A 57671-nucleotide genomic window follows, 5' to 3' on the forward strand; every position below is an offset into this window, starting at 1 on the left:
CAAATGCGTTGAGGACTCCGCCCTGGTTGAAATCGAGCGAAAAGCCCCCGAGGCCGGTATCGTCGATGACCCCGCGTACGGTCAATCGCAGCGATGCAGCCGCCTCATCCGGCCGACCCAGCACGCTTTCCGTCGGCACGGTCGAAGCCCGCGTGAGCCGAAGCAGCACATCGTCACCAACAGTCGCGCTTATTTTGGTCGCGAGTGATTGATTCAAAACGACCGACCGATCATCCGACGTCAGCATGTCGATCAATTGTGCGCCGTCGTTGGGCCGCAGATCGCTGCCTGCCTGTCCCCAGAGCGCACCAAAACCTGCGTCGGCGCCGATGATCTGCACGCGGTTCGCGCGAAGCCGCCGCTGGGCGTGTTCTACCGAGCCCTGGAGCATGACAACACCGGCGCCGCCAACCGCGTGAGCAACCTCAGCCCGGAGAAATCGCGCCCCGCGCAGAGCCGTCTGCACCGGTCCCAAACGTCGCAAGGCGTGTTCGCGAAGGCTGCCTCGCATCGAGTCACCGACCAGAAGCGCGCCCGTCAGCGCCGCAGTGCCCACCGCCGAGCAGATTGCCAGGGTCAGGTGCATCCGCCAGTGATGCCGCAGCCCCCTGAGTTGTAGCAAGCCGAACGTCATGATTGCGTCATCGGTGAAAGGACTCCGTCCCGGATGATCATCGTCCGGTCGAATCGGCCGGCGATCTCCTCGCTGTGAGTGACGACGACCAGGATCGTTTTTTCTTCGCGGTGAATTTCCGTCAGCAGATCGGCCACTCGTTCCGCATTCGCGCGGTCGAGATTTCCCGTCGGCTCATCGGCAAGCAGGACGGCCGGTCGGTTTATCAGCGCCCGTGCGATCGCCGCGCGTTGGCGTTCGCCGCCCGAGAGCTGCGCGGGGCGATGATCCATTCGCTCTGAGAGACCGACTCGTCCGAGCAGTTGCCGCGCCCGTTCCAATTCATCCGCTCCGGCGACGACAAGCGTGGGAATCAGCACATTCTCCAGAACCGTGCACTGCGGAAGCAGGTGATGATCCTGAAACACAAACCCCACCGATCGATTTCGAAATGCAGCCTGATCCGCCTCGGGGAGATCGAACGGCGCGCGGCCGTCGACCCGAAGCGTCCCACCCGTCGGTGTATCAAGCACGCCGAGAATATTCAGGAACGTGCTTTTCCCGCAGCCGGACGGTCCCATGACAGCCGCCGAATCACCGGCCTGAAGTGTCAAGGTCGCGTCACGTAGAACTTGCAGCCCGCCGTCCGCCGTGGGATATGTCTTTGATAGTCTTATTGCTTCCAGCATGCCCGCTCCATCCGTCCGGCCACTCAAATAACGGTTGCCGCGGTCTCAAATACGCGCCAAGCGGCCTCGGCCATCACGTCGTCCGTGTGTCGCGTCCTCACGGCCTGAAAGCCGGCCTGTCCCAGTGCGGCTCGCATCGACGGATCGTCCATCAGGCGAGCCAGCGCATCAGCCAACGCGGTCACATCGTTCGGTTCGAAGAGAATGCCGCCACCTGTCGACTCGATCAACTCCGGAAATGCCCCATGCGCAGGCAACACGACCGGAACGCCCTGCGACTTTGCCTCGATCGCATAGATGCCCTTGGCCTCGCGATAGGTCGTCGGCACTGAAAATACATCGAGCGAGCGCAGCATCCTGAATTTCGCCGCCCGGTCCACCTCGCCGAGATACTCCACATGCGACCGCACCGCCGCCAACTCGTCCATGACCCGGTTGAAGTAAGGTCGATCCGAATCGCCCAGATAGCCGGCGATGACCAATCGACACCGCCGATTGCGTGCAACGAGCATTCGAAAGGCGTCGCACAGCAGGTGAAGACCCTTTTCAGGGCAGATGCGCGCCAGATAGCCGATCGTGAACGGTCGGTCAGTCGTCGAATCCGACATACTGCTCCGATCTTCCGCCACCGGCGCGGCATCAACCGTTATGCTGATTCCCAGCGGAACATGGTGAATTCGATCCGCCGGAATGCCAAAACGCTCGACCGAGTATTGCGCGTAGTATCGGCTCACACTCATGAAGGCATCGATATCATGCGATTTCTCGCGTATGATCGCGAACGCCGCATCGCGCGCGCCGGCCGGTAATTTCTCCAGCAGGATGTCCTCGCCGGTCAGCGTACATACAATCGGCACATTCAGTGCCCGGCGAAGCGGACCGGCCAGGCCGACAAAAAACGCATCGGGCAGATGAACGACGGTCGGTTTCAGATTGCGCAAATGCCCGATCAGATTCTCAATCTCACGCCGCTGCAGCCCGTGCTCACCGCGCAGAATAGAAAGCGTATAGGGAGCGGCCGTCACGGCGGACGTAGACCCGGCCCGTTTCATGGCAATTTTGAGCAGGCGTGGATGATCCAGCAATCGATGAACGAAACCCGGCAGGTATCCGAACAGACTCGATTTCTGCTGCAGGAAGACGTTGATGCCGCCGAACACCACTCTCGAATCGCTGACATCCGCTTCATCCGTTCGAATCGGAGAATACACCGGGATGAGCATCACGTCGCGACGCTGACGAATTAGTGCAGCCGCGAGCGTATTGTCGCGCATGCAGCTTCCACAATACATGCCGCCCGCGCCGGCCGTCAGGTACGCAACTCTCATTTTTTCAACCGTGTCCGGCATCTCGCGCCGTGTTTGCGGAACGTGTGAGCCGCATCCAGAGTCAAGCTATTCCGATCGACGGCGTCGCGCTTCAAGATACAGCGCCAGCACCGCGATGTCCGCGGGATTGATTCCGCTGATGCGCTGGGCCTGACCGATGCTCCGGGGCGCGACGCGCGTCAGTTTCTCGCGAGCCTCGAATCGTAGTTGGGTGATCGCATCGAAATCAAAATCCGCCGGAATCGACCGAGACTCCATCCGTCGAAATCGCTCAATCTCCCGTTCCTGACGGCGTATGTAGCCGCCGTATCGCGCCTCGATCCGCACCGCCTGACATGCCTCGTCCAGCAGGGCATCGCTCGCCTCCCTCAAGGAAGCCGGCCGCTCCGCACAAAATGCGGACCAGTTCAAATCCGCGGCCGCATCGCAGTCCGTTCGCGACAGCCATTCCCAGAATGAAAGTCCGTTATGCCGTGTCTGCCGCGCCCAGGCCTCGATCGCTGCGCACGAAGCACGCTTCAAGTTATAGCGATGCCACCGCGCGTCATCGACCAATCCCAGTTCGCGGCCAATTGGAGTAAGGCGCACATCCGCGTTATCGCTGCGCAGGAGAAGGCGATATTCCGCCCGCGATGTGAACATCCGGTAAGGTTCGATCGTGCCTTTTGTGACCAGATCGTCGATCATCACGGCGATGTAACTCTGATCGCGACCCATGACGAACGGCTCCTGGCCCAGCACGCGGCGTGCGGCATTGATCCCGGCAACGATGCCCTGTCCCGCAGCCTCTTCGTAGCCACTGGTGCCGTTTATCTGGCCCGCGAGATACAGGCCGCGGACCCGTTTTGTCTCGAGCGTCGCGCACGTCTGATGCGGCGGAACATAGTCATACTCGACCGCATAGCCGTATTGCACGATACGAGCCTGCTCCAGGCCTTCGATCGACCGTACAAAAGGCTCCTGCACATCGATCGGCAACGACGTGCTGATGCCGTTGCAGTAAATTCGGTCGCAGTCGTAGCCTTCCGGCTCCAGGAAGATCTGATGCCGGTCCTTTTCGGCGAAGCGAACCACCTTGTCTTCAATGCTGGGGCAATAGCGCGGCCCCGTCGATTCGATCTGTCCGGAGTACATTGGAGCGCGATCCAGATTTGCACGGATCATTTCGTGCGTCCGCTCGTTCGTGTAGGTGATCCAGCAGTCGATCTGCGGCTGCGTCACCGCATCGTGCATGAAAGAGAACGGCGCGGGTCGATCATCGCCGGGTTGGACCTCAAGCCCGTCATAGGCAATCGAATCCCGCGCCAGTCGCGGCGGCGTGCCGGTCTTCAATCGGCCCAGTTCGAATCCCAGCCCGCGCAACTGTCCGCTCAGATTGTTCGCGCTGCCTTCGCCGATTCGTCCGCCCTCCGTCTTTCGTTCGCCCATGTGCATCAGGCCGCGAAGAAAAGTGCCGGTGGTCACGACAATGCAGCGGCAGTGGAAGGACCGGCCGTCGGACAAGCGGACACCGGTCACCCGGAAATCAGCGCTCTGATCGCCGGCGGAATCGGTCAGTAGCTCATCGACAGTGCCTTCCGTGATGGTGAGATTGGGCGTCGAATTCAGCAACCGCTGAACCGCCCCGGCATAAAGCCGCCGATCGCACTGCGCCCGCGGCGACCAGACCGACGGTCCCTTCCGCAAGTTCAACATGCGAAACTGGATTCCGCCCGCGTCCGTTGCCAGACCCATGAGCCCGCCGAGCGCATCAATCTCGCGAACCATCTGCCCCTTGCCGATGCCGCCGATCGCGGGATTGCAGCTCATGCGACCGATCGCCTGTGCATCCATCGTCACAAGCAGGGTGGGCACGCCCAGATGCGCTGCAGCCCAGGCGGCCTCGGTGCCGGCATGGCCTCCTCCGATGACTACGATCTCAAACTCACGATTCATCGTGCGTATGATAGCGCAAGGCGCGCCGTGAAAAAAGGAACAGGGCGTCCGACTCCCATGGAAGTCGAACGCCCCGCTTGATTTTCATGACAAATTGTCAGCCGAACGCCGATCAGGGCGTCGTCGGCAGGTTCAGTCCGAAGTTGTTGCCGTAGATCAAGTAGGCCTCGCCCGACGCCTGCCGTCGCTCGTTCGGAGCGATGATGTTGATGAAGTCGGCTTCCGGCGCCCCGAGGATGATGTCGATAAATCCATCACCATCGATGTCACCCAGACCGGCGACCGTCGTCACCGGCGCCTCATCGGGCGTCGGATCGTTCGCGCCGGTGTCCTTCTCGTATCCCGAGACGAACACGATTCCCTTGAGGACGCGAAGACCCTGGTTGTTGCGCCGGTTCAAGTCGTCCGGCAGAACAAAGGTCTTGTTGTTGAGCAAACTCCGATCGCCGAAGACGAGATAGGTCACACCCTGCCGGATGCTCTCGGTCGTCTTGATGCTGGTCGAGCCGCCGGACGGCCCGCTCGATGTCACCCACCCCGAGAACGGTGTGTAAGTCCGCCGGACGAAATTAATCGTCGGTGTATCCGGCAACGGAGCCGGGAACTGATTCTGAGATTGGAGTGAACTGACACCCAGCGTTTCCGCCGACAGAATGTTCATGGCGTTCAGCAGCGCTCGCTGCGCAGCCAGCGCATCCGTCGAAGCGATCTTCACCGCGATTCGGCCGGTGTTGACGCTGCCGTTCAGGTCGAACTCAAACTGGAGCCCGTTGATTGACACGAATTCGCCATCAGTCACTGGTCCTTCGAATTCAATCTTGGCGGCGGGCCAAGGCTGACCGGGGGCCGCGATCAGCAGGTCTTCGAGGCCGTCGCCGTTGTAATCGCCGGCGGAAGACACTCCATACTGGCCACGCTGGCCAGGGCTGAAGACCGATGCATTGGCATCAGCCGACTTGTTGCCACCGCCGAGTCGTGCGCCTTGCACGCCACCGATGAATTTCACGCCGGGGAAGTTTGCCGTGCCAATCTGTTCGGCTCGAATCGACCGCGTTGCATTGCCGTAGGTTCGGCCGAACAAAACGCCGACAAAACCCACGTCGGTGCCGAAGTTCCCAAGGCTGCCGACATCGGACGCGAATGCGTCGTACCCCTCGGCCCCGATGAAGACATCCGGGAAGCCATCGCCGTTCATGTCGCCCGCATTTCCTTGACTTCGACCGAACTGGTCATCGTTGTGGGTGCCGCGCACCTCGAAGCGTTCCGGTATGTCGCAAGGCCGGCCGCTGCCGAGCGTCGGCGTTCCGTAAATAATGTATGCCTTTCCGTTTCTTGTCAGCGGATTCGGCTCGGCCCCGCAGAACAAATCAGGTGAGAACGGATCGTTGCTGCTGCCCGGGGCGCCACAGGCGATGTCCGCGACGCCATCGAGATTCAGATCTCCCGCGTATCGAGCAAAGCCGAATGCGTCCTCGCTTGCTTCGCCGAGCAGCCGAGCTACATCGCCGTGGAAGCAAGATACGCGAGACTGACTCGGTTCGTCGCAACCATAAGACGGCCACGACATCGGCCGATTTTCGCCGCCTTCCGGATCGGCATCGGGATCAGGATTGGTGCATCGGCCGCCTTCCAGCCCGGTGCACTGCGAACAGGTGTAGTCATCGCCATTCAGAATCGTTACATAGCCGGTCTTCACGAGGCCGGTGAGCAGGAGCGAAGCGTTATCGATCCGAACGCTGGTCGGGACAACCGCGCAATCCGTAGCCGACACAAGTTCGATCGCGATCGAACCGGCGCCGTTCAGCAATTGCGGCAGGACCGACCGGGGGAGTTCGGCGCGAACCGTGAAATTCACATTGTCGCCGTAAGTTTCACCGTATTCGACGGTGGGAAGCGAGTCCTCGTCCGGCGGAAACCCGGCGCCGCTCCACAACAGAACATCGCGGCTGCGGTTATTTGCGCCAACGTTTGACAGAGGACGACCGGTTCCGTCATTCAGACCGACACGCAACGTCGGGATGTTCGTCGCTTCGCCGGTGAGCACGACTGCCGCCGAGATCACGTTCGTCAATTCAACGCCGAGATCGAAATCCGCTGATGCGAACAACCGCGTATTCGGATTGCCGACGTTGCGATCGTAGGTGCCGCCCAGGTTGGCCGTCAGGTTGATGGGGCCGAAGTTCTCCAGGGTGCCGCCGTCCGGAGCCGAGATGAGAATCTCGGTGGTCGCGACGCCGATTGTAAAGGTGTCGATATCAGGCATCACGTCAATGGTATGCCCGAATCGTGACAGCGGATCATAAATCTCGTTGGGCTGATACCATGCCCCGCGGAAACGCGCGCCGCGCATTCCAAGGCCGCCCTGCCGGATGTACGGCGGCTGACCGAAGAACCGTTGAAGTGCCACGCGGTAGCCATCCCGCAGATGGAAGCCGTACGGATTCTGAGCAAGCCGCATCACGAGATCGTCGCTCGCGTTGACGAATACGAGTCCCGTCTCGTAGTCCAGCGAGCTTAAATCATCATTGACAAGGCCGTTGCCGCCACCACCGCCACCGATCGCGGCCGTCACCTGGGCCTCATTGCACTGGTGTCCGTCCAGATTTCCGAAACCGGGAACGCCGAGCGGTCCGGCCTGGGTCAGCGGATTGGTGGTGCGGTTTCGCGGCGGACAAACGGGCGTGAAATCCGCCATGGCGATCGGATCGATCGGCGGAATCTGCAGGTTGCCGCAACTCGGATTGCCCGACGCAGATCCGGGGAAACCGTCGAAATAGGTCAACCGAATTGGATGCGAGCGAACTTGCGTAAGCACCGTCGCGCCAATGCGAACTTCGACGGTATCGAAGTCCACACCGACCGCCGGCCGCACGAAGACGAGGAATTCGCCGTCATAGACTGAAGGCGGCACGCCCGCGCCCTCTGCCAGCGGCAGTGCGACGTTGGCGACATCGAAGAACTGCACCACATTCGCGAATGTGCCTTCGGCATCCGGCGTGACAGTCAGGGTCTTGCGCGGTCCATTTTCATTCTCAAGGAGAATCTCGATCGTGAACTGGCCCGGCTGTCCGTCCGTTCGCTCGCCGGATACGACGACGGAGAACGAGTTCAGCGTGAGAATCCGGGTGTCCGAGAGGTCGTCGATGACGACATTGGGACCGAAGAGCGGATTCAGACCCACCGGGTCCACCGGCGCCCACTGGAGACCTTGAACGACGTCCACGCCTTCAACATCGCCTGTGATGGCCGTCGCCCCGGATCGAAGTTGCGGCGCAAAGAGACAATCAAACGGCGCGAATCGATCTTCTTCGAATGTGCACGTATCGCACGGATCCGTGTCTTCCTGGTCGAAGACGCGATTGGTTCGCGGAACGCCGATCAGGATTTCCGGCAGACCGTCGCCGGTCACGTCAGGCAATGCGGCGATCGACTGGAGGCCGGAGGTCGGACCGTTATTGGCTTCCTGCGGAATGATGGTGCCGCGGATATTGAAGAACCGTTCGAAACGGGGATCGTTTGCGGGGAAGGGAATGTAGGAGCCGACCGTGTTGAGTGACAAGACGCCGGCATAACGACCTGAACCATAGCCGAGAATCTCAGCGAAGTCTGATGGAATGCGCCGCTCACGACCGTAGATCAAATAGGCCTCTCCGACGCCCGGCCGATTGAAAGGCGAAGCGGTTTCAGCGCCGATCACGAAGTCCGCGAGTCCGTCGCCGTCGATATCGCCGATCGAAGCAAATGAGCTTCCGGCCCGGCTGCCGCCGGCGGGATTGACGGGATTGCCGTCGAAGCCCTGCCAGGTCGCGCCCGCGATCGTGCTGCCAACGTTGATGAGGTCGATCACGTCCGACGCGGCACGCAGCAGACGAACGGCGCCGCCGGCGTACCGGTCGACAATGTGACCCTGACCGTCATTGATCTGGACACGAACGAAATAAGGCAGCGGCCGCCGACCTTCGTCTGTCTCCAGACGAATCGGAAGCACGTTCAGGTCGATCAGAATGTCCTGCTGCTGGACCGCAATGACACCCGGCGGCACGGTGCCGGCCGCGATGTTCGCCGTCGCGACTTCCAGCGGCGGATCGGTGTCGTCATTCGACGTGCTGCGATCTCGATCGAACAGAATGCGGATGCTGATCGTGTCGGTATCGGAGTTTGCGTCGCTCACGTTGTAGCGAACGCTCAGTGTGTCCCCGTTGCTCAGACCCGCGTCGGTCGAGGGAAGGTCGATCGTCAGAATCGGCGCGGCATTCTCAATGCCGATGCCTTCGGGCACAATCAGAACCGGTGACGTGAAGGAGACTCGCACCGGCGCGTTGCCGGTGTTGTCGTTCGCGTTCAGCGTGCGGTCGTCCACTTCGGCGAAGATGAAGTAGGAACTGGGGACAACCGTGTTGGTCCTCCAGAAAGCGCGTCCCTTGCCCTCGCCCGGGCCGACCGGGAAGCTGCTCAGAATCGAAATTTCTTCCGCGGGCGTCGGATTGCCGGACTCCGAAGCGAAAACGCGGCATATCGCGCGATCCTCGCTGTCGGATGCGGTGAAGTCGATCGTGATGAGCTGGCCTTGCTCGGCAGTCAGGTCGCCGCCGGGTGTGGTGACCGCTGTAATCTGGATACGTGGCGCCTTGTTGCCCTGTAATACCGGCGGATTGAGTGGTGCGCTCTCATCGGGCGGACATTGCATGCCCAATGTGACGGTCATGGCCATCAACGCAACACATACAATGGCCGAAGATCGGCGAACGATTAGCGAACGAATCATCGGTATCTTTCCTCCGACGCAAGGTCAGTCTGGTGGGACGGCTACTGCGGGCGTCTCGTGGGCGTGCTGGTACAGATTCCCCCTTAACCTCATCCTATCCAACCGATGGGGCAAGGGTCAAGGCCGGCTTGCCCGCAACTCCGGCCATTACAGCAATTTGGATTTGAACCCGGACGCGTGCGAACGACCGGAAACCCGAATCGCTGCCTTTCCGGAGCTGCGAACGCTGGTGTCCGTACCCCTGAGCCGGCCTCGCACGAGTCCGGCTGGCTCGTTTATTGTATGAGTCCGCTATGTGTCTCACCTTCAGACCCGTCGGCGGCCCAAATTCCTCGCGGCCATCGGAGGTTACCGGCACCTGCGGGCTGCAGCACCTGATCGACTGAAGAACGCTGCACATACGCATTCATGAGACCCTCCTTGCTTACGTCCGCACATCAGGGACCGAATATGTCAGGCTGCTCGCCACTTCCACCGTTTCAGGGTATCCTGAGGCCGACCGATCCCTGCAATCGAATCGTCCGCGCGTCCTCAACGCCAACAAGGCTGGCCCACCCATGAGCGATTCATCACTCAAAGCACGAATCAGCGAGGAACTGCTGCCGTACGTCAGGGAGCCGGCTCAGTACATCGGCGGCGAGTGGAACCAGCTACCGCGGTCCGGCGACTGGCAAGCCGCGTCGGTCCGTGTCGCCGTCGGATTTCCCGATGCCTACACAATCGGCATGTCACACCTCGGTTGCCAGATCATCTACTGGCTTTGTAACCACACCCCCGGTGTCTGCGCCGAGCGGGTTTATGCGCCCTGGATCGACGCCGAAGCCGTGATGCGCCGCCGAAAAATCCCGCTTTTCACATGGGACACCCGGCAACCTGTCTCTACTGCAGACTTGCTCGCTGTATCGCTCCAGTACGAGATGGGATTCACCAACCTGCTGAATTTGCTCGATCTTGCGGGAATTCCGATCCGCTCGGCTGATCGCGATGATCGACACCCGCTCGTCATCGTCGGCGGACCCCAGGCGGACAATCCTGAGCCGGTCGCGGACTTTGTAGACCTCGTGGTCATCGGTGACGGCGAGGCATCGATGGCCGCCATCATTGACCTGTACAAACGGCTCAAATCCGAAGGGGTGCGACGCCGCGACATGATCGAGCACTTCGCGCGCACCCTTCCGTATGTCTATGCTCCGTCACTCTACGAATTCAGTTATCACGACGATGGAACCATCGCCGGGGTCTTTCCCCGCATTTCGGGACTGCCGGAACAAATCGAGCGGTGCCAGACGCCGGATTTCGAGAACGCGCCGTTTCCCACCCGACCGATCGTCCCGTATGTCGTGGCCGTACATGACCGGATGGCTGTCGAAGTGATGCGAGGCTGTCCGCAGCGCTGCCGATTCTGTCATGCGGGTTACACCAAGCGCCCTGTCGGCGTCCGCTCGGTGGACAAGATTCTTGAAATCGCCGAACAGCAATTCCGGGCCACCGGTCACACCGAACTGGGCCTGCTCAGTCTTTCCACGGCGGACTACCCGAATTTGAAGGAACTGGCATCGCGGGTCAATGAACGGTTCGAGTCACGACATGTAAATATCTCCATGCCCTCGCTGCGTGTCGACAAAATGCTCCAGAATATCCCGTGGATGGCGAACAGCGTTCGAAAGAGCGGTTTGACCATCGCGGTCGAAGCCGCGCGCGACGGCCTTCGCGCCGCCATTCGCAAGAAAGTCACCGACGGCAATTTGATCGACGGCATCACCGAGGCGTACAAAGCGGGCTGGAGCCGCATCAAATGCTACTTTATGGCAGGTTTTCCGGGCGAGACCGAGGAGGACATTCGCGGAATTTATGATATCTCCGTTGACATGTCGAAGGCCCGGCAGCGGCTCAAAAAATCGCCCGCATGGATCAATGCCAGCGTCAGTTGGCTGGTTCCCAAGCCCTACACGCCGTTTCAATGGGCCGCCCAGCCGCGTCTGGACTACTTCAACGAGGCCCGGCGAACCTTGGCCGATGCGTCACGTCAGGGACGTTTCAAGTTCGTCACGATCAAATCACACGACGCGGAGCGGTCTGTTCTGGAGGCCGTTCTCGCTCGCGGCGACCGACGGCTTTGCGCCGCGATCACTCGAGCGTGGGAATTGGGTGCGCGGTTCGACGGCTGGGATGAGTGCTACGACCAGCGAATCTGGGATCGGGCCTTCGACGAAACCGGTCTGGACCCCGATTGGTATGCCCACCGCGAACGATCATTCGACGAGGTTCTACCATGGGACCACATTCGAAGCGGACCCAAGCGTGAATACCTGGAGGACCAATACTCGGACGTCTTCCAGAAAGTACGGCAGCCGCCGCCGCGGGCCGGCGTGCTACCCCTACCTGTCGTGTCGTGAACGGGGGTGCCCCGACGTGCGCGCGTCCCGATAATCGCACTTAAGGTTTTGCCGGGTCTGACGTTGAGGCGCTAGGAAACATGAAAATGACCGGATATACTGTGTTGTCTGCACGCCGTCTCGCGTTGTGGCCGGACAGGTAGTTACGTCCTACCATGAGCGCAGCAGTGGCTGTCTGCGAGCGCGAAACGGTGCGGTCGGATGAACGGCGAATTGCCGTAATGGAAACGAGAAGTGCGACTTGCGGGGTATCTCCCGCTGATCGCCGACTGGCTGCGCTGGATCAAATGGGGAGGTGGTCTCGTCAGCTCGAATCAATCCGGCAGCGTTGCTCGCCTTTTTTATGTAATACCCGAACAGTGGACACCCAACTTCCTTAGCAATGCGCAAACGTGAGTCGGCGAATCGCTTGCGTGTCGAAGTTTAACGGCTCGAAACTTCGCCACCGAACAGGAATCGGCCCCCGCGACGCAACGGGGACCGCAAAATTAAGAACCTGCAACAACCGGCGAGCTTCGGCACGCCGACCGCATACCGTTACGAATGCCGCCTGAATGACGCGGCCAATCCTCCGGAGGAATGAACATGATGTTCTCGGCAAAGCTCAGTCACGCAAACCGAACCAAGTGGTTTGCCGCGATGGCGGTTTGCACCGTCTTCGCGAGTCTTGTCACTGAGACCGTGGCGCAGGAGCGAAAGTTCGTGGTCATGCTGGCCGCTCCGATCAAGTCGATGCGCGCGGCCAACGTTCAGGTCGGGGACCTGCCGAATACGACCGCCATCTTTCGCCAATATTTCGACCGCGTCGATCCGACAATTAACTCGTTTGCCGAATACTGGAACGAGATTTCGTACGGCAACGTGAACGTGAGCGGAGATGTGTTCGGCTGGGTCGAGGTTCCATGGCCGATTCTGCCGCTCGGTGACTTCACCGTTCCTGATAGCGCGACCACGATCAGCAATCTCAATCTTCCTTTCTGGGACCTTAATGGTCAGAACGCGGACGGCTTCGACGGTGGCGATGGCGACACGTACGATGAATTCGAAGGCGAAGCTGTTCCGGACGCGCAGGATCAGATGATCCTGATCGACTACAACGGCAATCTACCCGGCACCGCGACGCCGGGATTTCCCCCGGGGCAGACGCGCCGGACTCCCGGCTTCGTCGATTTCTGGCCCGATGGCCAGACCCCCTGCTGGACTCCCGGCGAACGCTTCGCGGATGTCAATGACAACGGGCGATACGACGCCCTCCTCGAATCGACGATGGACGGCTGGGCCACCGGCAATCCGAATCCCGTATGCAATCGGGATGGCATCATCCAGGCCGACGAAGTCTGCGAAGTGCAAAATCCCGCGAACGCGCCATTGAACGGATCACTGGGTGACGGGGACGGCGAATGGGACTATCCGGAGCCATTCGAAGATTTCCTGCGCATTTACATTCCCGACGCGACAACGCCTGAAGGCCGGTGGGTCAAGCTGGATCCAAGCTTCAAGAATACCAACGAAGGCGATCCGACCACGGTCGGTTCGCGCCAGTGGGCGGTCGCCTATATCACCCGAAATTATCCCGGAGACGTGGGTACACCGAACTTCCCGGAAGGAACAACCGGCACCGGCTTCATGGCTCGCTTCGGCAATAACAAGTATGACGGCCCCGATCAATGGACCGAAGTCGGCAACAACAAGCTCCAGATGCAAGGCGGGAATCAGATGTTCCGCGGCCTGGGCAGCGTGCGATCGCCGGAGCCGAGCACAGGCCCGGGCGCGCTGTACCCCCCGGCATACCCGCGGTGGAATTACAATCTCTGGTGGGAGAACTACTGGGCTGACAAGCACATCAACGCCATGGTCAACCCGCCGGCCGCGCCGGCCGCTCCCGCCTGGCCGCCGACTCAACCGACAGCTGGTGGCGGTGGTACGCCGAACATTCCGAACATGCGGCCGTTTAATCCCGCGTCCCCCTCGATCGGTCTTCTGCCCAACCCGTTCGATCTTCGGCTTTTTGAGCCGAATTGCGGCGGGACCAACGCCCGCTCCGGCATTCGGTGTGTAGACGGCGCGCCCAACGAACCGACGATGCGTCCGGATCCGCCGGAGGCAGGCGATCCACCGGTTATCCAGTGCATGGATGCCGCGGCGCAGCCGCCTGGTGCCGAATTCTGCCCGGACGGCGATCCAACCACGCCGGATGCCGAGGAGTGGAATCCGACATACACCGGCAATGAATGCCGAGAGTGCTACAACAACCTGACGCTGTGCGTTGACCGATTCAGTTTCGGCAACGGTGAAGTGGACCCGCGTGCCTCGGGCGGCGTGGACCTCTTCAACGGCCAAGTACCCGTCTTCCCGGATCGGCTCGATTCGAACAACGACGGCATCTTCGATTACTATGACGGTCCCGCCGAATTCGACGATTTGCCTTCGTCGATCTATCACGCTCGAAGCATCTCCGGTGTGGGATACGGTGGCGATCTCGCCTTTGGTGAAGTCACCTCCACCCGCAACAATTCGATCTACGGAGAGGACATCGGCACCGGGAACCCCAGCGGCGCGTCGACCGGCGGCGACCAGGTCGTTCCGGCATCTGGTCCGCTCGCGTTCGGCATCCACGGCGCCAACGGCTACGACGCAGGCAATCAGGTCACGATCGAGTGGCTGACGTGGTGCAAGGACGGTCAGGATACGACACCGGTCGACATCCTGAAGCGCGACTTCAATCTTGACGGTCTGCTTGACCAAGGTGAAGTGCGCAAGGCAGGCACGGAAAACTACGCGATCGATCTGAACCCCGGCTCGCCGAACGACGGCGGTGACGGCAGCGACTATCCGTTCAACCGGACCCGTCTGGTGGAAGATACGGTCGAGGCACTGGATCGCAGCGTGGACTGGGACGAAGTAATCATGCAGACTCGCCCCATCTGTGCGGCCCATGAAGGCCTTGCCATTTCCTTCATTCCGGACCTTCTCACCGCATCGGAGCCTCGGCCGAATGGAAGCCGAATCAACCTCCTGCCAGGCTTCCGAACCGGCACGGCGGCTGTGAGCCTCGGTCTGGGCAACGTCGGAAACGGTTTCCCGTCGGTCAACGGCCTGGCATTCAACGCCAATCTCCTGGTCTGGTACGCGACGGATACCGCGACTGACAAACTGCTCGAGTTGTCGCTTGACGCCGATTTCAACCTGGTTGTCACGGAGATCGGGCCGCTTGGCTTCGACAACGTGGACGGACTCGATTTCGATCCGAACACCAACACGCTCTACGGTTCGGACACCACCACCGATCAGCTTCTGAGAATCGACATCGACACGGGCGTTGCGACCGTCATCGGGCCAATCGGATTCACGGATGTACAGGGCCTGGGGTATGACTCCAATGCGAACATCCTCTACGGTATCGACAACAACGCACGCAAGTTGATCCGAATCAACACGACGACCGGCGCCGGAACGGCCGTCGGCACGCAGACGACAGGCACGCCGGAAATCAAGGGTCTGGCATTTGATCCGACATCAAACACCTTGTACGGTGTCTCGACGATCGGTAGCGGCGTCCTGGTTCGCATCAACACGACGACCGGTCGCGCGTCGCTGCTGAACAATACGGTTAATTACCTCCACGGGACCGTCTTCGTTCCGGGCGGCCTCTATCAGGACGGACTCGCACCGGGTGGTCGCGGCCTGTTCCAGTTGGCCGCTCCGGGTATGGATGTGCCGATTCAGATCGTCGAGGATGACGATCCGAACACGGCTCCCATTTCTCCAATCTTCTTCTCCGATTTTGCCACGGCGCTCGATGCGCGCGGCGAGAACGGCGAATTCGCCGCCACCGAGGATTTCGCGATTGGATTGATGGCACACGAGTGGCTGCACGTCTGGGAAGGATATCCCGACTTGTATGACTATGACGTGTACATCAACGGTATCGAGAACCGCCCCGTTGGTTTCTGGGATATCATGGCGGGCGGCCTAGTGCACCCGTCGCCGTTCCTCAAGGAATTCGGCGAGGGCATCTGCTCTCTCGGAACGGAACACAAGCCATGGATCAGGGCGACTGACGTCACCGAGATTATTGAGCCCTTCCGCGTCAACAACGTGACACTGACGGATTTCGCATTCAATCCTGACGACTCGGTGTTCTACTTCTCAAATCGCAACAACCTGGGTGAACGCTTCTATTTCTGGCGGCTGACTCGCTTCCAGTACACCCAACCGCGAATCAACTTCTCTCGATCATTGCCGAGCGACGGTATCATGATCATGCACACCGACTTCGGTCAGAATTTTGGCGGATTCGGCGGCAACCTCGAAGCGTTCCCGCTCCAGCAGCGAATCGGCACGCACTTTGCGTATCAGATCGTGCAGGCCGACGGACTTTCACAGCTTGAAAACGGCGTCAATTCCGGCGACGGCGGCGATCCGTTCCCAGGCACCACTGGAAACAGGCGGTGGACCGAGGACACGACGCCCAATTCTCGCTGGTATGGCCAGATTCGCAGTGGTATCGAGATTCGTGATATCGTCACGAATCCGACCTTCTCAGTTGTTTCGTTCTACTGGAGTCCGCGCGTCGTTCCCGAGCTTGAATTCCTCCGGCCACCGGGAGGCAACGTCGTGTCCGGCAACTATCTCATCGGCTACAAGGCGTGGGATAAGGACGGCGGCACGCGCATCGAGTTCTACTGGGACAACAACGACGAAGGCTACGAAACCGTGAGCCCCGACGGCACCTCGCGCCTGATCGGCAATCCCGCAATCAAGGCGCCGGGCTACGTTGAACAGCAGCACCCCGTTCCGCTGAACCAACTGGCTGACGGTCAGTACTTCTTCTTCGCTCGACTTGTTCCCGGCGAAGGGCTTGATGGTCGCATCGATCCCGATGTCTCCGCGGTCCGCGCTGATCTTGACAATCGCGGCCGAGGTCATTTCAAGCTCGACCCGACGAACTCGGGCCTCGCGCAGAATCTGAATCGCGAAGTGCTCGTCAATCTCGAAACGTCGAAGCTCGAAATCTGGACCACGACGTGTCTTGATGACACTGTCGCAGGCGCCGAGGCATGGGAAGTCCGAGGCTCGCTGTCCGGCGTCCAGCAGAACATCGCGGTTACCGGCCAGGTCTATACCTCCGATGACGGCGAGGTGACATTCCGAATCCTTCCGGATGTGCTCACCGGCGTGGCGACCATCAGCGTCAATCCCGCCGGCAAGGTCGAACTGGTCGATCTGAATGCGAACTTCGATGCGACCACGTTCAAGGCCACGGACCGCGTTCGAGTCACCGTCAACGGCAACACCTCGTTCCCGGTGATTCAATCCGTGCCGGATAATCACACTCTGATTCTCGTATCGAATCCCGGCATCGGAACCAATATCCCATACCGGATTCACAGCTTCTTCGACGACAACGGCAACAATCCCGATCGCTTCTCATTCATCACGACCGGCAAGACCGCTTACAGCAAGCCGATCCAGGTGATCAATGGAACAATCGTGCCGCAGTTGTCGCCCACGATCACGGTCATCTATCCGGATGATGATCCGAACAGCCCGACGTTTAATCCGAAACGGCGTGTTCCGCTTCGGGTGACGTTCGATGCGTCCCAGACCCGCGATGAAAACGGCAATCTGAACAACCCGAACATCACCTACCAGTGGGAATTCGGCGACGGCGACATTGCGGCAGGCACGCAGGTGCAACACACCTATCTGCTCCAGCAGCCTTGCCCGCAAACCGCAGGCTTCACCGTCAGACTCTCGGCGGTGAATCCGGGCGCCAGTCCGACCGGAGGCGATATCTCAGGCTCGGCCACGGTACAAGTCTGTGTCGATCCGCCCGATTCTGACGGCGACGACGTAGACGACGAGTTGGACAACTGCCCCGCCATTGCCAATCCATCGCAATTGGACAGCGATTCGGACGGGCTTGGCGACGCCTGTGATAATTGTCCGTTCAACGCCAATCCCAACCAGGAGGACTTCGACGGCGACGGCATCGGCGACATTTGCGATCCAGACTACGATGGCGACGGCCATCCGAACGTGGTCGACAATTGTCCGCTGATCCCGAATGCAAACCAGCTGGATACCGACGGAGATGGCGTTGGCGACGTCTGCGACAACTGTCCGACCACCTTCAACCCGGATCAGGGCGGAGATTCGGACGGCGATGGCGTTCCCGATGTGTGCGACAACTGTCCGAGCATTCCTAATCCCAACCAAAGTGATCGAGACGGCGACGGCATCGGTGATGTCTGCGACGTCTGCCCGGATCATGTGAGCATACTGAATGAGCCGGATTCCGATGGCGACGGCATCGGCGATGCATGCGACAACTGTCCGAACACGCCGAATTCAAATCAGGCCAACGCCGACAGTGATCCCTTTGGCGATGCGTGCGACAATTGCCCGAATGATCCGGGCAAGAAGGAGCCAGGAGTCTGCGGTTGCGGCATTGCGGATCAGGATCGGGACGGCGACGGAGAGCCGGACTGCGTGATCTTCGGGCCTCGCCCGCCGGATACGGATGGCGACGGAGTCGACGACACACTGGACGGATGTCCGTTCGACGCGACCAAGATTGCCCCCGGCATTTGCGGATGCAACATCCCCGACGACGACCGCGACAATGACGGCGTCATCGATTGCATCGACAACTGTCCGGATAAGGCGAATCCGGGGCAGGAAGACTCCAACGGAAACGGAATCGGCGATGTATGCGATCCGTCATCCGGCGGTGTCAGCCCCGGCCCCGGACCATTCCCCGGTTGTGGTGATCAGGCCATGTGCCCCGCCGCTCCGGCCGCCGCGATGATGCCTTTCGCGATGATCGGAATCGCAATGATCCGAACGCGCTACCGACGGAAGCGGTCATAAGACCTGCCGCACCGGTTGTTCGTGGCAGCAGATCAAATCAAAACGCCCTGGTTCGCTCAACGCGTGCCGGGGCGTTTGTTTGGGAATCGGGATCGTTCGGTCAGCATGTTTCGAGGGCGGATGCGATTACGCCGCCGGCGATTCGACAGACGGCCCAAATATTCATCTGCTTGACTTGCCTTGGCGCCGGCGGGGCTTCGAGACCGGTCCGCGACTCTTCACCGGCCTTCGAGAGGCGGGAACCGCGATTGATTCCTCGCCGGAAAGGAATTTGCCTGTGAGTGATCGCGGGTTGCCAACGATCGCTTCATACACACCGGATGCGACGACCTCCCCGCCGCGTACGCCGGGGCCCGGTCCGAAATCCACGATGTGATCAGCCGCTCGCATTGTTTCCTCATCATGCTCAACAACGATCACGGTATTGCCCATGTCGCGAAGCCGGATGAGACTTTCGAGCAGTTTCCGATTGTCTCGCGGATGCAGCCCGATCGACGGTTCATCGAGGACATAGAGCACGCCGGTCAAGCCGGATCCGATCTGACCAGCCAGGCGGATGCGCTGCAACTCGCCTCCGCTCAGCGACGGCGCAGTTCGATCGAGAGCGAGATAATGCAACCCCACGTTGAGCAGGAACTCCAATCGGGTGCGCACCTCCTTGAGCACGTCCTCCGCGATGAGAGCTTGAACCGGCGTCAGTGAAAGCCGGTTCAATGCCCCGTATGCTTCCGCCACCGACATGGCACACAATTCGACCATGTTCGGCCCCGCGGCGGGTTTCGCCGCTTTCTCGCTTGCCGCCGACGAAACCGCCAGACGCACACCGACCGCCTGCGGATTGAGCCGGCTACCGTTACAGGCGGTGCATGGGCCGCGGCGCATGAATTTCTCATAATAATCGCGAATGAAGGTTGCCTTCGCCTTGCGGTGCTTCTCCCGCAGCTCCGCGATGACGCCGCCGAAGGTGTCGCCGTGCTTCCACGATCCGCCCGACCAACGCCATTCGAAGGTGATATGCCGATCACCCGTGCCGTAAAGCAGCGCGTCGCGCGCCTTCCTGGGCAGATCCTTCCACGGCGTCTTCAGATCGAACCCGATCGCTCGAGCGACTCCCTCGTAAATATGTCGACGCCATTTCCCCGGAGGCGATTTCATGGGGGCGATGCACGGCGTCAAAAAGTTCAGCGACGGATCCGGAACGAGCAACTCCGGATCGAAATCAAACATCTCACCCAATCCGTCGCAGGTCATGCACATTCCGGCCGGCGAATTAAAGGAGAAAAGCTGCGGGGTCGGCGGCTCAAACGAAATGCCACAATGGATGCACGCATACTTCGACGAATAGACTCGCTCGTCGCCACGACCGGCCGCTTCCGGCCCACGGTCAGCGTCGAGCGGCGCACGGCGGCTTGATCCGGCACCCCGTGAATCCGGCGGAGGCGCATCCATGGCTGCCACGATCAGCGTACCCTTCCCAACGCGGATTGCGGTTGCAATGGCCTCGCTCAGGCGCGATCGCGACTCGGCCCTCAGTGCCAATCGATCGATGACAACCTCGATGTCGTGGCGCTGGTTCTTCTCGAGCGAGAGCTGATCGGTCAATGAGACGACTTCCCCGTCCACTCGCGCCCGTATAAATCCGGCTCGGACCAGGTCGTCGAATAAGTCGCGAAACTCACCCTTCTGCCCGCGCGCCACTGGAGCCAGCAGCATGATTCGACGGCCGGCCTCCGAATCGGCCCCGCCGAAATAGGCATAGATGCTGCCGATGATCTGCTCCACTGTCTGCGCGCTAATCGGTCGCCCGCAATCGGTGCAGTGCTGAACACCGATACGCGCATAGAGCACGCGGAGAAAATCGTGGATTGCCGTCACGGTTCCGACGGTTGATCGCGGATTCCAACCGGTGGTTTTCTGCTGAATGGCAATCGATGGCGACAGCCCGGTGATCAGATCGCAATCCGGTTTCTGCAACTGCCCCATGAACTGGCGGGCATAGCTCGATAGCGATTCAATGTATCGGCGCTGGCCTTCGGCATAGAGTGTGTCAAACGCCAGCGAGCTTTTGCCGCTGCCCGAGACGCCGGTAAAGCAGATGAGCGCGTTGCGCGGAAGCGAGAGCGACACGCTCTTCAGATTGTGCTCGCGCGCCCCCTTGATCTCGATCGTTTCGGGTTCCATCGTGCGGACACATCCCCTCGCGCCGCGAGAGCGTGCATACGCAAAGCGGCCGATGCCGATGGAAGTGTACCCGGGGATCGAAACTCGCAAAAGTCAGGAACGCGGTATGGCCGGCGTGCGACGAGTCATTGAAACCGACACCGCGGTTACTCTTCGCCTTGAAGGGAGAATTCGTCGCCGCCAGTGGACGATGAATCGCCCGGCTCCATCACGGCGACGAACTTCTCCGCCAGCCGCTGATAGGCCGTCACGATATCGTTGCAGATCAGATCGACGCGCTTTCGCATTTCGCGACGATCCTTGACAAGCCGCGACGACAGCCGCCGCAGACGTTTTGTCCGGATGAGTTCCTGCCGCCCCATGTGACGCTGCCGCACGATTCGGCGCACCGAATCCACCAGGTAGCCGTAATCAATCGGCGTCGCGAGTACGTCGGCGGCGCCGCTTCGCAGGGCCTGAACCAACCGATCGGCCGCGAGTTCATCGTCGATCAGTACGACAGGCGCGTCGATCCGGCCCGCTTCCGGGTCAAGCAGTTCGACCCCGTTGCCGTCCGGAAGTTCTGACATCGCAATCACGACGTCATAATCGCCGGAGTCAGCCGCTTCGCGGGCTTCCTCAATTGAACCGACGTGTGCGAAGTCGGCATCGATGTTCATGATCAGATTGGAGATGAGTTCGGCGGTGTCCGGTCCATCCTCCGCCAATACCAGAATACGCGTGTCCTTGCGTGTCATAGCTTGAGCTTCCTTCTCAAACGCTCCGTTGTGACATCCTGTCAAATCGACTGTTCGCGTCGAGACAAACCCCGTACATTGCGCGGTCACCCGGCGATTGCTCGCCGGTTCGTCTGCCGCAGCCGCAACCCTCACTATTGACTTTCTTGAAACCCCCGCGGCATCCTGCTGCCGAGCAATGCCACATATGTGACATTACTGATCGACGCAGGCCCGGAATCGCAACTCCACGATCGTCCCTTTGCCTGGCTCGCTATCGAGACGGATGCGGCCTCCGCCCTGCTGCAACCAGCGTCGCACCCGGGCCAACCCCAATCCGCGCCCGCGGCCGGCCGGGCGGACGGAGAAGAACGGTTCCATCGCTCGATCAAGCACGTCCGTCGTCATGCCCCGACCGTTATCGATCAGGTGCATCACGACTTCATCTTCGGACGAATCCGTCGCGTCCTTGATGGACAAACGACGGCTCGTGGGATCAGTGGCCTCGATGGCGTTCTTCAGAAGCTCGCGAAAAATCCCCCTGAGGTGATCCGCGTCGAAGTGAATGAACCGTGTATCGGACGAGATGTCCACCCGAATCTGGCCTTCTTCCAATAATCCGGCACTCGCCAATTCTGCGACAACCTGATCGACGCACGAGCGCATATCGATTCGGTCCGGCTTTGGTGTCGCCGACCGCGCGAATTCCATCAGCTCGGTCACGATCCCGCTGCAGGCATGCGACTGACGAGCGATAATCTCCAACGATTCTCGGACATCCGGCCGATCTTCGCGGCGCAGGAGCCCCTGGGCACGACCCGAAATGACCGCAAGCGGATTGTTCAATTCGTGCGCTGCCCCCGCGGCAAAGCTCACGATCGCTTCCAGATTCCTCGCCGCGACCAGTTCGCTTTCGACCGTGCCGAGCCTGCGGTTCACCTCGGCCAGTTCATCGCTGAGCCGGACCGCGGCGGCTCGCGACTGGGCCTGCTCGACGGCCAATCCAATTGCGCCGCTCAGAGACTCCAACTCGTTGACTTCAACCCGAAGCGCGCCGATTTCCGCGGAAGACGCTGTGAAAAGCGCGCCGGCCACCCACCGGCGCTCCCGGACTATCGGAAAAAGCCAGACTGGACCGGTTCCGATCATCGAACGGGAGCGCTCCGCCAGACGAAGAACCGTCCCCACCGGCGGCGCCAGCCAGACGCCGGCCGAGCTTAATTCGACCGCCGCCGCCAGATCGGCATGGGCGACCCGAAGCACCTCGGTGCATTCTTCCAATCCCGACTGGATTCGAGCGCCTGCCGACGCCCATTCAATCCAGCGGCCGTCCTCGCTCAGTGCAAAAACATACGCGGATTGTCGATCCAGCACATCGCGCAGCGCGGCAGCACCGACGCCGCAGACATCCGATACGCGGGATTTCGGCGTCACATTGCGGCTGAGCCGGCCCACTGCCGAGAAATAGACGCGCTCTCGCTCCAGCCGACGGCGCTGTTCGCCGAGTTCGGCGTTTGCCGCGGCAAGCTCTTCGTTCGTCTGCATCAGGGCGTGCAAATAGACGGCGCGTGTGTTAAGCGATTCCTCGCCGATCCATGCCGCACGCTCCGCGATTTCGTCCACAAGAGACTCCGCGATTTCCGCGAGAGCCGACTCGGAAAGGCCCAGTCGCGACCCCAGTGTCCGCGAACTGATGGCAACCTGATAATTGCCTGAATAGCCGATTCGCTGTTCTCTTGCGATGGTATCCGCCAGCTGAACGATCTGGACGTGCCCCTTCGCGGCAATCGAGGCCGGCAAGCCTTCCGGGTGTTGATGATGGAGCCAGATGCACTCGGCCAACGGCGCCGGCAGATTCCACTTGTCCGCCAGGCGATGTCCGACCACTGCATGATCCACCCCGAGCAAGGCCCGCTCCACGTCCGCAATATCAGCCCGCTCGCGATCCGCCTGTCGCACGATGCGCTCAAACGCCTTTGGCATCGCGGTCTCAATGGCGATCTTGCCGATATCGTGCAATAGACCGCCGACAAACGCCTCTTCCGAATGCCAGAGGTTTGGCAGTTTCATCGCGATCCGTCGCGCCGCGCAGGCCGCGGCCAGGCAGTGCTTCCAGAATTCGGATCGGTCGAATGCCGGCGCTTCCTCGGGCTGCGTCCCGGCACGATCCGGGCCGGAGCCGAACGCATCCATTACCTTGAGCGTCAGCGTTATCTGACGGATCGCCTTGAAACCCAGCATCTTGACGGCCGTGTCGATCGTCACGGACTTCGCGCGGAACCCGTGTTCGGCTTTGCCGACGATGGACAGCACGCGAGCCGTCAATGCCGGATCGGCGCTGACAAGCTCGATAATCTGCCGTGCATGGGTGTTGGAATCGTCCGCCAACGCGAGAATGCGCGCAGCGATCGGAGCCAGCGGCGGCAGGGCGTCGAGCTGCGCCAGCACCAACTCAGCTTTGCGAGCATCCGAGCTGTCGACGGCCATCGACGTCATGGCGAACCAGGATCCCCCTCATCGTCGGCCGGGGCTCCGACCAACCTCGGTCACGCAGAAAGCAGTTCCACCATGCGCGCAATCAGGTGATCGATTTCGAATGGTTTCTTGATGAAATCGTCCGCACCGGCCGCTTTGAGATTCTCAATCTCCACGGGATCGACCGCGCCCGACACGATGATGATACGAGTCTCACTCAGTTGCGGATCGGATCGGATGCGGCGGCAGACGACGTTGCCGTTGATGTCCGGAAGCATGTAATCCAATAAGACGATATCCGGCGCAAACTCCTTGGTCTGTGCTCCGGCATCAAAGCCGTTTGATGCCGAGCGAACCTCGAAGCGACCCTCGCGCGTCAGGATATCGACAAGCATGTCGACAATCTCGCGATCGTCATCCACCACCAGCACCTTGGACTTGCCGGAGCTGAGATTCTCCACCGGAATCTGATGCTCCTGCATGAACTCCATCAACGATTCACGCGGAATCCGGCGGAACCGCGAACCCGGCACCCGGAAACCGCGCAGCTTGCCGCTGTCAAAGCAGCGAATAACCGTCTGCTGGCTGATCCGGCAAATCTCCGCGACCTCCCCCGTTGTGAAGATGCTTTTCGTGCGCCAATCCAGTTGTTCGGTGGTGTTGGTTGTGTCGGCCACGATTGCCTCGCTTGGTCTGATAACTAGTTGTCGCACTTTACCCAGTTCGCCCAAATTCACAAGCCTGATTCCATATCGATCGGCAATTCCGGCGACTTGCGGCTCATTCGATTTGCCCTGCAACCTCAACTCGATAGAGGACGCACGAAACGGCCGATTCGAGGCCAGCGAGGGGGCAAACTCCGTTGCCGCGGCCACCGCCTGGAAATTGAGACACCCGCCTCTCGCGACGTGAAAAGCGGGTGTCAGATACGCCAATAGGCGGATTTGATGGATGATTAATCGAGGGCGACTTGCCGGGCCCCGGCACCGCCTCAGGTACTCGAAGAGTTAATCCCGTTCGGGAGTTGAGTCATTTAGCTGTCAAAGGCGTGCGCTGCGGTGGCCGCCGATCGGTGCGGCGACGCTTCATGCCGCAGAGGAGCACACCCGCCATCAGCCACTGCGCGGCAGACGATGCTCCGCAGAGCATGCCGCACTCTCCTGTCGAGATGATCTGCCCTATCACATCAATCGCCTCGATTGCTCCGGATTCACCCGATACCTCAGCCGTCATGCCCGAGCCGTTCGCCGTCGCCGTCACTTTGATCACACCCGCCGAGATCACGTGCAATTTCAGCAACATCGCGATGACCTGACCCGGATCAATTTTTCCAAGCTCAGTGCTGACGGCACCGTCGGCAATTGCGACATCCATCGGCGCATGCGACGCGCCCTCAAGGAGGTTGAGTGAAACAAACGACGTGTTACCCGGTACGGCAAAGTTCAACGTGCAGTCGTTCGCGACGCCCGCGCCGTCATTCCTGACATCGATCTCAAACTCGATCTCGTCGCCCACCATCGCACCATCCACCCTCGCCGTAATCTCGACGTGGATATCCGGGCCGGTCGCAGTGCCAATTGCTTGCGTCGTGAAACTGCGCTGCATGCCGTAGGCGGTTCCAGCCGAATTGGTCGCGTAAGCGCGAACGTAATAGGTAGTGTCCGCGCTGAGACCCGTGAGCGTGCTGACAAAGCCGCCCGTGCCGGAACCGTCGATCGTTCGATCTCCGGAAACTGTCGGGCCGGAGCTGGTCCCCCAGCACACGCCGCGCGCCGTGACGCTGCCGCCGCCGTTGGATGTCACCGTCCCGCCGCACAACGCCGATGTCGTCGAGACCGCGGAAACGGTCGCAGTCGTCACGGTCGGAACGGCTGGCGATGAGGCGGTCGTCAACGACCGTTCATCACCGTAAGCGGTTCCGGCCGAATTCGTCGCATAGGCTCGAATGTAATAGGTCGTGCCCTGGTTGAGGCCCGTGAGTTCACTCGCGAAGCTTCCGATTCCCGCGCCATTCGAGGTGTGACCATCCGCGATTGTCGGCAAATGCGATGTGCTCCAGCAGACGCCCCGCGCTGAGACGGCCGCACCACCGTCCGCAGTCACTTCACCGCCGGCGCTCGCGGAGCTTGACGTCACATTTGAAGCCGCGGTCGTTGCGACGGTGGGGGCCATGGCTGGCGCGAAGAAGGACTGCGGAAATGACGGCAGTCCATAGGCGCAGGTACCATCGATGCTCACAGCCGCATTCTCAAAATCGCACCCCGCACCAAGCGTTTCCGGCGAGTGAATCACCGCCAGCGCGGTCTGCCCGCTTCGAGCGCAGTAAATCTTCCCGTCCGGGCCGAGTTGAAGGGCCCCGCAGGAGACGTTGCCGATCTGGACCTTTGATGCGGCGATGTCCGCGGCTTCCAGATCAAACTGGAAGACTGCGTTGCTGAGGGTGCTGACGTACAAACGCGATCCATCCCGGGAGAATTCCACGCCATACGGATTCAGCAATCCCCCAAGGTCCACGGCGTCCGAAACGACGCCCGTCGATGGATCGACTTGGTAATACTCGGCTGAACCGTCGGAGTAGTAGGCCATCGCAAGTTTCGTTCCGTCAGTCGACGGCTTCATGTAGCCGAACTCGCCGACGGCTCCGGTTGATACGCCCACATTGGAGATCACTGCCGTATGATTGACACCGACGGAGGTGACTTCGAACGCATGGATAGCATTCGAGTTGATTGCCCGGGCGAAAACCCAGTAGCCGCTGCCGTCGGCATTCCGTATCGCAGCCAGTTGCTCCGAGCAGGTCGCCATGAGGTTGACATTCTTCTGGCTCGTGACGACATCTCCGTTGCCGCCGTAGAGCGTCAAGTCAACCACCGTGTAATTCATGCCGTTCACGCCGCCCGGAGCGGCATCCGCCGTGAAGATGTAATAGATGTCTTCGGAAGCCGGACTGGGAATGACGATGGCCGACTGCGTCGATGCAGGGTGTCCCAGCAGACCCGAGCCATTCGGCATCACAACATGCGAGGCATTCAGAACCACGGACCCGTCTGTGTAGAAAAGCAAATTCCCATCCGAATCGGAGATCGTCGCGCAGCCTTCGCTGGCGGAAATCTGGCCACCCGTCAACGGCTGGGGGCTGCCGGATGCGAACGTCAGTCCGCCGTCAAATCCGAAGTACCAGTTGTTGCCATGCTTCTCTGCGCCCTCTACCGTTGCACATGCAGTGAGCAGCAGAAGCGCCGCGGCCAGTCGATTAATAAACATGCTCTTCCCCCGTCCGTCCGAGCGGATTCAACTCCATGACCGAATAGTGCATCGGTCATCGCAACCAAATCGCAATAGGTCCGCATGGACGTCCCGCAACAGACGCCGCTGGACATAGCCGAAGTTCGACCCCGGACCTGGTTGGCAAATCCTGCGATACATCGAACATAAAATAAGTCGTGCGGACCGAGCGGCCGCATGAACATCCGGTTCAGCTAATCAGTCGGATTCCGCCGGCGGCGGATTCCAATAACCCGGCGCGAACGGATCGGCTGAAACAGGGCTGGGTTTATGGGAATTGCAGCGCCCGCGTCGGAGAAACCCGTTCGCAGGTCCGAATGCGCGTCTCTCGACGGTTGCGGCGACACCAATCGAACAAAAAACCGCGGCTGCATCCGAAGACGCAGACCGCGGCTCTATTAAGGTTCAATCTTCTCGCAGGGACGTCACGCCCCGAATTCGACGTACGCCGAATGACACCCGACCGATCAGGCGTGCTCACTCGATCCACCGGCATGGCGCGTTAGGATCGGCGGAGTATGTCGTTCGCTTGACCGGGTCGGCTTCTGGGGGACGCCGTTTTCACCAGTGACGATCAATGCCTGCATAATCTGATCGCTGACCTGGCTCATGCCGTCCGGTGAATAGGGCAGCATCATCACGGTGGCCTTGTTGTTCGCCCCGACGGCCGTCACGGTATCGTAATGCTGGGTGAGCAGAACCATGCGCGTCGCCTCTTCGGGGGAGATGCCCGCCTCTGAACATGCCGCGACCGATTCCTTCAAGCCGTTGGCGATGGCCAGTCGCTGCCGTGCGATACCGACGCCTTGCAGTTCCTTTGCACGGGCTTCTGCCTCGGCCTCCGCGATCACGCGGATCTTCTTGGCATCGGCCTCATTGCGAGCGGCTTCGCGAAGGCGGGCCGACGCATTGACCATGTTCATCGCTTCCTTCACCTTGGCGTCGGGCTGAATGTCATTGACCAGCGCCTGCAGAATCGTGTACCCGAACTGCGACATGATGTCATCGAGGCGTTCCTTCACCGCCGCCGCGATTCGCTCCTTTTCGGAGAATACGTTGTCGATCGGCATTTCGGGGACGAGCGCACGCACCGTATCGAAGACGTACGAGCTGATCTGCTGGGCGGGATTCATCAACTTGTAATGCGCTGCCAGAACAGCGTCATCATCCTCCCGGACAAAAAACTGCACTGCGATCTTCAAATCAACGAATACGTCATCCCTGCTCTTCGACTCGACGCCGATTTCCAACTCTCGCACGCGGTGCGTAATTCGGCCGGCGACGCGATCGAAGATCGGCAGTTTGAAGTTCAGCCCCGGATGCGCCACCGCATTGAACTTGCCGAAGCGTTCGACAATGGCGCGGGTTTGCTGCTCCACGGTGAACAGGCCGCTGAAAACCACGATCATCGCAAACAGCCCAAGAATGATAGCCGCAATCAAGTATCCCATCGTTCCTCTACCTTTCTCCCGCGACCGGCGGGCCGAACGACCCCGATCAGACAAACTCAGCCGACACCAGTGAAACCCGATGGCTCTTCACCGGCAATTCGATATCATAGGAAGGAACCTCAATTCGCACTTCCTGTCCACGAGCGACGGTGGTCACAGATTTCTCGACATCGACCGCCAATTGCCAGGCCTCATCCCGCCCGATGACGCGAATCACGACATCGCGCAGCGCATACCCCGCATTCCACAGGACGACTCTCATCGATTCGGTTCCGATCAAGGTCGGCCCGCCGGACACCGACTCCATGCGATAGTGCAGATCTGCCGCGCATTCGACCGGGCAGAAGCCATCCGGAGGCCTAATCGGATTCGGATGGCTCGCACGGCCGGCGCTGCTCACCGCGGCATCGAGCGACCTGCCGCAATATCGACAAAACTGGGCTGTCGCCGCGTTTCGTTCGTTGCACTCGGCACATATTCGCTCCTGCGGCATCGCGCAAGCTCCCCGCCAAACTTCGGCCACACACATAGCGGGCGCCCTGCACAACGTCACAGGGTCCGGTATTACCATGCACTCCGCTACGTCAGTCGGCCTCAGACACCGAATAAAGTGTAGTCGATAAAAGTGCACAGGCTACTATAAAACCGCGCCGAGCTTCTACGGGGGCGGTACGCTGAATCGACGGCCGTTCCACAAGGTGACTAACGGCCTCCCATGCGATTCGTTTCGCCTTCCGCGATTAATAGCTCTCTGGCCAGGGCCGGTCCCACGATCGACGCCGCCAGCTCAAATCCGCGAGCGGTCGGGTGAACCGCGTCGAAAAGTACACCCGCGTTGACGGCCCCGGTCGAATGGGCCGCTGACCTGAACACCGGCGTCAAATCGACCATTTCGATCCCCTGACGCGCCGCCCAATTCGCCAGTCTTCGCTGTGGATAGTCAATTGACGCTGCCGGTTCCAATTGATCCCGAAACGGGAAATACACAATCAGGAATCGGGCATTGATCCGCCGACACTCGTCCAACATTTCGCCAAGGTCGTCAAGCGCCCGTTGCCAGGCGGCCTCGATATCCGGCCGCAAGGGTTCGGTAAAGAGCACCGAGTGATCCCAGAACGGATCGTCACCGTCGCGCGTGGCAATCGGCTGTCCCCAAAGATTCCAGTCGCGCCACCGCGAGACGCGGGCCTCGGTCACGATGGAATCAACGAATCGGTATAGACCGCTCCAATGGGTCGATCGCAATGTGAATTCGGGAAAGACCGCCGCGCGCGTCTGGCCCGGTTCGACTCCCAGCACGTCAGACACATCGTTAATGCAAAACTGCGCGACAACAACCGTCGGCTGCACCGCCGCACCGATCTCCCGAAGAAGGTCGCCCCCCTGCCATGCGGCATAACCGGCGACGCCGCCGTTGATGCAGTCCCAGTCTTGTCCGCCGTCCATGTCACTGAGGGCTCGCCGAACCTGTTCGGAGAAGGTCTGCCGGAAGGAGACGCCGTAGCCGTATGTGACGGAGTCCCCGAGAAACAGGATGCGTCGCCCCGTCGCTCGGCGCGGCGGAGCGGCCGGGGCAACGCGCAGCCCGAACGCATCCGTGGAAACCGGCTCACCGGCAAATGTACCGGAGGCTCGAGCCATCGGGCGGTGATACCACCCGCGCCGCGCGTGAGGCGTGTAAACCGTGTCGGTCTCGATTGCGGGCGGATAAAAGAGTCCCACTCCCTGATCGAGCGAAATCGTGAAAAGCAGCGCGGCGGCCATCGCGGCGATTCGTGGGGTGCGCATCGAGCCGATCGGCAGCCGCCGGGCAAGAATCCAGACGACCGTGCAAAGAAGCAATGATGCTCCGTGGGTGTACATTGAAGCAAAGAGAAGTGGGATGTACCGCGGCCCCAGTCCGGTATGCGCCGTGTCGATCCGGATCAGCGCCAGGAGCAGCGCTGTCGCGAAGGCAAAATAAATGCAGCCCGCGCCGGCCATAAACCGGAGCAGGCGGTTGGCACGTCCCATGAATGACTCCCATTTCAATAAATGGTATCGGAGGCGGATCGTTTTTTCAAACCGAAGCGGGGCTGATCCGCCAGGCATTGGTGCCAATTATATGACACATCGCGATCGGGATGGATTTTGCGGCGACTGCACGGAACGGTCTGGACTCCTCGACGGCAGGCAGCGGCCGCGCGGAAGGAATCAGACCTGGTGCGCCGGCTTTGGCAGGTCGCCGTGGACTTTCTGCTGCTGCGACTGCTCACCATCGAAGCTGAAAAGCACCATTTCGTCGTTGATGACGGCCTGCATATGCACCGGTCGCCGCCAGATTCGCTGGACGTTCTTGAGCGTCTCGACGCAATACTTGATGTCGAGGTCGATGCCGGTGTGTTTGTGTGCAAGATACAGTTCGCCGCGATTGGCGTAGTTCCCATCGACGACGTAGATATAAGGCTGCATGTGGTTCGTAAGCATGAACAGCAGCTGCTGCTTGATTTTGTTGAAGTCTCGATTGACAACCACCATTCGCCGGGTGGACGGATCGTAGCGGTAATGATACATCTTGAACCGCTCGACGAACTCCGGCGTGAGAAACTCATCGATGAATGTCACATCGTTGTGGATGCGCCGGACCTCAAAAATCTTTTCCCTGCCCAGATTGAGCTTTTTGTCCCACTTGCGCGCTTCCTCCATCGACGAGCATTCTTCGTATTCCTTGCCGAAGCGTCCCTTGTTCCAACGATCTTCGATGTCGCGAAACAGCTCCACGCCGATCTTGTAGGGGTTGATCTGGCCCGGCGGCATATGGACCGTCCCGCTGTGATGATCGGCGTAGGTGATGATTTCGTCGTCGTTCAGAATCTTGGTGGTCATCAGACGACTGTGCCAGAACGTGGCCCAGCCTTCGTTCATGATCTTGGTCTGCCCCTGCGGAGCGAAGTAGTAGGCTTCTTCGCGAATGATTGCCAGCACGTCCGCTTCCCAGTCCTCCAGCGGCGCGTGCTCGAGCATGAACAACAGCACATCGCGCATGGGAGAATCGGGAAACAAGCGGCGACGCTTCTCGCGCTCGGTCAGCAGTTCCTTCCTCTGCTGACGCTGCTGCGCTGGCGGATTGATCCAGCGTTCCATGTAGGGCTTGGCCTGGTATTTGACGACGTCCTTTTCGACCTGGCGCTCTTCGGTCGCCTTGATCTGCTCGCCTTCGGGCCGGGACTTCCGCTGCATGAATGGGGAATAGGGATCGATCAGGTTGTCAAGCGTATAGCAGACGTCGATGAACTTCTCCACGGTTTCGAATCCGTAGCGATCGACGTGACGGCGAATCCGCGTCGCATGATTCGCCATTTCATCCATCATTTTGCGGTTGGTCTTTGAGAACCAATAGTTGTTCTTGAAGAAATCGCAGTGCGCGAATACATGGGCCATGACCAGCTTCTGATCGGTTTCCATGTTGTCCGCGACCAGGTAGGCATAACACGGATCGTTGTTGATCACGAGTTCGTAAATCTTGCCCAGGCCATAGACATGCTGCTTGCGAAGTTTTTCGTACTCCATGCCGAATCGCCAGTGCGGATAGCGCTGCGGAAACCCGCCGTACGCGGCGATCTGCTGCATCGTGTCGAAGTCGACGACCTCAAAGCGCGTCTCGAAGAAATCCAGCCCCGCATTGGCTGCGATCTGCTGAATTTCACGAGCGTACCGGTCGAGTTCCGGCCTTTTGTGGGCGAGGCTCATTGTGTGTTTCCATCCATGTCGGCATCGGCGACGAGCCGCGCCTTACTTGCCCTTGCCGAAAAACGTCTTGAGCGAATCGTAGATGTCGTCCTTCGTATTCACCCGGCTTGTGATGACGTTTTCGTGTTTGTCCATGTACTCGTGTATGACGTTGATGAAATTGCCGCTGCCGTAGGCGCTGGCGACCTGGCAGTAGCCGAATAGGTTGATGTACGGCAGCAGGTGCTCCTGCATGATTTTGCAGCACTCGCGCGAATCGCTCTCGCTTGAATTGTCGCCATCCGAAAAGTGGAAGATGTATACGTTCCACTCCGAAGGCGAGTAATTCGACTCGAGGATCTGCCGACACACATGAAACGCGCTGGAGATTTTCGTGCCTCCGTCCTCACGAATGCGGAAAAACGTCTGCCGATCAACCTCCGCAGCCCGGACGTCGTGCACAATGTAGCGGCTGTCAATGCCTTCGTAGTTTTTTCGAAGCCATGTATCAATCCAGAAGGCCTCAAGCCTGACGAGTTCCTTCTGCTCGTCCCCCATCGAGCCCGATACGTCCATCATGTAGCAGATCACCGCGTTGGACTGCGGCTTCTTCACCGTCTTCCAACTGCGGAATCGCATGTCGGTGCGCATCGGTATGATGATCGGCTTGTCAGGGTCATAAAGACCGGACATCAGTTGCCGGCGCATCGCGGCGCGGAAAGTCCGCTTGAAGTGCCGCAACGAGTTCGGCCCGGTCGAGCGAATGCCGCTGTAACGGTCCTTTTCGCTCGTGATGGTGTGCTTTCCCTTGGGCTGGATGCGAGGCAGCTTCAACTGATCGCCGAGGATCTCCGCAAGTTCGTCAAGCGAAACCTCAACCTCCAGAATGTGGCGACCCGGATCGGTGCCGGCCGCTCCCTTGCCGCCGTCCTGCGAATCGACGGGGTCGCCCGCCTTTCCGTCGCCGGCGCCGACGCCGCCGTCGTTGTTGTCGCCATACCGGAAATGCGGCAGTTCGATGCCGCGAATCGGGATGCTGATGGTCTTCTGCCCCTCGCGCCCCAGCAGTTCACCGCGGGTGAGAAACTTCCGAAGGTCATCTCGGATCTTCCCCTTGACGATCTGACGGAAGCGCTGGTGGTCTTTTTCGATCTTCAGAGCCATGCCTGTCCTCGCCCATCCGGGTCTTGGAAATATACGATGGGCACAATTTCATCGGCTACGCGGGTCGTTGCGTTGCCTCTTTGCCGCAAACGATTTTATCCGGCACGCGAAACGACATTGCCGATCCTCCCACGATCGGCGGGGTACCCCGTTTCCGCCGGTGCTCACTGAATCATATCGGACCGGCGCAAGAATCGCCGCTTTTTTTGAATGTCAGCGCGCTGCATCCGCCGAGCGTGCGTTTGCGCATTGGCTGGGCAATCCGTCGAATTGCCGGGAGGGTTGACCATCCGGACGGCGTTTTTTCGCCAAGCGCACCTGGCGATGAAAGAACGACCCGGCATCACTTCTTCGTGAAGGTGCGCTCGATGAAGCCGGTATCGACTTTGCCTGTGGAGAAATCTGAATGCGCGAAGATCTGACGGTGAAGTGGAATCGTGGTTTTGATCGGCCCGATCTCGAACTCGTCCAGACACCGCCGCATGCAGGCGATGGCTTCATCCCGCGTCGGGCGATGGACAATCAGCTTGGCGATCATTGAGTCGTAATATGGCGGAATCGTCGCACCTGCGTGCACATGCGAATCAAACCGCACGCCCGGGCCGCCCGGCGCGATGAACGTTTCAATCCTCCCCGGACAGGGACGGAAATTGTGTTCGGGGTCCTCCGCATTGATTCGGACTTCGATGGCCGATCCGTTTTGCTGAATATCTTTCTGACGCAGCGCGAGCTTCTGCCCGGCGGCGACGAGAATCATCGACTGAATCAGGTCGATGCCGGTCACCAGCTCAGTGACGGGATGCTCGACCTGTATTCGCGTATTGACCTCAAGGAAATAGAAGTTCTCGTCCTTGTCCATGACGAACTCGACCGTGCCGGCCGAAAAATAATTCGCGGCCTGAACCAGCCTCAGCGCCGACTTGCAGACAGCGTCGCGGGTCTTCTCGCTCAGGAGAGCGGACGGCGACTCCTCCACCAGTTTCTGATGACGGCGCTGGAGCGAGCAGTCTCGCTCCCATAAGTGGAAGTAGTTCCCGTGCTGGTCCGCAAGAACCTGGATCTCAATATGCCGCGGCTCGAGAATGAGCTTTTCAACGTAGACGCGATCGTCCTTGAAGGCTGCGAGCGCTTCGGTCTTCGCATTCTTGATCTGCGTCCGGAGCGCCGCCTCGTTGTGGACGACGCGCATGCCCTTGCCGCCGCCACCCGCCACGGCCTTGATGATGACCGGATAACCGATCTCGCGGCTGACTTTGACGGCTTCCTCAACATCCTCCACCTCGCCGTCGCTGCCAGGCACCGTCGGCACACGAGCTTTCCTGGCCAGTTTCTTTGCGGCGGCCTTGTCCCCCAGAAGCCGGATTGACTCCGCGCTGGGGCCGATGAACTCAATTTTTGCGGCCCGGCATTGCTCGGCAAAGCTCGCGTTCTCCGCAAGAAAGCCGTAGCCGGGATGGATCGCGTCGACGTCCATGATCTCCGCCGCTGCAATGAGGCGGTCGGCCCGAAGATAGCTCAGTGAAGAGGCGTTTTCGCCAATGCAGACGGTCTTGTCGGCAAGTCGAAGATACGACGCGTCCTTGTCGGCCATCGAATGGACGGCGACCGTCTCAATGCCCATCTCCTTGCAGGCGCGGATGATCCGCAGCGCGATCTCACCGCGATTGGCTATCAGGATTCGTGAAAACATGCGATTGTTCATGCTGGCGATCGAGTGATGAATCGGCATCGAATCGGCGGTTTGCGGCACCCGGGCCGGGCCCGCGTGTCTTGACCCGCCGACCGCTTCGTGCCGGGACCAACTATGCCGGGCGCACCCGCATCAGAACCTGGTTGAATTCAACAGGCGAGCCGTTTTGCACCTCGATGGATTCGATCACGCCGGCGACCTCTGCCTTAATTTCATTGAAGACCTTCATCGCCTCGATGATGCACACGACCGATTCCGGATTGACCCGGTCACCGATTCTTACAAAAGGCGGTGATTCAGGATTGGCGGAGGCATAAAACGTACCGACCATCGGCGATGCAATCCTTAGCAGGCTCGAATCGGCGGCTGCCGCCCCCCCGGCCGTCGGAGCCGGAGCCGGTGCCGGCGCCGGGACCGTCGCGGTTGGAGTTTGCATCATGGCCGGCATCGAATAGGGCTGAATCGGCTGCATCGCCGGTAGTTGCTCGATGCCCGCCCCCCGCCGACGAAGCATGATTCGCTTATCGCCGTCTCTGATGATGATTTCAGCAAGGTCGTTGTCAACCATCAACTGCGTGAGCGTCTTGATTTCGTCTATGTCCATTCAAATCGCTTTCGGATCGCCGAGGCCGGCCCGCATCGGACTCACACGGACTGCTGCTCATGGCACCAAACCCATTGCGGCGAGTGCCTTGCCGCCGACAGTGCGACGAACACTGTCGTCGCCCATTCGCCGCCTCGCTTTCGAGGACTGGGGCGATTCTAGCCCTGTGTCACGGAGACGGTCAAGGCGGCGCCCGCCCCATCGAGTCCCGTACGCGCAAGAACCGCGCTTCTGAGTAATTGCGGCGCCAGGACGCGCCGAATGAATCGGGCCGAGGTGCTTGTCGTGTGATTGCCCATGTATCCGAAGCGGAGCCATTCCGGATGCCAGCGGGCATCAATGAACCGCGGATGTTGATGGTGCCAGCCCACCAGACCGGCGGACGGCGTGAACTTGCGATCAGACGTGCCGAAGAGCAGCGTCCCGAGGCCAAGAAAAAAGAAATCGCCAGCGCTGCCCACGGAGATCAGTGAATCCTCGCAACGATTCGCCGCGGCACGAATGTCATAGCCCGGCGAGACCGACGGCGCGATCAACAAGGCCGACCGAATGCGAACGTCGGACGGCAGCGATTCCAGAACGCGAAGGGTGATCCAAGTGCCGCCGGACTGCGAAATGATATGCACCGGCGAATCGGGATGCGCGCGACGGTAAGACGAAAGGAATTCAACGATTCGAGCAACCTGCCGTTCCTGATGCGGCGGCCACATGAGATTGACAATCGACCGCCAGAACGGAATCCCATCGTTCCAGTCCAGTCGAATAACTGCGCCGCGAAAACGTGAAGCAAGAATACCGAGTGCCATGCTCCGATTGTACGGACTCGGTCCCTCGATGCCGCCGAGCACGAGCACGAGGCCGCGTCGCCGACGGCGAAGCGAATCACACCTCGGCGGCACAGCGGCGCGCCAGAATACCAGGGACACCTTGCAAGCCAGTCCGTAAAGGGGATCGACGATGCCGGCAATTAGCAGAAAGAGCAGCCACCACGGCGAGTAGGGTCGCATAACGATCTGCCCGCGAGGACGGCGCCGGCGTCAGACGCGCGACATGTATTCGCCGGTGCGCGTATCGATTCTGATCTTTTCGCCAATCGTGATGAACGGCGGGGCCCGAAGCTTGTAACCCGTCTCGACGACGATTTCCTTCGTCTGGTTCGTCGCGGTAGCCCCTTTGACGACCGGCGGCGCGTCTGTCACCTCCAACTCGACGGTATTGGGCAGATCGACGCCGACGATTTCGCCGTTGAGCAACTTGCACATGACGGTCTCGTTGCCCTTTAGGAAATGGTCCGCATCCGGCATGAGGTCGCGCGACACGGGAATCTGATCGTACGTGTCCGTATTCATCAGGATGTATGAATCGCCGTCGCGATAAAGAAACTCGAACGGCCGGTCCTCGACAAACGGCACTTCAAACTGGTCATCCATGTTGAAGCGGTTGTCGATGATTTTTCCGGTTCGGAAGTTCTTCAGCTTGACGTTCATGTAGCTGCGCCAGTTGCCTTTGGCGACCCGGTCAGACTCATGAACAATCCAGAGATCGTTCTCGTGGACCAGCGTCAGCCCTTTTCGAATATCGATTGCCTTAATCTTGCTCATCCGAGATGAATCCTCTGCTTTCCAACGACCTGCAAACAGCCGGACCTGCCGACCTGAGTCGAGTCAAATCTTCGTCTAACGTACTGTATGAACAGACCTTAAAGTGTCCCGGAAACCGCTGGAATCGTCAAGCGCTGCCGATTCCAAAGGCCGCGCCCGTTTGGAACCCACGACGCAACGCCGTCGATTATACTTTTACCGGAATGAACAAACTGTCGAACACCGACAAGGTGACTTTCGGGATGAAAGGAATCGATTGTGTGGCTCTCTGAGATCGGAAAATTTGTCGGAGCCAAGGTCGCCGGAGCGATCATCACCGTCGCGGTGCTCGCGGGCGGATTCTGGTGCTATCGCAACTGGGATCAGGTCGAAGCATTCGGACGCATCGTCAAGCTGGTCCTCGCATGGCTTGTCGTCGTCGCCGTGCTGCCATGGACAAGTTTCTTCTTCATGCGGCAGTTTCTCGAGTATCAGTCGTCGCTCACCAGCGCGCGTTTCGCACATTTTGCGAGCGTCGCGATCATCGCAGCCTATTGGATCGTAGACATCTTCGCAGCGCTCTGGCTGGCGGACTGGAGCATCGCGGGCGGCTTCACCTGGTGCGTTGTTTTGCTTGGTTTCATCGCAGCCGGGGCCTACAATTATGTAATCTGCGAGTCGTTGGCGAGACGAATCGACTCGTAATCGCCTTGATCGTATCACTCCATTCACGAGCGAAGGAATCGCCATGAACGGACCGAAGGCCGGAGATCGAATCAGCGAGTACATCCTTGATCGCATGGTCGGAGCCGGCAGCTTTGGCCAAGTCTGGAAAGCGCGCCATCATATCTGGAAAGACAACGTCGTTGCGGTCAAAGTACCGACTGATTCCCAGTACGTGCGAAATCTTCAGAAAGAGGGCACGGTCATCCATGGCCTGCGCCACGCGAATATCGTGCGAGCGATCGGTCTCGATCCCTATGCCGAAACTCCATACCTCATTATGGAGTTCGTCGAAGGCTGCTCACTGAGGGAATTGATCAACGCCCATCCCCGCGGCATGCCGATCCGGGCCGCCCAGAACGTCGTCTGCGCTCTGCTCGCCGCTCTCGATCATGCCCATTCCGCCGGCGTCGTACACCGGGATATCAAGCCCGCGAACATTCTCATTGTTGGCGGCGATGCCAAGGACGCCGAACAATTGACGACAGCCGATGTCAAAGTCACCGATTTCGGCCTCGGACATATCGGCGAGATTACCACGCAGAGCATCATGCAATCGGGCAGTATGCTCGCGGAGGATGGCCGGAGTATTTCCGGCACGCTCGCCTACATGTCTCCGGAGCAGCGAGACGGCCAGGCAATCGATGGCCGCAGCGATCTGTATGCCGTTGGCATCGTCCTGTTCGAAATGATCACCGGCGAACGACCAAGCGGCAGCGACATGCCCTCCGAGCTTCGCGCCGGGCTGCCCACGTGGGTCGACCGGATTTACTCCCGAATGTACACGCGTCGGGAGCGCCGGTTCGAGACCGCCTCACAGGCATTGAGCGAAATCCTGTCGAGCAGCGTTCCGCCGATTGCCCGCGGGCACCTGTCGCCTGTTTCCCCGGGCGCGACACCTTCGAACGAGCTGCCCGGCAGTGCGACGGTTTATCACCCAAGCGGCAGCGCCGCGCCTCCGGTCCTGACCGGGCGGGGCATCGGCACTGTGAGCTGTCCCGCGTGTGGCACGAAGCTCGACGCGGGAGACAACTTCTGCATCATGTGCGGCACCCAGGTCGTCGCCCAACCTCGCCGGTGTTCCCACTGCGCGTCGTATCCCGGCCCGGACGACAAGTACTGCGTGTTCTGCGGCACGCCTTTGCCTGACGATGCGGGAATTTGAGCGCCACCGGCCCGGCTCCCCAGGGTCGAGGCCGGCATGATGCGCATCAGGAAAGGGGAGCGTACGATGGTCTTCATCGGCACCGGGCATGGCACGCTTGCTACGCTGGGTTTTATGCTCTTCGCAATGTTCGTCTTGATGGCATTCGTTGTCATCGGCCGGGCCGTCGCACGCTGCAATCAATCAGATGCCTTCAAAGACGCAAAGCCAGATTTTTTTCTCGACAAATACGTCTCTCCGTTCGCCAGCGGATCCGCGGTTGAATCGGGCGCGGAGTGGACGTGCAACGACCCCATGTGCCGGGCGTCAAATTCGGCTCACGCCCGTTTCTGCCGACTCTGCGGCACACCGCGGAACGGGGCCGACTCACGGTGAATCAATCGAACTTCGCCCGAGGACGACCCCCGCCCGTGCCGACGCAGGTCCGAATGTTCGTTTTCCACGATTTCGGCCTCGATATTTCCAACGCATTTGACAACACTATCCAAGGGACAGGCGGATAGGTAGGAAGGACAAGCCGGGCGCGGTAGAGTAGCTTTCTGGACATTTGGCTGATACTTGCAACATGAAGAACGCCGCACAAATCGCCAGGGAAGTTGAGTCGAGCTATCTCGGCGGGGTCTCCGCCAACCTGAAGACCACCGGCAGCCGTTTCATTGCGGGTCAGTGGTTTCGGCGTGAGGAGACCGACAACGGCGAGCGCGTCCGGGCCGCGATGGTCGATCGGCGAATCTACGATCGCGAGAAGTTCAATGAACTGCCGCACGGGAGAACCGTCACCGTACGCGGCTATGAGCGCCGCTGGATCTTCGGCCGTCGCATCAAGAGCGTGACCGTGGCGACCGTTATGGCGCCACCCGGGCCGCTGCTGGATGAAGGGCAATCCGGCTCGCCCCCCCCGCCGATCACGAAATCGCAGTTGCTCGACCATATCAGCCGACTGATCACCGACGGCAAGGCCGTTCACCTGGTCGGCGTATGCAGCCCGAGCGGCTTTGAGGATGATGTATGGAATCATCCGCCGCAATTGCCGAATGTGAAATTGATCCTCGTCGCACCGCGACCGGACGGCGGCTGGCGAGTCGTCCCCGCCGATTCCCGGATCGATGCGCGCCTGGTCAAGCTGTTCGACCCCGAGGAAAACTCGCAGAAGCTCAATCGAATCCGGCAGGAGATCGAGGCCCGTCGAATCGATCTTCTGACCGGCAGCCTCTCTGCGACCCAACTCGCGCGGGAACTGGATTTGCCAGTCCCGCTCGTCAACAATGCATTTGAGGCCATCGCCCGCACCGATCCGGAGTTGCGGGTCTCCAAGCGCGGCGGAGAGGCCGTGATGTATCGCGGCGCGACCAAAACATCGGCCGAGGAGGACCGTTCGATGTCTCTTGCGGAATGGATACGCGGTCTCTTCTCAAAAGAAGGAGAAGAACTCAAAAAGATCAACGTGCTGTCTGAGAAACGGGCGTCGCTCTCGACCCGCCTTGACAGAATGTACGAAGACATCGGCGCACTGGAAAAACGCGAAGCCAGGCTGATGGAGGAAGGAAAGGCCGCAAATTCGACCGTGACCAAGCGCCGAGTGGCTGCCCAGGTCGCTCGATTGCGAAAAGACATCAGCCGCTACAACACGAGTGCGTCAATTCTCAGCAAGCAGATCAACGTCATCAGCACACACATCCATAACCTCGAACTGGCACAGACCGGCAGTCTCGCATCACTGCCGTCCACGGACGAATTGACCGAAGCGGCCGTCAATGCCGAAGAAATTCTCGAACAGCTCGGCGCCAGCGATGCACTGGTGAGCAGCCTTGAAGTGAGCATGGCTGATACGGCGATGTCGGACGATGAAGCGGACATTCTGAACGAGCTTCTTGGGGAGGCCGAGGACGCGGCCAAAGTCTCGCCGGAGAAATCTGCCGCCAGCCGGCCGCAGAAGTCCGCGCCGTCGAAGGAGAAATCCGCCGGCGATCCCGCAGCGGAAGGATAAACGGGGCGATCGGAAAGTCTGCGCGATGAATGCAGGCGGGACGACAGGCTCAGGAAAATAGATTTGCGGAACGATGTGGTCTTATTCAGCGGACGGCATTTCAGGCGGCTGCTGCGTTCTACCGGATCAGCTCGATCTTGATTGGTGACGAATGGGTTTATTCGATTGGCTGACAAAATCCTCCAAATCGCTCTCGCAGATGACGCGCAGTGAGCTGCGCCGGCAGGAACTGCTGCTGCAGCGCGAACGCGACCAGCTCATCAAGCGCATCTCCGATCTGGCCATCCAGAAGCAGGAGGTTTTTGAACGCGGTCGCGGCGAGAAATCGCCGGAAGTGCGACGCGTTCTGGCGCAGGAATTCGACCTGAAAACCACTGAACAGCTTATGGCCTCGCGACAGTTGAATATCCGCAGCAAGGAAGCGGTCACCGTCACGCGCATGAGAATGCTTCGTGAAAACGCCGAACGCGCCAAGGCCCGCGGCAGCAAGCTCGGCCTGATCAGCGAAAAAGACCTGATCGCTCTGGAAAAAATGATCGAGAACGACAACGTCACCGCCGAGATGTATCAGGAGCGGCTCGATGATATGCTCAGAACCGGCCTTGAAGAGGGCGAGAGCATGTTGACGCCCGGCACGCAGCAGGTGCTGGATATCTGGGACCAGATGGACACGGGGCTGGTCAAGGACAAGGATCAGGCATTCGAAGAGGCCGACCGCCGCGTGCGAGAACGCCACAAGGCATCGGAGGGCGGCTAGTCGCGCGACCGCTCGTTGCTCGCCCGGACAATGACGGTTCAGCGGAATTCGGCGTCAGGGAATGTCACCCCATTCGGTCCTCGCCGATTGAGAGTCTGAATGCTTGAGATCTTCGTACAACGCCCGAAGGAAGACGTGGATTCATCGCTCGTCCAGTTTGCCGCGCGGCGTTCGTATCGAATCAGCAAGCCGTGGTATCTGGACAGCATACGCATCGAAACCCCCTCCCCCACCCACGGCGCCTCAAACGTCCGCCGATTCTGGGCGGCCATGTTCGACTCGCCTCTGGAACCGCGAATTGATGTGGAAACGCGCCGAAAGCGAAGCGGCACGCGGGTCCGCGTGGTCATCGCCAACACACCGGAAAGCACTCGCTTGGCCTATGAGCTGCACTCCTTCCTGCTGGATGACCGGTCGTTTGACCGCAACTTGCCTACCATCTGTCCCCGTTGTTCGACACCCATCTCGAATCTCACGTCCCGCTACTGTGGCCGTTGCGGACACAAGCTCGTCGCCAACGGCCTCGAACCTCGAATTCGTGAATTCCCCGGAATTGTGCCGCCCGTTCCCGAGGAAATGACTTCACGTGTCCGATTGGAGCGCGACGCCAGTCCGCCGAAAATCGAACAGCCGGCGACAAACATCATGGAGCAATCCTTTGAACGGCCGGTTCGCGCGATGCAGATGCCGCCGGTTACTGCCGAATCGAGCGATAACGCCAATACACGAGAAGCTGATTCGCCGGAATCCGAATCGGCCAATCCGGAGTCACCGAATTCGGATGATTCCGGAAAGGAATCTCTCCCGGAGGATGAAACCGGAATCGAGAAAAATAAACCCGAACCTGAACGCCAATCCGAAACCGAAGGCCATGCGCCAGAGCAAGTCTCCGCTGAACCACAGGCCGAAGCGGAGGCCGAATCGGACAGTGACGAATCACACGGGCGGCCCGACCGGCGAGCACTCGCCGAGGAGTAATCAACATGGGTTTGGGCAGACAGCTTCGGCGATCGCGCCATAACAGAATGATCGGGGGCGTCGTGGGCGGCCTCGCGGAGTATTTCGGCATCGGTCCGACGCTCGCCAGAGTGGGTTATGTCATACTTTCGATCTGTTCTGCGGCGTTTCCGGGTATATTGGTCTATGTGATCTGCTGGCTGGTGATCCCGGAGGAATAGCGATCGCATCGCATTGAGCCCGGTGTCGATTCCTTCGCCGGAGCGTACAATCGTATGACCCTGAAAAATGCGATTCCGGCGACCTTGATCCACTCCGGCACTCAGAAAGGCTGAAAACGATGAGCTTGTTCAAATCATCCGAGGAGCGCCGCATCGAGCGCGATATCAAAATTCGCCAGGGCATCCGGCGCATCGAAAAGGCCATTTCCGAGCAGAACAAGTTCACCAGCGATTTCATTCGAAACGCCCGCCGCGCGAAGGACATCGGCGACGCAAACCAATACAACTTCATTCGCAATTCGCTCAAGAAAACCGCCACGGTCAAGAAGATGCTCGAGCGCCAGCTCCTGGCCGTGAAGAGCGCCCTGATCATCAAGCGGCAGGCCGAGGCATCAACTGATTTTGCGCAGGCAATGGGCACGATGGCGCGCGAGATCAGCCGGATGTTCGGCGAAACCGATCTCGTCAAGACACAGATGGACTGGGAAAAAGCCATGGCCCAATCGCAGACCATGGAAGAGCGAACGACGATGTTCCTCGAAACCATTGAATCCGCCGCGATGAGCGACACGGCTGACACGCCTGCCGAAGTCATCACGGATGCCGAGATTGACGCCATGATCGAAGCGGAGGCGGAATCGGCCCATGCCAAGGATGTCGACGAACTCGATGCACTTCGCGCCGAGCTCAACGCAGTGAAGGACAGCGGCCAGAAAGAATCGAAGTAGCCGTTTGAAGAATGCATGCGCTGCAACCCGCTGTTAACGACCGATCAATCCCGCTCCGGCCGATGCCGGTCTTTTTCACGAGTCGTCCGGCAGTCGGTATCATCAAGCCGCTTTCGAGATCGCGCGGATGGTGCTGCCGCACGCGAATTATCCGGATGCTGTAGCGGATACTCACCCTCCCGATCCCACAGATAATAAACCGGTGGCCTGCCGATCAGATGGCGAAACGATTGTGTCAATTGCGCGGCACCCCAACCGGCGATCTTGTCGCGCATCGGGCCGTGCATCGCGCCCGCCCACGAGCGCACCGTTTCCCGGATCAGCCTCTGAACGCGCGGAGTGCGTGCGACGCGTCGCTCAAAATCCGGCGAGAAAGGATCCAGCTTCCACATTCGGAGGCGTTCGAGCAGTGAAAGCCGCCCCTTCGGCAGCGGGCACTCCCCCACACGCATCATGCCCGCCCGCTCGAAGACCGGATTTACCATCCCCATTGCCGCGAGACACTCAATGAACCGCACCCCCACTCTCGGCAGCGTTTTTCGCACAAACCAGTGCCCCAGGCCGCAACCCCGGACATCGGGATGCATCACCAGCCGCCGCAGAATGCGAAGTTCGCGGTTGATGCGCGGAAGATTTCGTGCGAAACGGCCGCCGGTCGAGGCATTCCGCAACGACAGCTCCATCGGAGCATGGGCAAAGACGAGGATGCCGAGCGGATCTCGCGTGGATTGCTCGCGCAGCAGAAACACCTTGTCCACGAAGCCCAAACCGTCGCGATGGCGGTAGTGCATCGGCGCGAAAGCCTGATAGTCCCGGACGCCGCCGGGCTCTATGACCACTCTGCGTCGAAGCCAGACCGCGCGAGATCGCACGGGACGCCGCACAACGACCGCCGGCCGATCGGCCGCAGCGAGGCGAACAACCTGATCGGCCTGAAGGTCGCGTAAAATGTCGTCGTGGGTCCCGGCGACGATCAGAATCAACCGGTGCCGGGTGATCAGCTTTCGCAGATTGTATGCCACGGCGCCCGCCAGTCGACGATGCAGAATGGCGGTGAATTCGTCACAGCAGACGACCGCCGGCGGCGTCGCGCTGAGTGCCTTTCCTATGGCACCTGCGAGGCTCGCGCGGAAACGCTCTCCGTCGGACAAGTCGCTGAACGCGCGCCCCCAGAGCCGAGGCTCGCCCAGGCCGCAGGCCGTCAGAATTTCGAGCGCGGTGGCAAGCGGTCGGCGCGGTGCGACATGATCGACGATCGAACGGCCCGATCGCGGCCGACTGCCGTTGACCCACACGACGGGCCCGGCCTTCTCCGCGATCGCCCGGAGCAGGGAGCTTTTTCCGCTGCCCGAGGGACCGGTCAACAGCAGGATTGAGCCGGGACGAAGCGTCAATGTCAGGCGGTCGGCCACTGCAAACGGCGCTTCACGCGTTGGGATGCCGTAGTTCCAGCAGATTTCCCGCTTTCGCTCCGTCATCGGCGTCACGGCAGGTTCACGAATGACATGAACCTCGACTCGCACCTCCGCCTGTTCGGCAGACTCGCAACGAACCGAAGCCGGCCCGTCACCGCTCGAGAGACTCACTCGCGATTTACATTTGTCACGACCCGGGAATTCCGCCATCACTCGCCTCCATACCATCCAAACATATACCAAACATTTGCAGAATAGCCCGAATATTGCTAAAAGTCAATTTTTAGCAATATTTCAATCGGCAGAATCCGCCTGGACATGCGTACCACGATTTCTAAAGTTCGCGGCTAACAAGACATACGGCGATGCCTTGAATTGAAAATTCGCGAGTTGAATCGATGATCATCGGCGACGTGTGCGGATTATCGCCTCGAAGAATGACCAGCCGATCGCCCCCCCGTTGTTCGACGCTCACGCGCTTCAATGTCGGTCGTCCATCAACCAGGCAGGCGCAGATGCGGCCCTGCACGAATTCCGCGTCCACACCCGGCCGGTAGTCCACAAGAATGATGTCACCGCGCTTCAGCGTCGGCTCCATGGAATCAAATTCGCAGCGCAAACAGTATCTGCTGGGATGCCACAAGTGCCGCAGCACAGGAAACATTTCGAGTTGTTCCTGCGAATCGGCCGGAGGGCCGTTGGGAATCGCGCCGAAGAGCGGTAACTCACACGTGACAAGGGCCTGCGGCGCATCGTGACCGTCGCCACCGCCGAGGATGATGCCCTCGGGAACCCCCAACGCGACCGCGAGCGCTTTGATCGTCGACCGTCGGGGCTGCCGACGATCCCGTTCGATGGATGAGAGGTAGCCCTGATTGACATTTGCCTCAACGGCCAGTTGCACTTGCGTCAACCCGCGCTCCCGGCGAATCGCACGAATTCGGCGCCCCACCGAATCTCCGTACGAGTGAACGCGGGATGGATCCGTCGGTCGTGGCATGCCGCCATTGTATCGCGCAGTACACCGACGTCCTGCCGTCTGCACCCAAGCGAACGGATCGAATCACAACACCCAGCCGGTCCGTGCGGCACGTCGGTGCCGTCGATATTGTCACGACCAGTTGGGGGCGATAATGTCCCGACATGCCCGCCGCGGCAAATGAACAACTGCCCGTAAACGACCATGCCCAGCGCCCCACGCGGTCGCTCGATGTTTCGCGGCCGGACGGTGTTTTACGCCGGTTGGCAGTCGGATTCGCGCTCATTGCCGTCGCCAGCGCGCTATGCCGCAAGGCAAACGGATCAAGCGTTTTACCGACCGCAATCGAATTGACAATTCAACTGTCGGCCGCGGTCGGCTGGCTTATCGCGATCGGGAAAGCCGGGCAACACGCGCGGGGCGACACCTTCATTGCTGGCCTGGCGACGATCGCGGGCGTCACAGCCGCGACGCTGAGCGGTCGCGTTGAAATAATCGGCTTGACCGTGACAGGCTATGTCGCACTGCGCAGCCTCGTCGATTGGCTTGTTGATCGGCTGGCGATGATCGAGACGACGCTGCACCACCCGAGGCGACTCCTGCGGGCCATCATGCCGCACTGGTTCGGCATGGTTCTGTTTAATGGTATTCTTCTCGCTCTGCCCATCGCGACCCAGTCCGGCGTGCCGGACTATCGGCACAATTTCCTGAATCATGTGCTTGACAGTCTCTTTGCGTCCGTGAGCGCCGCCTGCCTGGTGGGGACGACCATCCAGAGTTTCGCCGAGGACTACACCCTGTTTGGACAAGCCGTTCTCGTTGCGACGACCCAGATCGCGGGCATGGCCTTCGCGCTTCTCGGACTGTCCATCGCCCGACCGTTTCTGTCTCGGCCGCTGTCCGCTCTCACAATTCTCTGGGCGGCGGTTCTCTGTCAGATCGCCGCGATCGTCATGATGGCGTCGGCATGGCACCTCGACGACGCGTCGAGCGTTCCGTCGCGAATCTGGTGGAGCATCGTTTACGCCGGCAGCGCACTGTGGAACTCCGGACTCGCGGCCCGAACCGATGGACTGGCGGCGTATTTCGCCGATTTTCGCATCCTGGTTACTGTGACGACGCTGGCAATCGTCGGCTCGCTCGGCCTGCCGTTCCTGCTCGATCTGATTCTGCCTCAGCCGCGTGCGGACAGCCCAAAGGATTCGGGCACATCGGGCCCCACTCAGGGCGAAGCGAACCTGAGCGCCCGACTGCGACGACTGCCGGAGTTCGAAACGCTCGCGGCAACCTTTCTTCTCGCAACCGGTGCAATTCTTCTGTGGTACTTCGAGCATCCTTTGTCGAAGACGGCCGCTGTCGCGCCGGCACGCGCGATGGAATCAATGGAGGATCGGGTTTCGTTAAGCGATGCGCCCGCATCGCAGCGATGGGCGATTTCATTGCTGGTTTCGTCGATGCTTCGCTCGGCCGGCATTCAGAGCGTGCCGGTCTCAATCGGATCGATTTCATGGTTCACGTTCTCGCTGATGCTCGTCCTGATGTTCATCGGCGGGTCCGCGGCGGGCGTCGGCGGTGGCGTGCGGACCGGCATCGGAACCCTGTGGTGGCTGATGCGCGGCACGGCGCGTACGGACACCGCAGCGATCGCTCTTCGGCGAACGCTCCAATCGCAGATTGCCAAGTTCGTTTGTGCGGCTGTGGTCATTAACGCGGCGGCAGTCGGCGCATGCGTGCTTGTCACAGGATCGACCTGGTATGAATCGGGCATTGAAGCGACAGCCGCTGTCGGCAATGTCGGCTTTTCGACCGGCTTATCGCTTCATTTGACGCCGACCGGTCGATTCATGATGATCGGGTTGTACATGGTTGGCCGGTTTGGACCGGTCATATTCTGGTTGTCAGTCTCGGACACTGTACGGCGTGCAACGACGCGCGACCCCGACCGATCGGCATGACGCATCGCCACTCGACAGCAAGGCTTTCCCGCCGGTGCGATACCGGCGAACCTCCGAATGGGCCTGCGCATGCGAAGCGCCCCCGCCGCGTCATGCGCCGGATTGCAATCGTTCCCGCCTTATTCGTGCTCCTGCGGTTGGCGGCCTGCGCCAGTCCGAGTCCAAAGCCGGTCGAACTTCTTCCGGAGCGTGCGAGGATCACGCGAATCAGCGAGCAGCCCGGCTCGGTACGACTCGATGGGCTGTCGCCACTCGTTGGATTTGCGCATGGGAAGGACTGCACTTTCATTCATTGTCTGGAGGTCGTGACCGAAGGACTGGGACGTCCGTTCGGATATGACGAATTGATGGGTGTCAGCGGAATGGCATTCCGCCTTCAATTCCGTGTGGACCGCTGGGACGTGGGAAACTCCGATCCGCTGGTTGGCGAGTCCAATCTGGACCTGCTGTTCGAGGCGGTCGGCTGGGAATACGAAGTCCGCATCGTACGCCGCGACCAGATGTCGGAGGCGGCCGCATTGCGCGGACAGATCGCCCAGAGTCTCGACCGGAGCGTCCCCGTGCTTGCCGCGAATATCATCCGACCGGAGGATTGGGGGATTGTCGTGGGTTATCGGGCCGATCAGCAGTGGCTTTGCCGTTCATACAACAACGGGGCCTTGTCCACGGACGCCGTTGCGAACGGGTGGCCGACGGCCGTGGTGCTGCTCAATCGGCGAACAGCGCCAGCGGCTCGGCAAAACGTTTTAAGGGCCTCCATTCGCCAGGCGGTGGATCTGTTTCAGCGACGGCAATCCGGGCGATATGCGCTCGGATCACAGGCGTTCGATGCGTGGAGCCGCGGTCTGCGTTCAGCATCGGATCGAAGCTACCTTCATCCGAACGCATGGACGTATGTCTGTCTGATGGATGCGCGCGCCGCCGCAGCGAGGTACTTGCGATCGATTGCCCGCGAGTTCGGAGCCCAGGGCAAGCATCTGGAAGCTGCGGCGATTATCTACGAAGAGGAGCTGCGGATTCTTCGCGAGGGCTATCGCTACGTGCCATCGGAGAGCAGCTTTCCTGATTCGATGCCGCCGCAGGAAATGCGCGACCGTCAGATTGATACGCTGCAGCGTGCAAAATCTCACGAAGAACAGGCAATCGCCGAGCTCGAACGCGCCATGTGAATCTTCTGCCGCACCGAGAATTCGCGACACTCGCAACGCGCGCAAACCACAAGCATTTCGAAGGTCGTGCGATTTTTCCCGATCGGCGAGAATTTCTCCATGCCGAATCAACCGAGAATTTGAATACGGACCAGGCGGTTTGAGGAAAATAACGTGGAAATTACGCGGTCCATCATGCTGGTTGTTCAGACAAAATAGACAAAATGAAAATTGGGGGTTGAACCGAATTCAAGAATGTGCTAAAAGTAATCCGGCTTCCGATTAGAGACTTCCTTTCCTTTCTCTACTCTCCGGCCCGAGAGTCGGGAGCTGGAAACCCGCACTTGCTGCGGGTTTTCTATTTTTTACGCATTGGACGACACCACCTGCGCCGCATCTCGGTCGGGCGATCCCAGAAGCACGCTGGAGCGGACGTTGCGGAAATTCGCCGGGGTTCGCAGGGAGCCCGGCATTTATTTCTGGCGGCCGGCCGGGATGATGACCTGCGTCTCCTTGGGCGGAATGACAATGGCGTTTCCGATGGCGACGTCCACGCCATTCTGATTGACACAGGCGACGAACATTCGAACGCGCTTGGGATTGATGATTTCCTGGACCATCGCCGTGGCGGTGATCGTGTCATTGATGAAGACGGGCTTGAGGAACTTGATGTTCAACTCCGCGAAAATGGTCCCGAGCCCCGGAATTTCGCTGGCGAGCACCGTCGATATGATTCCAGCGGTGAGAATGCCGTGGACAATCCTGCGGCCGAACACGGTGCATTTGGCGTATGCGTCGTCAATGTGCAGCGGGTTGTAATCGCCGGAGGCATCGGCGAAACGGAAGACATCGCGATCGGTGATGGTCTTGGTAAATCGGCCTTCGTCACAAAGCTCAAGCGTGGCGCGGGGCTTGGGATATTCGATAGGCATCGGTCGGCCTCCGTGGATGGATGGGATAATCAACCATCATAAGGCCAATGCGCCAAGTGTGGCAGGGCCCGCATGAACAGGAGAGAATAATGGACCGGAAAAAGCGGCTGCTGGTTTTTGTCGGCGACGATTACGAAGATCTCGAGCTCTGGTATCCGATGCTTCGGGTTTCCGAAGCGGGCGCCGAGGTCGTGGTTGCGGGCCAGAAATCACATCATCTGTATCGCGGCAAGCACGGCTATCCCTGCGAGAGCACGGCGGCCGTGAGCGAGGTCGGATCGGCGCAATTCGATGGCGTCCTGATTCCCGGCGGGTGGATGCCGGACAGGCTGCGTCGTGACGAGCACGTCCTGCGACTCGTACGGGAATTCAACGACGCGGGAAAACTTGTTGCTTCGATCTGTCATGGCCCCTGGATCAACATCAGCGCGGGAATCGTGCGTGGCGTGAGAATGACCAGCACGCCGGGAATCCGCGATGATCTTGTCAACGCGGGCGCCGAATGGATCGATGCGCCAGTCGTCGTCGATCGACATCATGTCTCGAGCCGACGGCCTCCGGACCTTCCGGAGTTCGCGGCGGCCATGGTGAGATTCCTTCAACTGAAATAAGAAGCTGAGCGCCCCAGTCCCGAGCGGATGGAGCGATTGAACCTGCGCGCGCCGGCGGTCCGGAAGAGGACACTAGGACGCGGCGGAGGCCGCGACTTCATCCGGCGAGACGGATTGCCACAGTATTTCGGCGATATCCATCTGCTGCACGTCCTCGCGATTTTTCGAGCCGAGTCCGTCTATTAGCATCCGCTGACAGAACGGACAGTTTGATGCGATCATGTCCGGCCTGGTTTCGAGTAGTTGATCCGTACGGCGTTCGTTCACGCGTTCAGCGCCGTGCTCTTCCTCTTTGAACATCTGTGCGCCGCCTGCGCCGCAACACATGCCGCGGTCTCGCGTCTGGACCGGCTCCAGAACAGTTAGGCCCGGGATCTTCCGGAGTGTTTCGCGAGGCGGTTCGTACACGTCGTTGTAACGGCCCATGTAGCAGGAGTCATGATAGGCGACTCGGGCGTTGATCGGTCTTCGTGGTGTGAGTCTGCCCTCTTTGAGCAGGCGTTCGAGATAGACCGAGTGGTGGACGACATTCAACTTCGCGCCGAAATCAGGGTACTCATTCAGCAGGGTGTTGAAACAGTGCGGGCAGGTTGTCACCACGGTCTTCGGGTTGTATCGATTCAGTGTCTCGGCGTTCATCGTGGCGAGCATCTGAAAGAGGAATTCATTGCCTGCACGGCGAGCCGGGTCCCCGGTGCACTGCTCCTCCTCGGCCAGAATCGCGAAATTCACTCCAGCGGCCTTAAGGAGATTTGCCATGGCGCGGGCGATCTTCTTAGCGCGATCATCGAACGATGCGGAACAACCCACCCAGAACAGGACGTCCGCATCGGGATTTTCCGCCATGCGCGGGACATCAAGGCCACTGGTCCAGCCACCGCGATCCGACGCCGGGAAGCTCCACGGATTGCTGTTTTGCTCCATTCCACGAAATGCATTCTGCAATTCGGGCGGAAACTCGCTCTTTTCCATGACGAGATGCCGCCGCATGTCAACAATCTTGTCCACGTAGGTGATGAAGACGGGGCATTCCGTCTCGCATGCGCCGCAGGTCGTGCAGGCCCACAGCACTTCCGGCTTGATGAACGCTGGGGCCAGATCATCGGCGACTGAGATGGGCCTGTGGCTGGTGTCATGGGCATGGCTCGTTTCCTCGGATTGCCCATCGTCCGCCGACAAGGCTGCGTGGCCGTTGCCATTGCCGGCGGCGCGGCCGCTGAATTTGGCCGTGACAAGCTTATTCTCATTTGCGTAGAGATAGTCTCGCAGATCGAGCGTGAGCTGCTTGGGGCTTAGCAGCTTGCCAGTGTTTGCGGCCGGGCATTGGTCGGTGCATCGGCCGCATTCCGTGCAGGTGTATAGATCGAGTATGCCCTTCCAGCTGAGTTGATCGACACGCGCCAGGCCGAGCGTTTCCTCCCGCTCGATCTTCCCTTCGATGTCCTCGACATTGGGCAAACGGCCACGAGGCTCCAAGCTCTGGAAGAATACGTTTGGAATCGCGGTGATGACATGGAAGTGCTTGGAGTTCGGCAGGAGGTTCAGGAAGAGAAACACGAGCGACACATGTGTCCAGAAGCCGAGATGGGCGAGGACAGACGCCGTGGTATCGCTGACGCCGCCGAGCAGGATTCCCATGATCGAACCGGCCGGCTCATACCATGCGAAGGACGGCATCGCGTCGCCCGCAGCGTAAAATGCCCTTCCGGCACCGTCATAGAGGATGTCGGCCCACATCATCGTTTCAATAATCAGGATAATCAGGATGCCCTCGAACGAGAGCGTCATGCGCTTCGGCTTCGCGACGAGGCGGTAATAGAGAAAGACGCCGCCGGCAAGGATGACGAGCAGCGCGAAGACATCCTTCACAAGCGAATATAAATTGCCGAGCACCGTTCCATGATTGAAAATCCAGAAGCCGAATAGATCGTGCGACGTCGTGGGCAGCACGCCGGTGAAGCCTCGTGCGAACAGGATCAACGATCGCAGCAGCAGCACGATGAATCCGAGGAAGATCAGCTTGTGGGCATAGCCCGCCCACTTGTAACGCGGCATGCGCTTCTGCACGAATGCGTATTCGTAAGTTCGCTTCAGCCGCTCACCGATCCGGTCGAAGCGGTTCTCACCCACGCCAATCCACATGAGCCGCCAGCGACGATAAGCCTGCAAGGCGAAGTAACCCCACGCGCCGAGCAGGAGAAGGGACATGAAAAGAGCGCTCATTCCACTCTCGCTTCTGGTAATGTCAGATTCGCTTCCAGTCGCCCGCGCCGAGCGACCCCGTCGATTCCATCGATGCCAACACTAGCTCCGTGCCTTCTGGATTTCCGCTGTCAGCGCTGGAACGACCTTGAAGAGATCCCCCACGATGCCGATATCGGCGACTTTGAAGATCGGGGCTTCGGCGTCGGTGTTGATCGCCACGATTCGGCGACTGCCTCTCATGCCGGCGAGGTGCTGAATCGCCCCGCTGATGCCGCAGGCGATATACAGATTCGGCGTCACGGTCTTGCCCGTCAGTCCCACCTGCTTCGAGTGAGGCTGATAGCCCGCATCGCAGGCCGCTCGGCTGGCGCCAACGGCGCCGTCCAGGGCGTGTGCCAGATCGTAGAGAATCTTGAAGTTCTCCGCGCTCTTTAGACTGCGGCCGCCGGACACGACGATCGACGCTTCGGTCACATCCTTTTCGTTTCCGCCGGTGCGGGCCACCTCCCGCGTGATGCTGCGTGAATCGGCTGTGTCAGCCGTGAACGCAACACTGATGATTTCGGCCGGCCCCGTCGAAGAAGGCGAGGCGAAGGTGTTCGGTCGAACCGTCGCGATCTGAATCCTCGCGGGATTGAAGTGGACCTGATTGAATGCCTTGCCGTTGAAGATTGGTCGTTTGACGCGGAGCGCGCCATTGGCATCCAGATCAAACTCCGTGCAATCGGTGGCGAGGCCGCCGTTGACGCGGACCGCGACCCGCGGGCTGAGATCGCGGCCCATGGAGGTTGCGGCAAGCAGAACAATCTGCGGATCGGCCTGCTTGATGACATCAGCCAGCGCCCGGGCATACGGCCCGGCGTTGTATTTAGCCAATCCGTCCGCGTCGACAGTGAATACCGTCGCCACGCCGGATTTTGCGACTGCATCAGCCGGCTCCGAGAGATTGGCGCCGATGATTACGGCCAAGCACCGACCGCCAGTTTTTGCGGCCAACTCATTGCCGACCGTCACGGCTTGAAGCCCAGCGGGGAGAACGGCGCCGCCGCGTTGCTCGACGAAGACGAGGATGTCCTTGGTCATTGGAACCTCATAGGATCGCGGACTATTCGAAGTCAGACCTTTCAATCCGGCCGGCGAATCTGAAAGCAGTGCCCGGCCAAGCGCGTCCGATCGCACTCGCCCGTAGCTTAGCACGATGGCCGGGTTGTCGCCAACGGCCGCAGCGGCAGACTGAGGTGACGCTCGTGTGCAAAAAATCGAAACCGGCGCGACCGATGCACGTCAGCCGATCAGCATTCCAGCGATGGCGCCGGTCATCCAGCAGGCCATCGCCCCGCCGAGCATGGCCCGGCCGCCCAGGCGTACCAGGTCGCCCCGCCGCATCGGGACGAGGCTTCCGATTCCGCCGATCTGAATGCCGATTGATCCGAGATTGGCAAAACCGCAGAGCGAGTAGGTCGCCATGATGATCGATCGTTCAGACAGGGTCTGATCTCGAATGATCTGCGCCATCGAGCCGTAAGCGATCATTTCATTGGTGGCCATCGCCTTGCCCAACAGCGATCCGAACACGCGGCAATCGCCGGACTCGACGCCGTTGCACCACGCAACCGGCGCAAAAGCCAGGCCAAGCAGTCCGTCGAGGTCCAACCGCGCTAAACCGAGTTTCGCGATAAATGAACTCACCGATTCGATTCGACCCACGGCAGCCAGAACGGAGTTGAGTATTGCAATGAGCGCGATGAAACCGATCAGCATTGCGATCACGTTGATCGCCAACTTCATTCCCTCGGATGCCCCGTGGGTCGCGGCGTCGAGACCATTTCGGGTTTCGCGCGGCGGGAGCGCAAGGGGCCCAACCTGTTTTCTGGCTTCGTCTCCCGGCGGGACCATGATCTTGGCCATGACGAAGGCGGCAGGTGCTGACATGATAGACGCAGTTAGCAGATGCCGCGCCATCAGCACCTCACGGACCGGGTCCGGATTCCCTTCGTGATCGATCCCCAGCACGCTGACATAATAGGCCATGACGCCGGCAGAAATGGTTGCGAAACCACCCGTCATGACGGCCATCAGCTCTGATTGGGTCAATGTCGGCAAGAACGGGCGCACCAGGAAAGGCGCCTCGGTCTGCCCCACGAATACATTGGCAGCGCCGGACAGACTCTCCGGCCCCGTCACGCCCAGAACGCGCGTCATGAGCCACGCGAGCGCTCGTATGACCCGCTGGAGAATGCCGTAGTGATAGCCGAGTGACGCGAGCGTCGCCACGACGATGATCGTTGACATGATCTTGATGCCGGCGATGGCCTTCCATTCGACAAACGGATGATCTCCGGCGAGCGGGCCGAAAACGAACTGCGCCCCCTGATCGGCGCCTTTCAGGACTGCGGTGACGCCCGTCGCGATGCCCTCGAAGAAGGCCCGGCCCCACTCGGTCTTCAGCACAAGCATCGCGACAAGCCATTGGAGCGCCAAACCGCCGATGACCGTCTTCCAGGGTATCCGTCGACGATCCGAGGACAACATCCATGCGAGGAAACACAGGACGACAACACCAAGCAGTCCGCGTGCCTCATTCATGTCATCTGGACTCCGGCGGCCCCGGCAGCGGGGTGAAATGATCGGCACATCGCGGCTCATAGTCGGCCAAACCGCCCACCATGTGAAGTGTGTTGACGGCCGTGATGCGCTGTGTGAACTCCGCCGGCTTTCCGCAAACGACGCACGGCGCCTGCTTGATCACGACCCGATCAGCCATCGCAGCAAGTTCGGGCATCGGCTCAAACGGCCGCCCCCAGGCGTCGTTGCTAATACCCGCGACGATCACAGAGACTCCGCGCTCCAGCAGCCTGCGGACGACCGGCACGAGAGCCCGCTTGAAGAAATGGCCCTCGTCGATCGCGACGAGATCGACAGCGGGCTGCGACGGTGAAGACTGATTCAGGACGGCCGTCAGGATTTCCTCGGCGCACGAGACGCGAACGGCCTCGAACATTTCGTTTCGATGCGTCACCAGATGTTCGGCATCGTATCGGTTGTCGATGATGTGCTTGAACGCAATCGCGCGGCGGCCTTCGGATTCCGCGGCGCGCAATACAGCGATCATCCGTTCGGTCTTGCCTCCGAACATGGAACCGTGGACGACCTCGAGCGTGCCTCTTTTTTCTGAATGAGACATTGAAGGGCGGATTTTGGCGGCTTCCGGTGAAATCGCAAGCTCACAAATCCGGAACCGGTCAATTCACAGCACAAATACCTGACGCTCAGACTTCGCCCTGCCACGCGGCCCGCATGACAGCTTTCAACTCTCCAGCGTCCACCTCGTCGATCGATCGAAACCAGAACGACATCGTCGCGCCACTGGTGCCGGGTCGCGAGAATTCCTGTTTGAAGCCCAGATGCTCGACCTGGGTCGGCGTGAATCGGCCTGGCGGCAAATAGACGTCTATTCGAATCGCGTCACCCTTATTCGTAATTATCTTCGCGACTCGTCGCCCATCGGGCGTTGCCAACTCCACGAAGACTTTACCGCTCCAGTCGACCACGACGCCGGGCAGGACCTTGCTCACCTGCCCGATGAACAAAGTGAGTGAAAGTGGTTTCCATTCTCGCTGCTGCGATTTGGGAATCTGCGTCTGCGACAGATGCCACGTTTTGCCGTCCTTCTTCCACGGCTCAGCGCCCGACTTGCTGCTGCCAAGCGAATTCACATGCTTCATGTACGACGTAAACGCCTTCGACAGGAATTCGCGGAAAGCCGGCGTGTTAATCTCTTTTCGGTCATGCACCATCACGCGCACCTGCTCGAACTCGTTGTTCGCGGGGCGGATCTGCACACGAGCGGTCTGACCATATGCCTGAATGTCGTCACGCTCATCGAGCGGCTTGAGCGCCAACGACGCCGCCAAGGGCGCTCCCTTAAACGTCCCGCTGGGGACTCGAAACAGCAAATCGAGCAGCCACCGGCCGGCGGTGAGTGCGTGCAAGAACCATGGCACCGCACTTTGGGCCACGCCGTCCGGCGCCTGGGCCGCGATCTCGACTCGAGCCCGATCATTCCAATCCGTCGGGCGAAGCTGGCGCTTTCCCAGCTTTTCGATCGAATCCACGACGTAGACGAGGGCCGAACCTTCCCATTCCACCGGCTTGGCGTCCCGCGAGAGCCTGTCCTGCGTGTGCCATTTGCGCCCGTCTCGCTGCCAGGGCATCCGGACTTCGTGACCTTCTGCAATCGCAATGGCGCGTTCGCCAGGATTCGGCTCGGCGTGGGCTCGCTCCGAATCGAGCGATTGGGCGGCAGCCTTCTTCGGATCAAACGGTGTGCGCTCCCGATGCGGACCGGCATCAAGCACCCCCTTCAACAGGCGGCCCGTGTGCGACGATCCCTCGTTTGCAACCCTTTCAGGCGGACCTTCTGCGACGATTC

General features: G+C 60.1%; 40 protein-coding genes (2 of these 40 running past the window's edge). 13 read left to right on the forward strand and 27 right to left on the reverse strand.

The annotated features are described in order from the left end of the window. The 5 genes from KF841_09920 to KF841_09940 form a co-directional block, all read right to left on the reverse strand. Positions 1 to 634, reverse strand: partial view of an FtsX-like permease family protein gene (locus KF841_09920; GenBank protein MBX3395671.1) — the start only. The gene continues 2894 nt to the left of window position 1, outside the view; 634 of the gene's 3528 nt are visible here — the first part of the coding sequence; it begins with the start codon at positions 632 to 634; the stop codon falls past the left edge of the window. Then, positions 631 to 1302, reverse strand: a complete 672-nt coding sequence (locus KF841_09925) for an ABC transporter ATP-binding protein (protein ID MBX3395672.1) — start codon at positions 1300 to 1302, stop codon at positions 631 to 633. Before KF841_09925 ends, KF841_09920 begins: the two co-directional genes overlap by 4 nt. A 23-nt stretch (positions 1303 to 1325) precedes the next feature. Continuing rightward, entirely contained in the window at positions 1326 to 2630 is a 1305-nt protein-coding gene (locus KF841_09930) for a glycosyltransferase family 4 protein (protein MBX3395673.1), read from the reverse strand. Between the two features lie 66 nt (positions 2631 to 2696). Then, positions 2697 to 4565: a tRNA uridine-5-carboxymethylaminomethyl(34) synthesis enzyme MnmG gene (mnmG, locus tag KF841_09935; GenBank protein ID MBX3395674.1), complete on the reverse strand. Its 1869-nt coding sequence runs from the start codon at positions 4563 to 4565 to the stop codon at positions 2697 to 2699. Between the two features lie 112 nt (positions 4566 to 4677). After that, entirely contained in the window at positions 4678 to 9330 is a 4653-nt protein-coding gene (locus KF841_09940) for an FG-GAP repeat protein (protein MBX3395675.1), read from the reverse strand. A 557-nt stretch (positions 9331 to 9887) separates the two neighbouring features. On the opposite strand from KF841_09940, the gene KF841_09945 reads away from it, so the two are divergent. Together KF841_09945 and KF841_09950 are read left to right on the forward strand one after the other, a co-directional pair. Further along, positions 9888 to 11726, forward strand: a complete 1839-nt coding sequence (locus KF841_09945; protein MBX3395676.1) for a TIGR03960 family B12-binding radical SAM protein — start codon at positions 9888 to 9890, stop codon at positions 11724 to 11726. A gap of 585 nt (positions 11727 to 12311) precedes the next feature. Next, positions 12312 to 18602, forward strand: a complete 6291-nt coding sequence (locus tag KF841_09950; protein ID MBX3395677.1) for a thrombospondin type 3 repeat-containing protein — start codon at positions 12312 to 12314, stop codon at positions 18600 to 18602. A 162-nt stretch (positions 18603 to 18764) separates the two neighbouring features. Here KF841_09950 and uvrA (KF841_09955) read toward each other — a convergent pair whose 3' ends face one another. From uvrA (KF841_09955) to efp, 14 genes are all read right to left on the reverse strand, one after another. Then, positions 18765 to 20783 (reverse strand): excinuclease ABC subunit UvrA, encoded by a 2019-nt coding sequence (gene uvrA / locus KF841_09955; GenBank protein MBX3395678.1) that lies wholly within the window; start codon positions 20781 to 20783, stop codon positions 18765 to 18767. A gap of 146 nt (positions 20784 to 20929) precedes the next feature. Continuing rightward, positions 20930 to 21520, reverse strand: coding sequence for a response regulator (locus KF841_09960; protein ID MBX3395679.1), 591 nt, complete (start codon positions 21518 to 21520; stop codon positions 20930 to 20932). 195 nt (positions 21521 to 21715) lie between these two features. Continuing rightward, on the reverse strand, positions 21716 to 23995 hold the full coding sequence (locus KF841_09965) for an HDOD domain-containing protein (GenBank protein MBX3395680.1): 2280 nt from the start codon (positions 23993 to 23995) through the stop codon (positions 21716 to 21718). A 50-nt stretch (positions 23996 to 24045) separates the two neighbouring features. Then, entirely contained in the window at positions 24046 to 24621 is a 576-nt protein-coding gene (locus KF841_09970; GenBank protein ID MBX3395681.1) for a response regulator, read from the reverse strand. Between the two features lie 382 nt (positions 24622 to 25003). Then, positions 25004 to 27238 carry a hypothetical protein gene (locus KF841_09975; protein MBX3395682.1) on the reverse strand — a complete coding sequence of 745 codons (2235 nt, stop codon included), beginning with the start codon at positions 27236 to 27238 and terminating at the stop codon, positions 25004 to 25006. Between the two features lie 488 nt (positions 27239 to 27726). Next, positions 27727 to 28710: an SPFH domain-containing protein gene (locus tag KF841_09980; GenBank protein ID MBX3395683.1), complete on the reverse strand. Its 984-nt coding sequence runs from the start codon at positions 28708 to 28710 to the stop codon at positions 27727 to 27729. Positions 28711 to 28756: 46 nt separating this feature from the next. Then, positions 28757 to 29203, reverse strand: a complete 447-nt coding sequence (locus KF841_09985; protein MBX3395684.1) for a hypothetical protein — start codon at positions 29201 to 29203, stop codon at positions 28757 to 28759. A gap of 209 nt (positions 29204 to 29412) precedes the next feature. Continuing rightward, on the reverse strand, positions 29413 to 30723 hold the full coding sequence (locus KF841_09990; GenBank protein ID MBX3395685.1) for an SGNH/GDSL hydrolase family protein: 1311 nt from the start codon (positions 30721 to 30723) through the stop codon (positions 29413 to 29415). Positions 30724 to 30903: 180 nt separating this feature from the next. Next, positions 30904 to 32439, reverse strand: a complete 1536-nt coding sequence (locus tag KF841_09995) for a SpoVR family protein (GenBank protein ID MBX3395686.1) — start codon at positions 32437 to 32439, stop codon at positions 30904 to 30906. 42 nt (positions 32440 to 32481) lie between these two features. Then, the gene (locus tag KF841_10000; protein MBX3395687.1) at positions 32482 to 33582 is read right to left on the reverse strand and encodes a DUF444 family protein; all 1101 of its coding nucleotides are present in this window, start codon (positions 33580 to 33582) and stop codon (positions 32482 to 32484) included. A 343-nt stretch (positions 33583 to 33925) separates the two neighbouring features. Next, positions 33926 to 35272 carry an acetyl-CoA carboxylase biotin carboxylase subunit gene (gene accC / locus KF841_10005; protein ID MBX3395688.1) on the reverse strand — a complete coding sequence of 449 codons (1347 nt, stop codon included), beginning with the start codon at positions 35270 to 35272 and terminating at the stop codon, positions 33926 to 33928. A 112-nt stretch (positions 35273 to 35384) separates the two neighbouring features. Beyond that, the gene (gene accB / locus KF841_10010; protein MBX3395689.1) at positions 35385 to 35876 is read right to left on the reverse strand and encodes an acetyl-CoA carboxylase biotin carboxyl carrier protein; all 492 of its coding nucleotides are present in this window, start codon (positions 35874 to 35876) and stop codon (positions 35385 to 35387) included. A 158-nt stretch (positions 35877 to 36034) separates the two neighbouring features. Then, positions 36035 to 36883 (reverse strand): hypothetical protein, encoded by an 849-nt coding sequence (locus KF841_10015; GenBank protein MBX3395690.1) that lies wholly within the window; start codon positions 36881 to 36883, stop codon positions 36035 to 36037. Positions 36884 to 36913: 30 nt separating this feature from the next. Then, complete coding sequence (efp, locus tag KF841_10020; protein MBX3395691.1) at positions 36914 to 37477, reverse strand: elongation factor P; 564 nt, start codon at positions 37475 to 37477, stop codon at positions 36914 to 36916. Between the two features lie 258 nt (positions 37478 to 37735). On the opposite strand from efp, the gene KF841_10025 reads away from it, so the two are divergent. From KF841_10025 to KF841_10060, 8 genes are all read left to right on the forward strand, one after another. Beyond that, the gene (locus KF841_10025; protein ID MBX3395692.1) at positions 37736 to 38161 is read left to right on the forward strand and encodes a hypothetical protein; all 426 of its coding nucleotides are present in this window, start codon (positions 37736 to 37738) and stop codon (positions 38159 to 38161) included. A gap of 43 nt (positions 38162 to 38204) precedes the next feature. Next, positions 38205 to 39344 carry a protein kinase gene (locus KF841_10030; GenBank protein MBX3395693.1) on the forward strand — a complete coding sequence of 380 codons (1140 nt, stop codon included), beginning with the start codon at positions 38205 to 38207 and terminating at the stop codon, positions 39342 to 39344. Between the two features lie 36 nt (positions 39345 to 39380). Continuing rightward, complete coding sequence (locus KF841_10035; protein ID MBX3395694.1) at positions 39381 to 39719, forward strand: hypothetical protein; 339 nt, start codon at positions 39381 to 39383, stop codon at positions 39717 to 39719. Positions 39720 to 39909: 190 nt separating this feature from the next. Continuing rightward, positions 39910 to 41331, forward strand: coding sequence for a hypothetical protein (locus tag KF841_10040; GenBank protein MBX3395695.1), 1422 nt, complete (start codon positions 39910 to 39912; stop codon positions 41329 to 41331). A gap of 151 nt (positions 41332 to 41482) precedes the next feature. After that, positions 41483 to 42088 (forward strand): hypothetical protein, encoded by a 606-nt coding sequence (locus KF841_10045; protein MBX3395696.1) that lies wholly within the window; start codon positions 41483 to 41485, stop codon positions 42086 to 42088. Between the two features lie 99 nt (positions 42089 to 42187). Further along, on the forward strand, positions 42188 to 43066 hold the full coding sequence (locus tag KF841_10050; protein ID MBX3395697.1) for a zinc ribbon domain-containing protein: 879 nt from the start codon (positions 42188 to 42190) through the stop codon (positions 43064 to 43066). Between the two features lie 5 nt (positions 43067 to 43071). After that, positions 43072 to 43266, forward strand: coding sequence for a PspC domain-containing protein (locus KF841_10055; protein ID MBX3395698.1), 195 nt, complete (start codon positions 43072 to 43074; stop codon positions 43264 to 43266). A 119-nt stretch (positions 43267 to 43385) separates the two neighbouring features. After that, positions 43386 to 43994, forward strand: a complete 609-nt coding sequence (locus KF841_10060; protein ID MBX3395699.1) for a hypothetical protein — start codon at positions 43386 to 43388, stop codon at positions 43992 to 43994. 44 nt (positions 43995 to 44038) lie between these two features. Here the strand turns inward: KF841_10060 and KF841_10065 are convergent, their stop codons facing one another. Together KF841_10065 and KF841_10070 are read right to left on the reverse strand one after the other, a co-directional pair. Further along, entirely contained in the window at positions 44039 to 45619 is a 1581-nt protein-coding gene (locus tag KF841_10065; protein MBX3395700.1) for an ATP-binding cassette domain-containing protein, read from the reverse strand. A gap of 124 nt (positions 45620 to 45743) precedes the next feature. Continuing rightward, positions 45744 to 46409, reverse strand: a complete 666-nt coding sequence (locus tag KF841_10070) for a helix-turn-helix domain-containing protein (protein ID MBX3395701.1) — start codon at positions 46407 to 46409, stop codon at positions 45744 to 45746. Positions 46410 to 46552: 143 nt separating this feature from the next. Between KF841_10070 and KF841_10075 the strand changes: the two genes are divergently transcribed. Continuing rightward, the gene (locus KF841_10075) at positions 46553 to 48343 is read left to right on the forward strand and encodes a hypothetical protein (protein ID MBX3395702.1); all 1791 of its coding nucleotides are present in this window, start codon (positions 46553 to 46555) and stop codon (positions 48341 to 48343) included. After that, positions 48340 to 49512 (forward strand): hypothetical protein, encoded by a 1173-nt coding sequence (locus KF841_10080; protein MBX3395703.1) that lies wholly within the window; start codon positions 48340 to 48342, stop codon positions 49510 to 49512. Before KF841_10075 ends, KF841_10080 begins: the two co-directional genes overlap by 4 nt. A gap of 452 nt (positions 49513 to 49964) precedes the next feature. On the opposite strand, the gene KF841_10085 is transcribed toward KF841_10080, so the two are convergent. Then, the gene (locus KF841_10085; protein ID MBX3395704.1) at positions 49965 to 50423 is read right to left on the reverse strand and encodes a MaoC family dehydratase; all 459 of its coding nucleotides are present in this window, start codon (positions 50421 to 50423) and stop codon (positions 49965 to 49967) included. An 89-nt stretch (positions 50424 to 50512) separates the two neighbouring features. On the opposite strand from KF841_10085, the gene KF841_10090 reads away from it, so the two are divergent. Beyond that, positions 50513 to 51034 carry a type 1 glutamine amidotransferase gene (locus KF841_10090; protein ID MBX3395705.1) on the forward strand — a complete coding sequence of 174 codons (522 nt, stop codon included), beginning with the start codon at positions 50513 to 50515 and terminating at the stop codon, positions 51032 to 51034. A gap of 72 nt (positions 51035 to 51106) precedes the next feature. Here the strand turns inward: KF841_10090 and KF841_10095 are convergent, their stop codons facing one another. The 5 genes from KF841_10095 to uvrA (KF841_10115) form a co-directional block, all read right to left on the reverse strand. Further along, on the reverse strand, positions 51107 to 53257 hold the full coding sequence (locus tag KF841_10095) for a (Fe-S)-binding protein (GenBank protein MBX3395706.1): 2151 nt from the start codon (positions 53255 to 53257) through the stop codon (positions 51107 to 51109). An 81-nt stretch (positions 53258 to 53338) separates the two neighbouring features. After that, positions 53339 to 54322: an electron transfer flavoprotein subunit alpha/FixB family protein gene (locus tag KF841_10100; GenBank protein MBX3395707.1), complete on the reverse strand. Its 984-nt coding sequence runs from the start codon at positions 54320 to 54322 to the stop codon at positions 53339 to 53341. 201 nt (positions 54323 to 54523) lie between these two features. Beyond that, positions 54524 to 55825, reverse strand: a complete 1302-nt coding sequence (locus KF841_10105) for a hypothetical protein (protein ID MBX3395708.1) — start codon at positions 55823 to 55825, stop codon at positions 54524 to 54526. Between the two features lies 1 nt (position 55826). Next, positions 55827 to 56423, reverse strand: coding sequence for a thymidine kinase (locus KF841_10110; protein MBX3395709.1), 597 nt, complete (start codon positions 56421 to 56423; stop codon positions 55827 to 55829). Between the two features lie 85 nt (positions 56424 to 56508). Further along, a protein-coding gene (gene uvrA, locus KF841_10115; protein MBX3395710.1) for an excinuclease ABC subunit UvrA crosses the window boundary here: on the reverse strand, positions 56509 to 57671 show its final stretch. Its footprint extends 4021 nt past the window's final position; only the last 1163 of its 5184 coding nucleotides appear in the window; the start codon falls outside the window, past its right edge; its stop codon occupies positions 56509 to 56511.

The organism is Phycisphaerae bacterium, assembly GCA_019636475.1.
Taxonomy (GTDB): Bacteria; Planctomycetota; Phycisphaerae; order UBA1845; family UTPLA1; genus JADJRI01.

What these genes read in the sequence shown, in the direction of transcription:
- KF841_09995 (MBX3395686.1), bottom strand. Translation starts at nt 32,439, where the DNA reads ATGAGCCTCGCCCACAAAAGGCCGGAACTCGACCGGTACGCTCGTGAA.
- KF841_09990 (MBX3395685.1), bottom strand. Translation starts at nt 30,723, where the DNA reads ATGGGACGTGCCAACCGCCTGCTCCGGTTTATGGCCGGCGCGGGCTGC.
- KF841_10090 (MBX3395705.1), top strand. Translation starts at nt 50,513, where the DNA reads ATGGACCGGAAAAAGCGGCTGCTGGTTTTTGTCGGCGACGATTACGAA.
- KF841_10075 (MBX3395702.1), top strand. Translation starts at nt 46,553, where the DNA reads ATGCCCGCCGCGGCAAATGAACAACTGCCCGTAAACGACCATGCCCAG.
- KF841_10035 (MBX3395694.1), top strand. Translation starts at nt 39,381, where the DNA reads ATGATGCGCATCAGGAAAGGGGAGCGTACGATGGTCTTCATCGGCACC.
- KF841_10000 (MBX3395687.1), bottom strand. Translation starts at nt 33,582, where the DNA reads ATGGCTCTGAAGATCGAAAAAGACCACCAGCGCTTCCGTCAGATCGTC.
- KF841_10065 (MBX3395700.1), bottom strand. Translation starts at nt 45,619, where the DNA reads ATGGCGGAATTCCCGGGTCGTGACAAATGTAAATCGCGAGTGAGTCTC.
- KF841_09925 (MBX3395672.1), bottom strand. Translation starts at nt 1,302, where the DNA reads ATGCTGGAAGCAATAAGACTATCAAAGACATATCCCACGGCGGACGGC.
- KF841_10095 (MBX3395706.1), bottom strand. Translation starts at nt 53,257, where the DNA reads ATGAGCGCTCTTTTCATGTCCCTTCTCCTGCTCGGCGCGTGGGGTTAC.
- KF841_10050 (MBX3395697.1), top strand. Translation starts at nt 42,188, where the DNA reads ATGCTTGAGATCTTCGTACAACGCCCGAAGGAAGACGTGGATTCATCG.
- KF841_09945 (MBX3395676.1), top strand. Translation starts at nt 9,888, where the DNA reads ATGAGCGATTCATCACTCAAAGCACGAATCAGCGAGGAACTGCTGCCG.
- accC (MBX3395688.1), bottom strand. Translation starts at nt 35,272, where the DNA reads ATGTTTTCACGAATCCTGATAGCCAATCGCGGTGAGATCGCGCTGCGG.
- mnmG (MBX3395674.1), bottom strand. Translation starts at nt 4,565, where the DNA reads ATGAATCGTGAGTTTGAGATCGTAGTCATCGGAGGAGGCCATGCCGGC.
- KF841_09940 (MBX3395675.1), bottom strand. Translation starts at nt 9,330, where the DNA reads ATGATTCGTTCGCTAATCGTTCGCCGATCTTCGGCCATTGTATGTGTT.
- KF841_09950 (MBX3395677.1), top strand. Translation starts at nt 12,312, where the DNA reads ATGATGTTCTCGGCAAAGCTCAGTCACGCAAACCGAACCAAGTGGTTT.
- KF841_09930 (MBX3395673.1), bottom strand. Translation starts at nt 2,630, where the DNA reads ATGAGAGTTGCGTACCTGACGGCCGGCGCGGGCGGCATGTATTGTGGA.
- KF841_10080 (MBX3395703.1), top strand. Translation starts at nt 48,340, where the DNA reads ATGACGCATCGCCACTCGACAGCAAGGCTTTCCCGCCGGTGCGATACC.
- KF841_09965 (MBX3395680.1), bottom strand. Translation starts at nt 23,995, where the DNA reads ATGACGTCGATGGCCGTCGACAGCTCGGATGCTCGCAAAGCTGAGTTG.
- KF841_10070 (MBX3395701.1), bottom strand. Translation starts at nt 46,409, where the DNA reads ATGCCACGACCGACGGATCCATCCCGCGTTCACTCGTACGGAGATTCG.
- uvrA (MBX3395678.1), bottom strand. Translation starts at nt 20,783, where the DNA reads ATGGAACCCGAAACGATCGAGATCAAGGGGGCGCGCGAGCACAATCTG.
- KF841_10040 (MBX3395695.1), top strand. Translation starts at nt 39,910, where the DNA reads ATGAAGAACGCCGCACAAATCGCCAGGGAAGTTGAGTCGAGCTATCTC.
- KF841_10100 (MBX3395707.1), bottom strand. Translation starts at nt 54,322, where the DNA reads ATGACCAAGGACATCCTCGTCTTCGTCGAGCAACGCGGCGGCGCCGTT.
- KF841_09985 (MBX3395684.1), bottom strand. Translation starts at nt 29,203, where the DNA reads ATGCCGCAGGAGCGAATATGTGCCGAGTGCAACGAACGAAACGCGGCG.
- KF841_10045 (MBX3395696.1), top strand. Translation starts at nt 41,483, where the DNA reads ATGGGTTTATTCGATTGGCTGACAAAATCCTCCAAATCGCTCTCGCAG.
- KF841_10085 (MBX3395704.1), bottom strand. Translation starts at nt 50,423, where the DNA reads ATGCCTATCGAATATCCCAAGCCCCGCGCCACGCTTGAGCTTTGTGAC.
- KF841_10105 (MBX3395708.1), bottom strand. Translation starts at nt 55,825, where the DNA reads ATGAATGAGGCACGCGGACTGCTTGGTGTTGTCGTCCTGTGTTTCCTC.
- KF841_10015 (MBX3395690.1), bottom strand. Translation starts at nt 36,883, where the DNA reads ATGCGACCCTACTCGCCGTGGTGGCTGCTCTTTCTGCTAATTGCCGGC.
- KF841_09980 (MBX3395683.1), bottom strand. Translation starts at nt 28,710, where the DNA reads ATGGGATACTTGATTGCGGCTATCATTCTTGGGCTGTTTGCGATGATC.
- KF841_10030 (MBX3395693.1), top strand. Translation starts at nt 38,205, where the DNA reads ATGAACGGACCGAAGGCCGGAGATCGAATCAGCGAGTACATCCTTGAT.
- accB (MBX3395689.1), bottom strand. Translation starts at nt 35,876, where the DNA reads ATGGACATAGACGAAATCAAGACGCTCACGCAGTTGATGGTTGACAAC.
- KF841_09975 (MBX3395682.1), bottom strand. Translation starts at nt 27,238, where the DNA reads ATGTTTATTAATCGACTGGCCGCGGCGCTTCTGCTGCTCACTGCATGT.
- KF841_10055 (MBX3395698.1), top strand. Translation starts at nt 43,072, where the DNA reads ATGGGTTTGGGCAGACAGCTTCGGCGATCGCGCCATAACAGAATGATC.
- efp (MBX3395691.1), bottom strand. Translation starts at nt 37,477, where the DNA reads ATGAGCAAGATTAAGGCAATCGATATTCGAAAAGGGCTGACGCTGGTC.
- KF841_10060 (MBX3395699.1), top strand. Translation starts at nt 43,386, where the DNA reads ATGAGCTTGTTCAAATCATCCGAGGAGCGCCGCATCGAGCGCGATATC.
- KF841_09960 (MBX3395679.1), bottom strand. Translation starts at nt 21,520, where the DNA reads ATGACACGCAAGGACACGCGTATTCTGGTATTGGCGGAGGATGGACCG.
- KF841_10110 (MBX3395709.1), bottom strand. Translation starts at nt 56,423, where the DNA reads ATGTCTCATTCAGAAAAAAGAGGCACGCTCGAGGTCGTCCACGGTTCC.